This window comes from Methanothrix sp., assembly GCA_029907715.1.
In the GTDB taxonomy this organism is placed as follows: Archaea; Halobacteriota; Methanosarcinia; order Methanotrichales; family Methanotrichaceae; genus Methanothrix_B.
In genome coordinates this window covers 2,105-51,189 of record JARYLI010000012.1, presented here as the reverse complement: position 1 = coordinate 51,189, position 49,085 = coordinate 2,105, and the positions used below count along the sequence as shown (strand labels likewise).

The 49,085-nt window shown below is 53.5% G+C and carries 50 protein-coding genes, 2 tRNA genes and 1 pseudogene; 35 read left to right on the top strand and 18 right to left on the bottom strand.

Going from position 1 to position 49,085, the window contains the following annotated elements; genetic code table 11:
* The first annotated feature begins 349 nt into the window (after positions 1–349).
* The 6 genes from QHG98_07790 (at position 350) to QHG98_07765 (ending at position 5,468) form a co-directional block, all read left to right on the top strand.
* Entirely contained in the window at positions 350–619 is a 270-nt protein-coding gene (locus QHG98_07790) for a hypothetical protein (GenBank protein ID MDH7597618.1), read from the top strand.
* Entirely contained in the window at positions 619–1,956 is a 1,338-nt protein-coding gene (locus QHG98_07785) for a hypothetical protein (protein MDH7597617.1), read from the top strand. The genes QHG98_07790 and QHG98_07785 overlap by 1 nt, the downstream gene beginning before the upstream one ends.
* Positions 1,953–2,933: a glycosyltransferase family 2 protein gene (locus QHG98_07780; protein ID MDH7597616.1), complete on the top strand. Its 981-nt coding sequence runs from the start codon at positions 1,953–1,955 to the stop codon at positions 2,931–2,933. The genes QHG98_07785 and QHG98_07780 overlap by 4 nt, the downstream gene beginning before the upstream one ends.
* Positions 2,905–3,966: a glycosyltransferase family 4 protein gene (locus QHG98_07775; GenBank protein ID MDH7597615.1), complete on the top strand. Its 1,062-nt coding sequence runs from the start codon at positions 2,905–2,907 to the stop codon at positions 3,964–3,966. Before QHG98_07780 ends, QHG98_07775 begins: the two co-directional genes overlap by 29 nt.
* A gap of 82 nt (positions 3,967–4,048) precedes the next feature.
* Positions 4,049–4,324 carry a glycosyltransferase gene (locus QHG98_07770; protein MDH7597614.1) on the top strand — a complete coding sequence of 92 codons (276 nt, stop codon included), beginning with the start codon at positions 4,049–4,051 and terminating at the stop codon, positions 4,322–4,324.
* A gap of 4 nt (positions 4,325–4,328) precedes the next feature.
* Positions 4,329–5,468: a glycosyltransferase family 4 protein gene (locus QHG98_07765; protein ID MDH7597613.1), complete on the top strand. Its 1,140-nt coding sequence runs from the start codon at positions 4,329–4,331 to the stop codon at positions 5,466–5,468.
* Positions 5,469–5,473: 5 nt separating this feature from the next.
* Here the strand turns inward: QHG98_07765 and QHG98_07760 are convergent, their stop codons facing one another.
* Positions 5,474–6,214 carry a sugar phosphate nucleotidyltransferase gene (locus QHG98_07760; GenBank protein ID MDH7597612.1) on the bottom strand — a complete coding sequence of 247 codons (741 nt, stop codon included), beginning with the start codon at positions 6,212–6,214 and terminating at the stop codon, positions 5,474–5,476.
* 22 nt (positions 6,215–6,236) lie between these two features.
* Positions 6,237–6,815 carry an acylphosphatase gene (locus QHG98_07755; GenBank protein MDH7597611.1) on the bottom strand — a complete coding sequence of 193 codons (579 nt, stop codon included), beginning with the start codon at positions 6,813–6,815 and terminating at the stop codon, positions 6,237–6,239.
* Positions 6,816–7,212: 397 nt separating this feature from the next.
* On the opposite strand from QHG98_07755, the gene QHG98_07750 reads away from it, so the two are divergent.
* The 8 genes from QHG98_07750 to QHG98_07715 all read left to right on the top strand — a co-directional run bounded on the left by QHG98_07750 (position 7,213) and on the right by QHG98_07715 (position 14,484).
* Positions 7,213–7,770 carry a CBS domain-containing protein gene (locus tag QHG98_07750; GenBank protein ID MDH7597610.1) on the top strand — a complete coding sequence of 186 codons (558 nt, stop codon included), beginning with the start codon at positions 7,213–7,215 and terminating at the stop codon, positions 7,768–7,770.
* Positions 7,771–7,836: 66 nt separating this feature from the next.
* Entirely contained in the window at positions 7,837–8,604 is a 768-nt protein-coding gene (locus QHG98_07745; GenBank protein ID MDH7597609.1) for a CBS domain-containing protein, read from the top strand.
* On the top strand, positions 8,605–9,567 hold the full coding sequence (locus QHG98_07740; GenBank protein ID MDH7597608.1) for a CBS domain-containing protein: 963 nt from the start codon (positions 8,605–8,607) through the stop codon (positions 9,565–9,567).
* Positions 9,564–10,412 carry a CBS domain-containing protein gene (locus tag QHG98_07735; protein MDH7597607.1) on the top strand — a complete coding sequence of 283 codons (849 nt, stop codon included), beginning with the start codon at positions 9,564–9,566 and terminating at the stop codon, positions 10,410–10,412. Before QHG98_07740 ends, QHG98_07735 begins: the two co-directional genes overlap by 4 nt.
* A 3-nt stretch (positions 10,413–10,415) precedes the next feature.
* Entirely contained in the window at positions 10,416–11,204 is a 789-nt protein-coding gene (locus QHG98_07730; GenBank protein MDH7597606.1) for a CBS domain-containing protein, read from the top strand.
* A gap of 25 nt (positions 11,205–11,229) precedes the next feature.
* Positions 11,230–12,351, top strand: a complete 1,122-nt coding sequence (locus QHG98_07725) for an RNA ligase (protein MDH7597605.1) — start codon at positions 11,230–11,232, stop codon at positions 12,349–12,351.
* Positions 12,352–12,377: 26 nt separating this feature from the next.
* Positions 12,378–13,622, top strand: coding sequence for a TIGR00300 family protein (locus QHG98_07720; protein ID MDH7597604.1), 1,245 nt, complete (start codon positions 12,378–12,380; stop codon positions 13,620–13,622).
* Positions 13,623–13,773: 151 nt separating this feature from the next.
* The gene (locus tag QHG98_07715) at positions 13,774–14,484 is read left to right on the top strand and encodes a DNA alkylation repair protein (GenBank protein ID MDH7597603.1); all 711 of its coding nucleotides are present in this window, start codon (positions 13,774–13,776) and stop codon (positions 14,482–14,484) included.
* 131 nt (positions 14,485–14,615) lie between these two features.
* Here the strand turns inward: QHG98_07715 and QHG98_07710 are convergent, their stop codons facing one another.
* A complete protein-coding gene (locus QHG98_07710; GenBank protein ID MDH7597602.1) occupies positions 14,616–15,260 on the bottom strand; it encodes a hypothetical protein in 645 nt (214 codons plus the stop codon).
* Between the two features lie 496 nt (positions 15,261–15,756).
* Between QHG98_07710 and QHG98_07705 the strand changes: the two genes are divergently transcribed.
* Positions 15,757–17,409, top strand: a complete 1,653-nt coding sequence (locus QHG98_07705) for a hypothetical protein (GenBank protein ID MDH7597601.1) — start codon at positions 15,757–15,759, stop codon at positions 17,407–17,409.
* Positions 17,410–17,876: 467 nt separating this feature from the next.
* Here QHG98_07705 and QHG98_07700 read toward each other — a convergent pair whose 3' ends face one another.
* Together QHG98_07700 and psmB are read right to left on the bottom strand one after the other, a co-directional pair.
* Entirely contained in the window at positions 17,877–19,784 is a 1,908-nt protein-coding gene (locus tag QHG98_07700; protein ID MDH7597600.1) for a beta-CASP ribonuclease aCPSF1, read from the bottom strand.
* Positions 19,785–19,805: 21 nt separating this feature from the next.
* On the bottom strand, positions 19,806–20,429 hold the full coding sequence (gene psmB / locus QHG98_07695; GenBank protein MDH7597599.1) for an archaeal proteasome endopeptidase complex subunit beta: 624 nt from the start codon (positions 20,427–20,429) through the stop codon (positions 19,806–19,808).
* Positions 20,430–20,724: 295 nt separating this feature from the next.
* On the opposite strand from psmB, the gene QHG98_07690 reads away from it, so the two are divergent.
* The 4 genes from QHG98_07690 to QHG98_07675 all read left to right on the top strand — a co-directional run bounded on the left by QHG98_07690 (position 20,725) and on the right by QHG98_07675 (position 25,675).
* Positions 20,725–21,942 (top strand): ammonium transporter, encoded by a 1,218-nt coding sequence (locus tag QHG98_07690; protein ID MDH7597598.1) that lies wholly within the window; start codon positions 20,725–20,727, stop codon positions 21,940–21,942.
* Positions 21,943–21,951: 9 nt separating this feature from the next.
* Positions 21,952–22,290 (top strand): P-II family nitrogen regulator, encoded by a 339-nt coding sequence (locus tag QHG98_07685; protein ID MDH7597597.1) that lies wholly within the window; start codon positions 21,952–21,954, stop codon positions 22,288–22,290.
* A 1,949-nt stretch (positions 22,291–24,239) separates the two neighbouring features.
* Positions 24,240–25,103 carry a zinc metalloprotease HtpX gene (htpX, locus tag QHG98_07680; GenBank protein MDH7597596.1) on the top strand — a complete coding sequence of 288 codons (864 nt, stop codon included), beginning with the start codon at positions 24,240–24,242 and terminating at the stop codon, positions 25,101–25,103.
* Positions 25,103–25,675: a hypothetical protein gene (locus tag QHG98_07675; GenBank protein MDH7597595.1), complete on the top strand. Its 573-nt coding sequence runs from the start codon at positions 25,103–25,105 to the stop codon at positions 25,673–25,675. The genes htpX and QHG98_07675 overlap by 1 nt, the downstream gene beginning before the upstream one ends.
* Here the strand turns inward: QHG98_07675 and QHG98_07670 are convergent.
* On the bottom strand, positions 25,672–25,950 hold the full coding sequence (locus tag QHG98_07670; GenBank protein MDH7597594.1) for a hypothetical protein: 279 nt from the start codon (positions 25,948–25,950) through the stop codon (positions 25,672–25,674). The two genes, QHG98_07675 and QHG98_07670, sit on opposite strands and share 4 nt — an antisense overlap.
* A complete protein-coding gene (locus QHG98_07665; protein MDH7597593.1) occupies positions 25,947–26,639 on the bottom strand; it encodes a PspA/IM30 family protein in 693 nt (230 codons plus the stop codon). Before QHG98_07665 ends, QHG98_07670 begins: the two co-directional genes overlap by 4 nt.
* Before the next feature lie 105 nt (positions 26,640–26,744).
* Here QHG98_07665 and QHG98_07660 point away from each other — a divergent pair.
* Positions 26,745–26,818, top strand: a tRNA-Ile gene (locus QHG98_07660).
* A 5-nt stretch (positions 26,819–26,823) separates the two neighbouring features.
* On the opposite strand, the gene QHG98_07655 is transcribed toward QHG98_07660, so the two are convergent.
* Both QHG98_07655 and QHG98_07650 read right to left on the bottom strand, forming a co-directional pair.
* Positions 26,824–27,279: a DUF2124 domain-containing protein gene (locus QHG98_07655; protein MDH7597592.1), complete on the bottom strand. Its 456-nt coding sequence runs from the start codon at positions 27,277–27,279 to the stop codon at positions 26,824–26,826.
* A 353-nt stretch (positions 27,280–27,632) separates the two neighbouring features.
* The gene (locus QHG98_07650) at positions 27,633–28,148 is read right to left on the bottom strand and encodes a NosD domain-containing protein (GenBank protein ID MDH7597591.1); all 516 of its coding nucleotides are present in this window, start codon (positions 28,146–28,148) and stop codon (positions 27,633–27,635) included.
* Positions 28,149–28,239: 91 nt separating this feature from the next.
* Here QHG98_07650 and QHG98_07645 point away from each other — a divergent pair, with 91 nt between their 5' ends.
* Genes QHG98_07645 through hisD form a run of 4 tightly spaced genes read left to right on the top strand, consistent with a single transcriptional unit; the run spans position 28,240 to position 32,686 of the window.
* Positions 28,240–28,731 (top strand): amino acid-binding protein, encoded by a 492-nt coding sequence (locus QHG98_07645; GenBank protein ID MDH7597590.1) that lies wholly within the window; start codon positions 28,240–28,242, stop codon positions 28,729–28,731.
* Positions 28,728–29,735, top strand: a complete 1,008-nt coding sequence (locus tag QHG98_07640) for a homoserine dehydrogenase (protein MDH7597589.1) — start codon at positions 28,728–28,730, stop codon at positions 29,733–29,735. The genes QHG98_07645 and QHG98_07640 overlap by 4 nt, the downstream gene beginning before the upstream one ends.
* Positions 29,735–31,393, top strand: coding sequence for an ATP-dependent DNA ligase (locus tag QHG98_07635; protein MDH7597588.1), 1,659 nt, complete (start codon positions 29,735–29,737; stop codon positions 31,391–31,393). Before QHG98_07640 ends, QHG98_07635 begins: the two co-directional genes overlap by 1 nt.
* 12 nt (positions 31,394–31,405) lie before the next feature.
* Positions 31,406–32,686, top strand: coding sequence for a histidinol dehydrogenase (hisD, locus tag QHG98_07630; protein MDH7597587.1), 1,281 nt, complete (start codon positions 31,406–31,408; stop codon positions 32,684–32,686).
* A gap of 48 nt (positions 32,687–32,734) precedes the next feature.
* Here the strand turns inward: hisD and ribC are convergent, their stop codons facing one another.
* The gene (ribC, locus tag QHG98_07625; GenBank protein MDH7597586.1) at positions 32,735–33,214 is read right to left on the bottom strand and encodes a riboflavin synthase; all 480 of its coding nucleotides are present in this window, start codon (positions 33,212–33,214) and stop codon (positions 32,735–32,737) included.
* 193 nt (positions 33,215–33,407) lie between these two features.
* On the opposite strand from ribC, the gene QHG98_07620 reads away from it, so the two are divergent.
* From QHG98_07620 to QHG98_07595, 6 genes are all read left to right on the top strand, one after another.
* Positions 33,408–34,226 (top strand): bifunctional fructose-bisphosphatase/inositol-phosphate phosphatase, encoded by an 819-nt coding sequence (locus tag QHG98_07620; GenBank protein MDH7597585.1) that lies wholly within the window; start codon positions 33,408–33,410, stop codon positions 34,224–34,226.
* The gene (locus QHG98_07615) at positions 34,213–35,028 is read left to right on the top strand and encodes an NAD(+)/NADH kinase (protein MDH7597584.1); all 816 of its coding nucleotides are present in this window, start codon (positions 34,213–34,215) and stop codon (positions 35,026–35,028) included. Before QHG98_07620 ends, QHG98_07615 begins: the two co-directional genes overlap by 14 nt.
* A 77-nt stretch (positions 35,029–35,105) precedes the next feature.
* Positions 35,106–35,726, top strand: coding sequence for a uridylate kinase (locus QHG98_07610; GenBank protein ID MDH7597583.1), 621 nt, complete (start codon positions 35,106–35,108; stop codon positions 35,724–35,726).
* Positions 35,727–36,228: 502 nt separating this feature from the next.
* Positions 36,229–36,396, top strand: a complete 168-nt coding sequence (locus tag QHG98_07605; GenBank protein ID MDH7597582.1) for a zinc finger domain-containing protein — start codon at positions 36,229–36,231, stop codon at positions 36,394–36,396.
* Positions 36,397–36,406: 10 nt separating this feature from the next.
* Positions 36,407–36,676 carry an elongation factor 1-beta gene (locus tag QHG98_07600; protein ID MDH7597581.1) on the top strand — a complete coding sequence of 90 codons (270 nt, stop codon included), beginning with the start codon at positions 36,407–36,409 and terminating at the stop codon, positions 36,674–36,676.
* Positions 36,677–36,689: 13 nt separating this feature from the next.
* Positions 36,690–36,762: transfer RNA gene (locus QHG98_07595), tRNA-Ala, on the top strand.
* Between the two features lie 169 nt (positions 36,763–36,931).
* Here QHG98_07595 and fhcD read toward each other — a convergent pair.
* The 8 genes from fhcD to tfe form a co-directional block, all read right to left on the bottom strand.
* On the bottom strand, positions 36,932–37,825 hold the full coding sequence (fhcD, locus tag QHG98_07590; protein MDH7597580.1) for a formylmethanofuran--tetrahydromethanopterin N-formyltransferase: 894 nt from the start codon (positions 37,823–37,825) through the stop codon (positions 36,932–36,934).
* Positions 37,826–37,830: 5 nt separating this feature from the next.
* Complete coding sequence (locus QHG98_07585) at positions 37,831–38,430, bottom strand: IMP cyclohydrolase (protein ID MDH7597579.1); 600 nt, start codon at positions 38,428–38,430, stop codon at positions 37,831–37,833.
* Positions 38,412–39,314, bottom strand: a complete 903-nt coding sequence (locus QHG98_07580; GenBank protein ID MDH7597578.1) for a thiamine pyrophosphate-dependent enzyme — start codon at positions 39,312–39,314, stop codon at positions 38,412–38,414. The genes QHG98_07585 and QHG98_07580 overlap by 19 nt, the downstream gene beginning before the upstream one ends.
* Positions 39,315–39,324: 10 nt before the next feature.
* Complete coding sequence (porA, locus tag QHG98_07575) at positions 39,325–40,545, bottom strand: pyruvate synthase subunit PorA (GenBank protein MDH7597577.1); 1,221 nt, start codon at positions 40,543–40,545, stop codon at positions 39,325–39,327.
* 2 nt (positions 40,546–40,547) lie between these two features.
* Positions 40,548–40,805, bottom strand: coding sequence for a 4Fe-4S binding protein (locus QHG98_07570; GenBank protein ID MDH7597576.1), 258 nt, complete (start codon positions 40,803–40,805; stop codon positions 40,548–40,550).
* Complete coding sequence (locus QHG98_07565) at positions 40,802–41,341, bottom strand: pyruvate ferredoxin oxidoreductase subunit gamma (GenBank protein ID MDH7597575.1); 540 nt, start codon at positions 41,339–41,341, stop codon at positions 40,802–40,804. The genes QHG98_07570 and QHG98_07565 overlap by 4 nt, the downstream gene beginning before the upstream one ends.
* Positions 41,342–41,481: 140 nt before the next feature.
* Positions 41,482–41,913: a secondary thiamine-phosphate synthase enzyme YjbQ gene (locus tag QHG98_07560; GenBank protein MDH7597574.1), complete on the bottom strand. Its 432-nt coding sequence runs from the start codon at positions 41,911–41,913 to the stop codon at positions 41,482–41,484.
* A 183-nt stretch (positions 41,914–42,096) separates the two neighbouring features.
* A complete protein-coding gene (gene tfe / locus QHG98_07555; protein MDH7597573.1) occupies positions 42,097–42,600 on the bottom strand; it encodes a transcription factor E in 504 nt (167 codons plus the stop codon).
* A gap of 1,017 nt (positions 42,601–43,617) precedes the next feature.
* Between tfe and QHG98_07550 the strand changes: the two genes are divergently transcribed.
* The 5 genes and pseudogenes from QHG98_07550 to QHG98_07530 all read left to right on the top strand — a co-directional run.
* Positions 43,618–45,003 carry an FAD-binding oxidoreductase gene (locus QHG98_07550; GenBank protein MDH7597572.1) on the top strand — a complete coding sequence of 462 codons (1,386 nt, stop codon included), beginning with the start codon at positions 43,618–43,620 and terminating at the stop codon, positions 45,001–45,003.
* An 11-nt stretch (positions 45,004–45,014) separates the two neighbouring features.
* On the top strand, positions 45,015–46,067 hold the full coding sequence (locus tag QHG98_07545; GenBank protein MDH7597571.1) for a (Fe-S)-binding protein: 1,053 nt from the start codon (positions 45,015–45,017) through the stop codon (positions 46,065–46,067).
* A 1-nt stretch (position 46,068) separates the two neighbouring features.
* Positions 46,069–46,254, top strand: coding sequence for a hypothetical protein (locus QHG98_07540; protein ID MDH7597570.1), 186 nt, complete (start codon positions 46,069–46,071; stop codon positions 46,252–46,254).
* A gap of 198 nt (positions 46,255–46,452) precedes the next feature.
* Positions 46,453–47,398, top strand: a pseudogene (locus QHG98_07535) (IS5 family transposase).
* A 1,174-nt stretch (positions 47,399–48,572) separates the two neighbouring features.
* On the top strand, positions 48,573–49,085 hold a 513-nt coding region (locus tag QHG98_07530; protein ID MDH7597569.1), incomplete at its 3' end, for a hypothetical protein.

Genomic DNA, 49,085 nt, shown 5'->3' with positions numbered 1-49,085 from the left:
GTTCAGCAAAGATAACGCCAGAGCAAAACTCAAACGACACTACAATATGATTAAAAATTAATGTTACTGAGCACTAGAACTGATTTAACCTCTTCTGGTATGAGCCGGATAGTAGCAATAGCCCGCCTCGTTTCCTCTGGACTATTATCATATTTATCCCACACACATTTCTGATCATAATACGCGATTTCATTTTTTGTAATAGCAGCCATGAATTTTCTCCCGGTTCAACTGCTTTTAATCTCTCATCTTCAGATCGATATAAAGTATACGCTCTTATGTGTTTGGCAACTGCCGAGCAGACCCGGAATCAGTAGCGAAAGATCTTTCTAGCAGCTCGATCGGTAAGGTGGTTGTAAAGCTGCGCGGAGGATGTATTAAGATGATCCGTGGTCCACAGGGTGTGCAGGCTTTGGGCTTTCATCAGCTCACAACTGTGAGGAGCGCGCGGTGGATGCACGCCGCCTCTGCCATCATCCGCCGCGATGGCTCTCTCCCGCACGGCTCACCCGCGCGCACGGGGGTGCGCATGCGCCTCCAGGGGCTCGCGTTCCAGGCGATCGAGCATGCGCGCGGCGGGGGCGAGGAGGTCGTGATGGTCGCGGGGAGGAGAGGGTGATGGCAGGAGAGGAGTGGCCGAAGGTGGCGAGAATTCAGTTACACTTACCCAGCAAAAAATGCATCTTTCTCTCACCAGGTTATCTTTTATTCTTCCTCATGTTGTTTGTGCCAACAACCTATAAATTATTAAAATTGATATTATTATTAATAATATTTTTATCAATTATTATTATCACATTACATCGTGGCAGGCTTCCTCTTCATTATAACGTGTTAATATGGACGCTATTTGTAGTCTCTATAGGTCTTATATTTATAATTTTAGGATTATTTAATGGGGCCCCAGGAGCATTGCGTGTTGCGACAGTATATGTTTTTTGGCCGATGCTGTTTACTCTGCTTGCATCATATGCTTCTAATAATAGGGTAATCCGAGATCTGATCAGGATACTGATCATTGCCGTATTTGCTATCAGCCTCTACAATTTAAGCTACATCCTTTTTGCGGCAGGTTGGCTACCAGAGGCCTTTTACATTTCAATTGACCAAGGTCAAGCGATCGGTTTTTATGAGGGATATATAGAGTATAATCTATATAATATATCTTCCCTGGTGTTCCTTATTCCGTTCCTAATTGCAGCACTATTAATTTGGCCGAAGGATGCGACGCCGATCCCTCGACCTTGGATCTTTGCCGCATTGATTGTTGGGTTGGTCGTTTCATTCCTTAGTGCACGTAGAGCGCTAATTCTTATAATTTTCATGTCTCCAATCATTTCACTATTGTTCTGTTCCTTTTTGCCGCAGAGCATAAGGCGAACTACTCGGACACAGATAATGCGCGCTTTTATTATTGTGGTGATTTTATTAGTGGTTTTCATTGCATGGCTTCAGTACATCCACAATATCTCATTGATGCTAATAATAGAGTCGATTTTTAGCACAGAAGATATAAGCAACTCCATACGGAAAGAGCAATTCTTCGCCCTGCTAGATGCCTGGGCAAGGTCTCCCCTATTAGGCGCTGGTCTGGGGGCATCGGTGCCGGGTTGCATACGAAGCGAAGAAATGCCCTGGGCTTATGAATTATCGTATATGGCACTGCTGTTTCAAACCGGTCTGTTGGGATTCTTCGCATATGCCATGGCCGTTGCTTGGATCTTTTATATGGGATTAGCGATTATACGTTCAGGTGACACGATCGGACTGTGGATGTTGCCTACGCTAGTGGGAATGAGCTGTTTCTTGATTGCCAATGCAACGAATCCGTATCTCGCAAAATTCGACTATATGTGGGTGATCTTCCTCCCGATCGCTTTTATAAACTTTTGGCTGCTGAATCGCAACGAGTGGCATAAAGGCCAGCTCTCCAAAAGGAGGCGTGAAGCCCAATGATACCATCGCTCGATATAATAATCGTCAATTGGAACTCGGGAAAACAGCTGCATCAATGCATTGAGAGCATCATGGGTGCATCCAAAGATGGCTTTAGGCTCTCCAACGTCTGCATCGTCGATAATGGATCCCATGATGGCTCCATGAATGGTATAGGCAATTTCGATTTACCGATCCGGATTATTCGTAACGAAGATAACAAAGGTTTTGCTACTGCCTGCAACCAGGGTGCCAGATCCAGTCAAAGCGATTATCTACTCTTCTTGAACCCCGACGTAAAACTTCTTGAGGGTTCTCTGATAAAACCTCTTGACTTCATGGAGCGACTAGATAGCCAAATGGTCGGCATCGTTGGCATCCAGCTCTTGAATGAATCTGGAGATGTCGCACGGACATGCGCTCGGTTTCCTACGCCCGCCAGTTTCTGTTTTCTTTCTCTTGGGCTGAGCAAGCTGTTCCCAAAGATGTTCCCAGACCATTTCATGAAAGAATGGGATCACAAAGAAAGCCGGGAGGTAGATCAGGTCATGGGTGCCTTCTTATTGATACGTAGATCATTATTTCAACGCTTAGGCGGATTTGACGAGCGCTTCTTCGTCTACTATGAGGATCTAGACCTCTCCTACCGCGCCTGGAAGTCTGGATGGAAAAGCTTATACCTTGCAGATGCTCAGGCATACCATAAAGGTGGTGGAACGAGCAGGCAGGTAAAGGACCGGAGACTATTCTACAGTCTAAGAAGCAGGATTCTCTACAGCTATAAACACTTTGGGTGGGGATCAGCTACAGTGGTGACACTCATGACGCTGCTTGTCGAGCCATTTACGCGTTTGGTCTGGGCAGTTGCCAGACTATCGGTTACAGAAATGGCGAATACTCTTAAAGGATATATCCTGCTATGGAGAGAAGCTCCAAAGATTTTTAAATATGTATGGGGGCTGGGCAAGTATGAAGGTGCTCCTGCTGAGTCGCTATAGCTACCTAGGCGCCAGCAGTCGTGTTCGATGCTACCAATACATTCCGTATCTCAGGAATCAGGGTTTTGATGTCACAGTCGCTCCGCTACTTGATGATAATTACATCAAAGACCTTTATGCTGGCAAAAGAAAGCGCATCAGCTTGGTTATATCTTCATACATTCAGCGGATTCGTTCTCTTCTCGATGCTCGAAGCTATGACCTGCTATGGATCGAAAAGGAGCTATTTCCCTGGCTGCCAGCCTGGGCAGAAGGCATGCTCACTCGACTGAAAATTCCCTATATAGTTGAATATGATGATGCAGTCTTTCACAGATATGATCTTAACTCAAATCGAGCAGTTCGCCACCTGCTTGGTCATAAAATAGATGCGGTTATGCGACAAGCCGCCGTGGTAATAGCTGGTAATGAGTACATCGCAAAGCGAGCAAGAATTTCTGGAGCAAGGAGGGTAGAGATCCTACCAACTGTGATCGATTTAGAGCAATATTCTCCAGGGCCCATTAACAGGAACAAGATTTTTACGATCGGATGGATCGGCACCCCTGTGACTGCTAGATATCTTCATGTTGCTGGTTCTGCACTTACTGATGTGTGTCAGAATAACCTAGCGCGTGTGCTTTTGGTGGGATCTGGTCATATCGCTCTTGATGGTGTGCCTGTAGAGGTCCGTCCATGGTCGAAAGAAACTGAGGTTGAGGCTATTCACAGCTTTGACGTAGGGATCATGCCTCTGCTGGATTCCCCATGGGAGCGTGGCAAGTGTGGATACAAGCTGATTCAGTACATGGCATGCGGCAGGCCTGTGGTAGCATCTCCTGTTGGTGTAAATAATCAAATTGTCGAAGATGGAGTTAATGGTTTCCTTGCATCTACCAAAGAGGAGTGGGTGCGTGCATTGAACGCCCTGATAGATGATCACGACTTAAGAGTGCGCATGGGTATCGCCGGTCGCAAAAAAGTTGAGACACATTACTGTTTACAGGTTACGGCTCCCCGCCTGGCTGAGATACTACACTCTGTCTGCGAGTAGCACCATCTAAATGTATGAATGTGGAAACGAAATGCACCTACAGGTCATGAAAAAGATAACCATAAAGGTAGTGTTGGAGGGCATGTTTGTACTGTTGTATGGCCAGCCAATCGTCGCCATCGACGTCGGCGGCAACCGCGAGGTCGTCCGTGATGGCGAGACAGGTTTCCTGGTGCCCCCCAAGGCGCCAGTGGCTCTGGCAGACGCGATGCTGCGCTTGATGTCACTTCCCGAGGAGGAGCGCAGGCGCATGGGCGAGGCAGGTCGCAGGTACATCGAGGCAAACTACTCGCTGGACCGGGTGGTGGAGATGTGGGAGGAGCTCTACAGGGAGCTTCTGAGCAGGAAAGGGATCTGAGAGCATGCCCAAAAAGCTTCGCATCTGCCTCATCGGCAACCAGGCCTTCTCGCTCGTGAACTTCCGCGGCCCGCTGATCGCTGATATGGTGGCAGCAGGCCACAGGGTCATGGCCCTGGCGCCAGACTATGATGAAAGCACGCGATCAGCCGTCAGAGCACTGGGCGCAGAGCCGGTGAGCTTCTCGCTATCGAGAACGGGCATGAACCCGCTGAGTGATCTACTCGACATGCTGCGCCTGGCATTCCTTCTTCGCAGGTTGAAGCCTGATCTGACGCTGGGCTATGCCATAAAGCCCGTGATCTACGGGACGATTGCTGCATGGCTTGCAGGGGTGCCGCGGAGGTTTGCGATGATCGAGGGCCTCGGCTACGTCTTCACCCCACCGGAGGGCAGAGAGCCGCTGAAGCGCAGGGTGCTAAGACACGTAGTCGAGCAGCTCTACAGAGCAGCGCTGAGCCGTGCTGCCAGGGTGATCTTCCTGAATAGAGATGACGTTCAGGAGTTCCTCAGCCGCGGGCTGGTCTCCTCTGATAAGGCGTTCCTCCTCGGCGGCATCGGTGTCGATCTTGATGAATGGAAACCAGCACCTCCTGTAAAGCATCCCGTTACATTCCTCCTCGCAGCCCGCCTCCTTCGGGAGAAGGGCATCGTCGAGTACGCGGAGGCCGCAAGGCTTGTCAGGTCCAGGTACCCTGATACGCGTTTCATCTTGCTCGGCGGCCTCGACACAAACCCGGGCGGCCTCAGGAGGGACGAGATCGAGGCCTGGGTCTCAGAGGGCATCCTGGAGTGGCCCGGCCACGTCCCCGATGTGCGTCCATGGCTCGCACAGGCGAGCGTCTTCGTTCTGCCATCCTACTACAGAGAGGGCGTGCCCCGCAGCACCCAGGAGGCGATGGCGATGGCCCGGCCTGTGATCACGACGGACGCTCCTGGCTGCCGCGAGACCGTGTTCGAGGGCAAAAACGGATTCCTGGTGCCTCCCCGCGACGTCGGAGCGCTCGCTGAGGCGATGGAGCGTTTCGTTCTTGAGCCTGAGCTGATCGGGCGGATGGGAGAGGCGAGCCGTCGAATCGCTGAGGAGCGTTTCGATGTGCGGATCATAAACAAAAGAATGATGGAGGCGATGGGTCTCGGATGAACGAATCAGCAGCGATCCATGAAGTTCCTCAGATACCACTCGTTCGCCCTCATCAGATCTTTTGGAGTTCCGACATCGATGTGGATCCCATCGATCTTTCTGTATAAGATACTTCTCCCACGATCGATCATGACCTTCACGGCGTCCGTGAGCTGGATCTCACCCCTGTACCCCGGCTCCGTCTCCCGTATCGCATCGAAGATATCGGGGGAGAATACGTACATCCCGATGGCTCCGAGATTGCTGAACGCCCTCTCGGGCGATGGCTTCTCCACGATGTCGACGATACTGTCGCCCTCAGGCTTGATGATGCCGTGTCTCGTGACGTCCTCGACCTCCGCGACGCCCAGGGTTGCATCCGCCCTTCTCTCAAGATGATATGAGATCAGCTCGCTCAGAAACGATTTCGGGTGGAAGAAGTTGTCGCCGAGCACGACCGCGAAGCTCTCGTCGATGACGTGCTCAGCAGCGAGAACCGCGTCCCCTAACCCCCTCCGCTCGTCCTGCATGACGTAGACGAGATTCACGCCGAACCGCCTGCCTGATCCCAGGTAATCGCAGAGCCCATGCTTGTGCGGGCTGCATACTATCGCTATATCCTCTATTCCAGAAAGCCTCATCGCTTCAACGACATGCTCTATGACAGCCTTTTCTCCCACCGGCAGAAGCTCCTTCGCTATCGCATTCGTGAACGGCCCGAGGCGCGTGCCGGAGCCTGCCGCAGGTATGACTCCAAGTTTCACCATCCTCCTCTCTCCATCCGCAGGATCAGCTGACGCCGAGCTCCCTCAGCGCCCTCTTGATCTCAGCGATCTCCTCCTCGATCCTGGCGAACCTCTGCTCCATGTGCTCCTTGAGATCAGATCTCACACCGCGGAGCTCCTCGATCGTCTCCTCCTGCCTCTCAAGCATCATGTCCTGTTTTTCGATCATCACGTCCTGTTTTTGCAGCATCTGATCCTGCTTCTTCAGCATCTCCCTTCCGATTGCGACGCTCTTCTCACCCAGCTCCACACTTCTGTAAAGCAGCGCTACTGCTGTATCGATCCTCTCGAGGAGCTCCTCGGTCCACTTCCCGTATATGATCCTGAAGTACTCGAACTCCCCTGTCGCATCCTCCCATCTCACAGAGAGCGATCTCACATTGATTGGGTACCTCTGAATCCGGATGGCCTCGATGAACCTCTTCAGATCCCCCTCTTCGCCCTCGGCCACTATCTCCACATCATACGGCTTGATGTTCTTAACATAGCCTGAGATGCCAAGATCTCGGGCTGCCCTGAGGACAGCATCCCGGTAGCCGACACGCTGCACATCACCCGAGGCAATCACAACAGCTCTGCGCATACAAAACGAGGATCTCCTTCAATCTATAAATAAGTTCGAGTTCTCTTGGCTCCTGGTTCGGCAGCTGCAGCATGATTCGAGATGCTCCCTTCTAACATCTCTCACCCGCGTGACTGAGAGGCGCTCGCAGATGCTGTGTAGAATTTCGCTCTTGAGCCTGAGCTGATCGAGGATGGGGGAAGCAAAGCCGCAGAAATGCTGAGGAACGGTTCGATGTGCGGATCATAAAAAATATGATGGGGCTTCCTGGCTTCGACCGTCGGGGCCATCCGACGAAGTCGAAGGTTTAATGGATCTTGTTATGCATCTGCTGGCCCACAGAGACTCTTTTATAGGTTGAGTTCGCTAAGAATTTGAATGCGGAATTATAGAGTATGAAGAAACGGAGGTTGAGGCGATGGAGACTACGATGCGTGTGCGAGAGATCATGAGCCGCCCGGTGCTGACAGTCGACGCAGATATGGACGTGCTGGATGCTGCAGGCAGGATGATCTCTGCCAATGTTGGCAGCCTGATAGTGGTTCGGGAGGGAAAACCCATTGGAATCATAACCGAGCGAGATCTCGTGAAGAAAGTAGTCGCCAGAGCTGAGGATCCCAGAAAGGTGCGGGTGGGGGATGTCATGAACTCCCCGCTGATAAAGATCCACCCGGATGCAAGCCTCCGTGATGCTGCCGAGCTCATGCTTAAATCCGGCGTGAAGCGGCTTCCGGTCATCTCCGACGATGGCAGACTGGTGGGGATAATCACCGACACAGATCTCGTCTCCGGTGCATCTCTCGGGCTGAACGACATTCTGGCGGATCTCATAGAGATGCACAGGGAGAGCGTGCACTTCCAGGAGCCAAGCGAGATGGTCAGAGGGATATGCGAGCGCTGCGGTCAGCTTTCAGACTCTCTGGTCTCTGTTGATGGGGAGATGCTCTGTTGGAGCTGTCGGGATATCAGCAGATGATATTCTCTGCTTCGGATTATTGTCAGGCATTCTGGATGGGGAGCAACAATGAAAGTAGCTGATATTATGTCCAGGGATCCACTTTATGTGGAGAAGACAGATTTTGCGACCAGGGCGCGCCAGCTCATAAGGGATAACCATGTGCGCGGACTTCCCGTCATAGACCCAGAGGGTCGCGTCATCGGCATCGTGACAAACCAGGATATGCTCAGGATAACCTCCACAAGGTCGAACGTCACTGTGGCGGGATTCACTGTCAGCGTGCCTCTCATCACCGAGGAGATGGATATGATGGACGCGGCCAGGCTGATGTTCCAGGAGAAGGTGACGCTTCTCCCGGTCGTGGACTCGCCTTCCAGCAGGATGCTCAGGGGTGTTGTGAGCCTTCTGGACATATTCAAACACCTCGACCTCAGCAGGATTCCGGATAAGCCGGTCGATGCCATCATGTCCAGAGATGTGATCACCGCCAGGCCCGACGACCCGATATCGAAGGTATGGGACAGGATGCTTGAAGAGGACATTACGGGTCTCCCGGTGGTGAATGAGTCCGGGAGGCCCATCGGGATCATCACCAGGTTTGATATACTGAAAAGGGGGTGGGCCAGGCTGGGCAAGGAGGACATGTACAGGTCTAAGGACACCGCCAAGATCAGGGTGGAGAAGCTGATGAGCACTCCTCTGTACAGCATCAAGAGAGACGCCCCGCTCAGGCAGGCGGTGGAGGTGATGCTGAAGCACGACATCGGACGCATCTCTGTGGTGGAGAATGATGTGCTGGTAGGTATAGTCGATAGGTATGATCTTATTAAAGCGGTCCTTGGTGATGTTTGAATGAAGAGAGTTGATCACAGGATTGGGGATCAGAGGGTCGAGGGGATACCAGTCCCTCCGGGCAGCATGGACAGAGGACCGGTTGAGTTCGATTCGAGGGTGGCGAGACGCCAGGGGGATATTCTGAGCATAGCGAGCACAGAGGTTGTCACTGCCCCACCCACGACAACGATAATCGGCGCGATCAAGATAATGAACAGCTACGGCTTCAGGAGGCTGCCGATAGCGGACGCAGGCACGAACCGGCTTCTAGGATTCGTGACGTGCGTGGATATCGTGGACTTTCTTGGAGGGGGCATAAGGCACAACCTGGTGAGAAAGAAGTACGAGGGCAACATTCTGGCGGCCATCAATGCTGAGATACGGGAGATCATGAGCACGAAGTTGATCTCGGCTCCGGATACCGCTTCGGTGGATGAGGCGCTGAGGATCATGTACGAGCGCAACGTGGGCGGTCTTCCGATCGTGGATGAGAGGTCGAGGATAAAGGCGATCGTAACAGAGGAGGACTTCGTGGAGGTTGTGAGAGGCCTTGACATGGACAGGACCGTCAGGGAGTACATGAGCCCGAATGTGGTTACAGCCCCCGCCAGCATGTCCATAGAGAAGACGTCCAGGATGATAGTGCAGAAGGGGTTCAGGCGCCTTCCGGTAATTCAGGATGGCGTTCTGACAGGGATAATAACAGCCTCAGACATCATGAAGTACATGGCCTCAGGGGAGGCGTTCAGCAAGATAATCACAGGCGATATAAAGGATGTGATGGATCAGCCGATAAAGGGCCTCATAAAGAGATCTCTCATCATGACAGACCCGAGGACCAGGCTGAAGGACGCTGCAAACCTGATGGTGGAGAAGGATGTGGGATCCCTGCCTGTCATGGAGGGCGGCTCCATGGTGGGGATCATAACTGAGAGGGATTTCCTGAGGGCTTTGGCGGAGCATAGGGGAGTTGCGAGATGAGAGTTAAGGATTACATGGCAACACCTGTCTGGGTGGTGGAGAGGAACGAGCCCATCCAGAGGGCCAGGAACCTGATGTTCAAGCATGACATAAGCAGGCTTCCCGTGATGGACAAGGGGAAGCTTGTGGGAATAGTCACAAAGTACGACATATCAAACAGGCTCGCTCAGGCGGCGCCTGAATGGAGAAGAAGGCCGATCGACAGGATCCCCGTGCAGCTTGTGATGACTGAGAACCCGATCACGATATATCCGGACGCAACGCTCACCCAGGCTGCAGAGCTCATGATGGAGAACGAGATCGATGGACTTCCTGTGGAGAAGGATGGGGAGCTCGTGGGCATAATAACCTCCAGGGATCTGCTCAGGTATTTCGCAGAGCAGAACCTCGATTCGAAGGTCGGGGATCTCATGGCTGAGGGCATGGTCAGCGTTCACAGGCATCACACAATAGCGCATGTCGTGGAGCAGATGAACCTTCACGGGGTGAGCAGGGTGCTGGTCTACGAGGACAACATGCGGCCTGTGGGAGTCATAACAAGATCGAACCTGACATTTGCGGGCATATTCGATTCGTTCGATCAGCCGAGGATGAAGAGCATAAAGATGACCAGAAAGGAGAGCACAGCCGGGCGGAAGCAGTACAGGTACATAAAGCAGGTGCCGCTCGTTGCGGAGGACATCATGTCGTCGCCGATCATAGCAGCGCGTGTCGACGATAGAGCTGTCGACGATGCAAAGGTTCTCGTGGAGAAGAGTATATGCGGCATGCCTGTCATCGAGAACGACAGCATGGTCGGGTTCTTCTCCACCAGAGAGGTCGTCGCAGAGATAGGGAGATGGTGATGCATGCAGGTTAAGGATATAATGACCCCGCCGATAACGATAGACAAATCTGAGCGTCTCGGGCACGCGCTTGATCTTATGGAGAAGCACGGCACCCGGAGGCTGCTTGTGACAAACAACGGCAAGCTCGGCGGCATAATAACGATGCGACAGATCGCCAGGGTCCTCGGCACGAGGAGACGGCTTGGGATGCCCGCCTCCTCACTCCACGTGGCAGCTGCGACGCTTGATGCTGTGATACCGGTGCACCCCGAGATGGGTGTCGATGAGGCGATACTGCTTCTCCAGAAGACGTCTGTTCTGGTCGTTACTCAGAACGACGAGATCCTGGGATGGGTGAGGCCGAGGGAGATCCTTGCCAGCGTCAAGCTCACAGGCGTCTCGAAGGATGCCATGCGCTCAGCCCTGACAGTATCTCCGAGGGACAGGCTCATACATGCCAGAAGAATGATGATGGACAGGGATATCGGAAGGCTTCCGGTTCTCGATGGCGGAAAGCTCGTGGGTATCCTCACAGAGAGGGACATAGCAAGGGCCCTGAGGGCGTTTCGAGATCTTGTTTCGTGGAGACAGCAGGAGACCAGGATAAAGAACCTTCTGGTATCTGATGTCATGACGCATGATGTGAAGTACGTCTATGTGGACACGCCGCTTGAGGAGGTCCGCAAGATAATCCTGGAGGAGAACCGCGGAGGTCTTCCGGTGCTCAACAGGGACGGATCACTTGCGGGCATGATCACCAGAAGGTGCCTCATAGACTACCTGGTCAGGACCAGGGCCCTGGCCGCCTGATCCTCTTTTTCAGGGGCTCTCGATCATGAACCTGAGCAGGGCAGCGAGGAGCCTGGGTGTGCCTGTCGAGAGGCTTGAGTCTCTGATGGAAGGCATCCTGAAACTCTCCAGCTGGCCTGAGCCCCGTCTCCTCCGATTCGAGAAGGGCATATCCGGGGTTGAGCCCGGGACTGTGATATTCGAGAACGGTGATGTGGTACACGGGTATCCGAAGATAAGGAGGGCCATGATGCTGGCCCCCGCCATCAGGAGGAACTTTCTCGACAGGGTGGCGGTCGAGGAGAAGATGAACGGCTACAACATAAGAGCCGTCTCCGTGGACGGTGATGTGTATGCTCTGACCAGGGGAGGATACATATGCCCCTTCTCGACAGAGATCGTTCGGGAGAGGGTGGATCCGGATCTCTTCGAGGATAATCCGGACATTGTCCTGTGCGGGGAGATGGTCGGTCCTGAGAATCCATATGTGCCTAAGGACGTCTATCCGGTCGAGAGCATCGACTTCTACCTCTTCGACATCTCGAAGAAGAACTGCCGGTCGATTATGGGCGTTCATGCCACGCATGCGCTTGCAGAGGAGTACGGCGTTAAGGTCGTCCCGTTCTTCGGCGAGTTCCCGGTTGAGAGGGCTGCAGATGAGATATTTCGCATAATAAAGAGGCTCGGGAGGGCCGGGCGGGAGGGGGTGGTCATAAAGGATCCTGAGAATCGGGCGAGCCCTTTGAAGTACACCGCCTCGGAGAGCAACTGCAGCGACCTGGAGTTCGCCTTCAGGTACTACAACGATTACGCGCAGGACTTCTTCTTCTCAAGGGTCGTTCGTGAGGGGTTCCAGTCGGTCGAGTGGAATGAGGATGAAGCGGCACTGAGAGAAAGAGCTTTAAGGCTTGGGGAGAGCATACTGGTGCCGCTCACCGATACGATCCGCAGAAGAATGCAGGGCGAGCAGATCGTGCAGCAGGTGCAGATAAGGGTGAGATCGATACAGACCGCGCGTGACTTCGAGCAGCACCTCAGACGGATGGGGACGAAGGCCATCTTCGATATACCGGAGCAGGACGGAGACAGGTATGTGGTCAGGATCCTGAAGCAGGTGATGTCCACCAACGACAAGACCCTCGCGGTCATCGAGGGCCAGCCCTGGTGAGCGGAGTTTCTGGAGCTGTTGTTTGTATGAGTGAGATATGCGATATAGAGATGGAGGGGCATCTGATCGACTCGCTTATCCTGACGAAGGCGCTTGACAGGATCATGGACATGGGGGGCGAGTTCGAGATAAAGGAGTTCACTGTGGGCAAGAGAAAGGACGAGCCAAGCCATGTCAGGCTCACGCTTATCGGCAGGGACCAGTCGCATCTCAACCAGATCCTTGAGGCGCTGAATGCGCTTGGTGCGAGGCTCGTGGACTCGGAGGATGTCAGGCTGGAGCCAGCGCCCAGCGACATGGTGGTTCCCAGGGGGTTCTACTCGACCACAAACCATCCCACGTATATCAGGCTCAGAGGAACCTGGATCCCTGTCGAGGGGAGCCGGATGGACTGCCTCATAGTGGTGTCAGGAAGCAGCGCGAGATGCACTCCGATACATCACATAAAAAAGGGGGACATGGTCGTCGTGGGGACCACTGGCGTTAAGGTCGTGCCACCAGAGCGCCCCAGGGAGAAATCATTCTTCGGCTTCATGAGGAATGAGGTCTCATCAGAGCGTCCCAGTGTGGAGATCGTGAGGCAGATCGCAGAGGAGATAGTCTCGACAAAGAGAAAGGGCGGGAGGATCGCTGCGATCTGCGGCCCCGCGGTGGTCCATACCGGCGCCGCGCCTGCGCTTGCCCAGCTCATCAGGGAGGGATACATCGATGTCCTCCTCTCAGGAAATGCGCTCGCTGTTCATGACATAGAGAGACAGCTCTTCGGCACAAGCCTCGGAATGGACATGAAGGGGAACGCGACCTCAGGGGGTCACAGGAACCACCTCTATGCGATAAGCGAGATCATCGCCAGCGGCTCGATAGAGAACGCGATAAAGGAGGGCAAGATCCGGGGGGGCATAATGTACGAGTGCATCAAAAAGGGAATACCCTTCGTGCTTGCCGGATCGATAAGAGATGACGGCCCCCTTCCCGAGGTCATAACAGATACAGTCAGGGCGAAGGATGCGATGGCAGAGGCGTTGAAAGGGGTGGACATGGCTCTGATGATGGCGACGATGCTCCACTCGATCGCGACCGGGAACCTACTTCCCTCCTATGTCAAGACGCTGTGCGTGGATATCAACCCCGCGACCGTCACGAAGCTCATGGACAGGGGCACAGCCCAGGCGATAGGCCTGGTCACGGATGTCGGGACGTTCCTGCCGATGCTTGCCGGGGAGATCAGGAAGGCTGGAGGATATCAGTCCGGCAGTCTGGACTCCTCATGAACAAGAATCCGCTCTTATGTGTTTGGCAACTTGCGGGTCGTGCAATATGGTTGCTGAACGCACTTATTCATTTACCTGGAATGCATAGCAAGCCCAGTGCTTCTATTGGGCAAGTTAACATATGGATAAGAGCGCAAGAATCATGTATGGAATGTGCGAGGATCCTGTATCTCTGGTAAGAGCCGAGCTGCTGCAGAACGCTGACGCCCGGGCGCGGGAGTCTGCTCAGCGCTTCTTCAGGGAGCCTGTGAGGCTTTACGGTGTGAGGACGCCTGTGGTCAGAGAGATCGCCAGGCGTCATTTCAGGAGGCTCCGCCACCTGGGGAAAACCGATATCTTTGAGCTCTGCGAGGACCTTCTGGAGACGGATTACACAGAGGACGCGATCGTGGCATTCGAGTGGGCGTACTCCCTCCGGAGGAGCTACGAGCCCCGGGATTTTCAGGTGTTCGAGCGATGGGTTGCAGCCTACATCAACAACTGGGTCAAGTGCGATACATTCTGCAACCACTCTCTTGGAACATTCGTTGAGATGTATCCCCAGCAGATCGAGAGGTTGAAGAGATGGTCTGGATCAGACAACCGGTGGGTGCGGAGGGCTGCGGCCGCGACCATGATACTCCCAGCGCGCAGAGGGCTGTTCCTGAGCGATGTGCTCGAGATCGCCGATCTGCTGCTTAAAGACACTGATGACATGGTCCAGAAGGGCTGCGGCTGGCTTCTCAAGGAGGCCAGCAGGTGCCACCAGCAGGAGGTCTTCCAGTACATCATATCCCGGAAGGCAGTGATGCCCAGGACCACGCTGCGCTACGCCATCGAGAGGATGCCTCCTGATATGAGAAGAATGGCGATGGAGAGGTAGAACCTGCCCAAAACCGTCACCTGATGGACCCTGGAAGCCGGATATTATGCAGGATCGCTCTGCATTGCCTGTGCAAGGACGACTGTGCGCACCGAGCTGGCATCTTTAGCCCCTGCACATGAATCCGGAGATCACATCCACATCACGCTTGGGAGCAGGCTCATCTGCAGCTCGAGCTCTGCAAGCTGGTGCTGGACATCTCTGTTTTTCAGGATGGACTCCAGATGGTAGAGTCTTGCGACCACATCCAGGATTCTCACCTCGTTCTCTCCGCTCTTCGGCCGGACAGGGGAGTAGTAGATGTAGCCGTGCTCTCTCCCGGCCTCGACGCCGAAGAAATCCCTGTCGGAGAAACCTCTGAACTCCATGATCACAGGCTTGTATATGCCTCTGAGCCTGGGAAGGTAATAGTCCTCCAGGATCTTCTGGACCATCTTGTTCTCGACATCTCTCAGTGATACCCTTATGTATCCCTGTCCGTGGATGTACTTCGAGTAGAAGACGCTGTATCCCACCCTGGAGGTGATATCCACCTGGAGCATGAGGCGCATCTCCATATCGTCCCCCATGGCTCTCAGGCTGTCGTTGAGGAAGTACCGGACCTCGAGCACCATGCCCCTCTCAAAGACGATCACCATTATGCTCTCGTCCTCGGAGGGCGCGAGAACCCGTATGGACTCGGGGCGCCATCCTAATATTCTCTCAACATCATCCCTTGAGGGCTCCACGCGCGAAATCTCCCGGAGCCCGCGGATCAGATCTCCCAGGGTCTCCATCAGGGCAACTCCTAATCGAGTTCATCAGGCAGATCAGACTCTCTGCATGCCTCTGTGATAAAGGTTGTGTATCTGCTGTTGAATGATGTTTGAGAATACGATAGCAGAGGGCAATTCATACAAATTGTAATCGCTCCTTGCCCGGAGAGGCAGCAGTCATGCTATGCGCTCCTGGCGAGCGGATGAGTGCATTCAGCAACCTACCGCATGATCTCCAAGTTGCTGAATACATAAGAGCGTAATTACAAAATCGGTGGCGTTCGACCTTACAATTATTCAGCACAGCAGTATTTGCTGGTCTATTCCCACGCCATCTCCAGCCTCTCGACAGGGTTCTGCACTCATATGCGGGAGCACTCCAATAAATTGAATAATAATGTTAATAACTTTTTTAATTCATCATATTTTTAAAACCAGATATGCGTTTGCTTGGCAGGAAAGTATATATATTACATACTAATAATCATTACTCAATAAGCAAATATGGTGAGTAGCGATGATTTCGAGAAGGGGGGTAAGCTTAGTTCTGCCTCTCTGGCTGGCGATTTTGATCCTGGTTGCATCAGCGGATGCTGCCACTTATACTGTATGCTCATACGGGTGTACCAAGAGCAGCATCCAGGATGCCATCAACAATGCCAGCCCGGGAGACACCATCGTGGTATACTCTGGCACATACAATGAGAACGTGGTGGTGGATAAGGCGTTGAAGCTGGTGGGCATCAACAATCCCACAATCAAAGCGGCCAATCCGTCAGGAAACGCTGTATCAATCACCGGCTCTGGCGTGGTTCTGACCGGCTTCACGATCACTGGCGCATCGACCGGCAACGGCATAGATGTATCAAACACAAGCCCACTTATACTGTACAATAACATAGAGGGCAATGGCGTGGGCCTCAGAAATACCCTGGCGTCAACGATTCTCTCAAGGGCATGTTTCTGGGGTGATGGAGGTTCTGGAAGAGATAAGGGCAAGCCTGTGAGCCCGAACAACGTTGTGATCGGCTCTGTGGATTACGCCCCGTGGCTCACTGCCAGGACCATAAACGGAAAGGCGACAACCGCATCTCCTGTGGTCTTCAACAATCCGGATGCAGGTATCATGGTCGAGCTGAGGGGAATTGTGTACAGCGGGACCATAATGGGCAGCGCAGCATACATGCCTGGAGAGGAGCCGTACGATGCATCAAAACTTCCCGCCATACCGATCAGATACTTTGATGTCATACTGACGGGCAATCCGGGCGGCGAGGCCACCATAACCACGTCCTACGCTGATGCGGATCTCACATACGTTGCCGAGAACTCGCTCAACCTCTATGTCTGGGATGGGAACAACTGGATCCAGGCCAGGGATACTGTTGTGAACGCAGCTGAGAACCGTGTGAGCGGAAAGTTCTCAGCATCTCTGCTCACTGGATCTCCGATTGCTCTTGCAGGCAAGGATTACAGTGTCACAATAGAGCCAGCTTCGAGCCCGGTTCCGTATAACACCAAGCCTGTCCTCACAACGTTCCAGGTGCAGTCGATATGGGATCTGCTCACAGCAGAGTACAAGATCGACGGCGGTAACTGGAATACGATAAGCACGGGCATAAACGCCAAGATCTGGTACTATCCTGGATGGTCGATGACAGATGCTGAATGGGCCGGGCTTGGAGCCGGCAGTCATGTCATAACATTCAAGTTCACAAGAGCAGGTGCGCCGGATATCACAGAGACCTGGCTCTTCGTCAAATCCATGGACTCCAACCTTGTAAGGCTCGTAACCCCGAATGGCGGAGAGGTCCTGAAGAGGCAGATTCCATTCACGATCACCTGGACGATGCCATCATCAGCTTCTGTATCGGGTGTTGTGCTCTCATACTCAACAGACGGAGGAAGGACATTCCCGCACACGATAGCGAGCATAATGGGACCTGCGACGAGTTTCACCTGGCGACCACCGAACATAGCAACAACACAGGCGCGCGTCAAGGTCACGGTGATATATGATACTGGCGCCGAGGCATCTGACACGAGCGACGCGGACTTCACGATACAGAAGGGGTACTCGTTCATGGCATGGAGGCCGGACTTCGGAGGATACTACACATCGTTCAGATCCTGGCTCAAACCGCCATACTCCTTCAGGGCCGGATGGTGAGGATCTGTGGGCAGCCACAGATCCGATCTTTTTTATGGGGCTCATGTGATTGGATAGTCGGAGAGGCAGACTCTGGAGGCTCTTTTGTTTTTTGTATTTAACAACTTGAAGGACATGCCAGTTGATGAACGCACTCATCCGCTCGCCAGGCCATCGACGCAGTCGAAGATAAGTCGAAACGAGCGCATGGCATGACTGCTCTCTGCTGGCAGGTTATCAGATGGATAAGAGCGACTCTGGAACTCGAATCGGCGTCAGACGATACTGCATCTTTCTGCGAGATTGCCGGTTAGCTGAATCCCTGGATGATTTCATTTCAATGTGCAGACCGCCGGATGTATTTGCTCAATATGGTGAGCGTGCTTGAGTTACCGATCAAGTGAAGCTGCTGTGGCAGATTCGTTCATCCAGAGATCCATCGAGATGGCAATTTAGCTCAACGTATTGAGCATGTTCCGCCGGATCGATCACACCAGCCGTATCGTCTCCAGGTTCATCGGAGCGGATGTCGGTATCCTGTACTTCTTGTATATCGAGCTCGCCAGATCCAGGCAGTTGCTCTCGTCGCCATGGTTTGTGATGATCCTGCTGGGTTTCGGATACACCCTTCTCACGTACTCCATGAGCTGGTTCCTGTCCGAGTGGCCTGAGAATCCGTCCACGGTGATGACATCCATGTTCATCTTGACCGTCTGAGTCTTTCCCTCGACGGTGAGCGGTATCTCCTTCCATCCCTTCTGGATTCTTCTACCCAGTGTGCCTTCAGCCTGGTATCCGACTATCACGAGCGTGTTCTTCTCGTCCGGCCCGAGACCCTTGAGGTACTCCATTATCGGCCCGCCGTTCAGCATGCCGCTTGTGGCCAGGATGACCGCGGGCTCCCCGTTTATTATCTCGTCCCTCTGCTTGGAGTTCTCGACCTGGACGAAGCACTCGGCGAGGAACGGGTTTATCCCCTTGTGGAAGATCATGTCTCGAAGCTCGTTGTTCAGGTACTCCGGATAGCTTGTGTGTATCGCGGTGGCCTCGTAGATCATGCCGTCAAGGTAGACGGGGAATTCCTCGATCAGGCCCTTCCTTATGGCCTCCTCGAGCACCACCATCACCTCCTGGCTCCTGCCGACAGCGAACGCCGGTATCACAACCTTCCCTCCCCTCCCTATGGTCTCCCTGACGACTTTGAGGAGGTGGTTCTCAGCGTCCTTTCGCGAGGGCTGAATGCTGTTGGCCCCTCCGTATGTCGCCTCTATCACCAGGGTCTCAAGCCTGGGGAAGCTGTTTACAGCAGGGTCGAAAAGCCGCGTCCTCTCGTACTTGAAGTCGCCTGTGAACGCGACGTTGTACAGACCGTCGCCGATGTGGAAGTGCGCTATCGCAGATCCCAGAATGTGCCCTGCGTTGTGCATCGTGAGCTTTGTGTCAGGAGCGATATCGGTGACATCTCCATAGTTCAGGGTTATCGTGTGCTTCAGGGCCTCTCGTATCATCGCTGATTCATACGGCAGCCTCTTGCCCTCGCGCCCGGCCACCTCGATGTAGTCCAGCTGCAGAAGCACATACAGATCTCTTGTGGGCGGCGTGCAGTAAATTGGCCCCTCGTAGCCGTACTTGTACAGCATCGGGACGAGCCCGGAATGATCGAGGTGTGCATGCGTTAGCACAACAGCATCTATCTGGCTCAGCGGGTAGACCTCGGGAACGTACAGGTATGGAGTCGCGCTGTCATCCGATCCGACGTTTATTCCACAGTCGATGATGATCTTCGACTCCGGGGTCGAGAGAAGCATGCAGCTCCTTCCGACCTCCCTGCATCCGCCTAGCGTCGATATCCTGACCCACTGATCCTTCGAGGCTATATCTCTGTGTATCTTCCTGCCGATGGATCTGAGTATGCTCTTGCGCTCTGTCTGAACAGATCTCAGGTAGTCCTTGATGTTTGCGATGGTCGACGACCTGACCGGCGGAGTCCTCACGACCTTTGGCGTCCAGCCTATCAGCTTGGTTATCTCCCTCAGTGTTGCGCCGTGTCTCCCTATGACCAGCCCGGGTTTCTCCGCCTCTATGATCACCTCACCTGTCTCTCCGTCGAAGTAGTAGTTTGTGAGAGCCGCCTCCTTTGGCACGACCTCCTGTATCCTCTTTATGGCCTCCTCCGGGTCCATCAGGACCTTAAGATCCGGCCTGACCACAACCCTCTTCCGGAGATCCTTGGCCAGGGATCGTATGATCTCACCGTCGTCAGCAAGCCGCCTCGGATCGTCTGTGTATATTACCAGCTCAGGGCCCTCAAACTCCAGACCTGTGACGTTAATATCTGCAGGCAACTTGCTCTGGATCCTGCGCCTGAGCTCTGATAGAACATCCTCAACCGACAAAAGAACACACCCAAAAATAGCTCAGAGAGATCTCACGATCTCCTCCACCTCGGAGGCTGGAACTTCCTCATATCTGTCCTTTGTGATCCTCACGAGAGCTATACCATTGCCCGAGGCCGAGTCGCGCTTCATGGCAGTGTGGACCGCCCTGACACACAGCACCGAGCCCTCCTGCATGCTGAGGCCGGGTCTGTAAAGAGACTCCAGAACGCCGTATGCTACCGGCGAGCCCGAGCCTGTGGAGACGATATCGTGCTCCTCGATCTGTCCCCCAAGCGCATCGAGGGAGAATATCTTCGGCCCCATCTTGTCAACGCCACCGACCACGAGCTGCACCAGAAACGGGAAGTACCGGCGCGCGCTGAGGATGTTCGAGAGGAGAGATGTTATGGCTTTAATGGTGAGCGGCTCACCCCTCTGCATCCTGTAGAGCCTTGCCTCAGCCTGTATCATCCTCACAAGGGCCTGGGCATCGCCAACAACCCCTGCCGTGGTAAGCCCTACGAGGTCGTCGATCTGGTAGATCTTCTTAGCTGTCCTGCTGGCTATAAAGCTGCCCATGGTGGCACGGCTCTCTGAGGCGAGAACCACACCCCCATCACAGACTATGCCAACCGTTGTTGTACCTTTGAACGCCTCGACCATCTGGATACCTCGTACTAAAACTAGAAAACGACAGGTTTTCTTCTATGCCAGTCCATATATAAACTTTCTCATCTGAGTTGGGGAGGACTGCTGTCTTTCGAATCAATGAGCTGGAGACACGGATCATGGAGCCAGACGCATGCGACTCTGGGTTTGGTACTTGCTGGATGCACGATTCTCGAATTTATTCGAGCATGACCGTCACCCGGAAGCAGGAGCCAGAAGCTTAATTTTTCATAATTTTTAAGAAAATTTATCAAATATCTTTTTATAAGAAACTTCTTATCTGGTTTTGGTGATTCGGTTGGCAATAGACACAGGGGATACGGCCTGGATCATGATCTCAGCTGCACTGGTGATGCTCATGACCCCAGGCGTCGGCCTGTTCTACGGCGGGCTGGTCCGCTCCAAGTCTGTGGTCTCGATGATATCTCTGTCGATCCTGGCAATATCTCTGGCGAGCATACAGTGGGTGCTGGTGGGATACAGCATGGCATTTGGCTCAGATGTCATGGGGCTCGTAGGTGGACTGGATTTCATCTTAATGCGCAACGTTGGAATGAGCGAGGCCCCGCTTGCCGGGACGGTTCCGCATCTGGCATACATGATGTTCCAGCTGGTCTTCGCGGCCGTGACTCTCGCCATACTCACATCTGCAGTGGCCGAGCGGATAAAGCTCAGCTCTTTCATAGTGCTGAGCATCCTCTGGACGACACTTGTGTATGATCCGCTGGCGCACTGGGTGTGGGGTGGCGGCTGGCTCGCGAACCTCGGGGCCCTCGACTTTGCGGGTGGAACTGTGGTTCACATAAGCTCGGGCTTCTCCGCGCTTGCGATCGCCCTAGTCATAGGAAAGCGGGCTGGCTTCGATACCTACGTGCTGGAGCCGCACAACATACCCATGGCGATGATAGGCGCTGCCCTCCTGTGGTTCGGATGGTTCGGGTTCAACGCAGGCTCTGCGCTGACCGCTGGAGGTCTTGCTGCCAGCGCATTTGTGGTGACAAACACCTCTGCAGCGGCAGGAGCCCTCGCGTGGCTCCTGGGCAGCTGGGTCAGAGGAAAGCCAAGTGCTCTGGGGATGGTCAGCGGAGCAATAGCAGGGCTGGTGGCGATAACGCCTGCCGCAGGTTACGTCGACACCATCTCAGCGCTGCTGATAGGAGCATTCGCAGGACTTGTCTGCTACTCGGCTCTGCTCTTCCGCGTCAGTATCGGGCTTGACGAGAGCCTGGATGCCTGGGCGGTTCACGGCGTCGGAGGGCTCTGGGGAGCACTGGCGACGGGGATATTCGCAAACCCTGCTGTGAACAGCTACTCAGGACTGATATACGGGAACCCGGAGCAGTTCACGGCCCAGATCGTGGCGGCACTGGCGTCTGTGGCATATGCTTTCGTTGTGTCCTATGTGCTGGCCAGGCTGGTGGATGCCACACTCGGTCTCAGGGTGACAGAGGATGAGGAGTATGTCGGTCTGGACATCGCCGTGCATGGCGAGAAGGCCTACGCGTGAGGTTTCAGCATGATGAAGATAGAGGCGGTGATCAGAGAGGAACGGCTGGGGCATGTGAAGTCGGCCCTCGAGGAGAAGGGCTTCGTGGCCATGACCGTGACAAGGGTGCTGGGGAGAGGCGAGCAGAAGGGGATACGGCTCCAGTACCGCGGCGGAAACATTGAGGTCGACATGCTGCCGAAGCTGAAGATCGAGATGTTTGTCAGAGATGAGGATGTGGAGACGGTGATGAGAACGATATGCGACTCTGCGAGAACAGGAAGGATGGGAGACGGCAGAATCTTCGTCCTGCCCGTCTTGATGTCCGGGAAGGTGAGGACCGGGGAGGTGGAAGGAAAGATTCAATGATCCGCGGGAGAGGCGCTGCCTGTGCAGGCGCCATTTCCCTATCTTTTGCTATCATCCATCGATAACTTTGGGCATTGGTCCTGTATGCGTTCAATGATGGTAAGCGGGTGTTTACCAGCCAGCTTGCCTGACTCCAGTTGCCAAAAAAAAGCAGCGCTCTTATGTATTCAGCAACTTGAAGGAGATGCGGGATGGTCGCTGAATGCACTCATATCCTCGGAAGGAACGCATAGTGTGCTGGTGCCTCTTCGGGCCAAGTTATCAGATGGATAAGAGCGAAAAACAGCATCGTTTCTGGTCATGAGCTTGAACAACTGTAAACCCAGCATGCGGCAGTGGATGCGTGCCAGAAGGATGAAAGCTTACGGCAGCTGTAATTGCACGAACTCCAGGCTGCCAAACACATAAGGGCGTACGGGCACGTAAGCCTGTTTTCCTGCAGGAGGCACACTGTACATCGATCCATATAATCAGTATGCTGGAGCAGCGTGCCCGGATCTCGGGGCTCGGGCTATCCACATCTGGCCACACAGCAAAACTCTCACTTTCGGGGAAACGTGGTCTGGTATCGTCTGTAATACAAATTTATGCAAATAATTTCATATTTCAATAAAATAGATATTTAATTTAAATTATTTATTAAAATTTAAATTAATTGTATCACAGTTTTTAATAATTTTAAATAAATTATGTATCCACTAAAAAGTACAATTTTTAAAAATAAATTATTTTTGTACTAATTTGTTTTAGATTTTATTCGCATTAACTGTGTGTAACAGATGATTGGTGGAGATCCGGGTCGTCGATCATTTGGGAGCACATACCGGGAAGAGAAATCAACCTCAGAGCAGTGGATGTTGGAATCGAATCATCGGATGGTTGTCAGAAAACCAGCATCTTACGGCACTCAACCTCAGAGCAGTGGATGTTGGAATCGAATCATCGGATGGTTGTCAGAAAACCAGCATCTTACGGCACAGTAGATCACAAATGCTGTTGATCACAATGATACGAGTACACGAACAGGCATCCTTCTCATTCATGTATTTGTGGTGTGCTGGGGTTTCTGCTGTGCTGGTATGGCGTAAGTAATCCTTTTAACTGCTGTTCAGGGATATGCGAATGCCGCTGCATGCTTTTATCAAATAAGCTTATTACACAAAGCTGGGATTTCAGGAATCCTCGTCTGGTTCGGTCTGGCACTCCAGAAATACACATGCGCGAGCTGAACCATGTGCGCGACCCAGAAACAGAGAGGCTGCCTGTATTTATTCATATATCATATGGTATCGATCTAGATGTCCTTCCGGGAAACATCAATTTTACAAACCCATTTATTCCACATGATATGTGAATTTGCCCCTCATGGCGCGCATACCCCTCCTTCACTGCACAGAAAACTGCTCTGAAGGGGAATTCAAAAGATCACAGATCCTTGTGCACATAATATCTAAGAATAAAACACTTCTCGTATAGTTTAAGACATAAATTATAAAATAAAATATCATGTCCTGCTCCTTTTCTCGACGAGGCGAAAATTAATTTATACTATTAAGTTCATTATAAAGATAACTTGAAATAAAGCATATATTGTTGCTCAATATGGTAATCGAATATTTTATACTAATTTATTATAAGTTATTGTCAAATTTGATATACTACATATAATAACTTATTTAAAAAATATTATTCATTTATTACACATAATTGTTAAAAAATTATAATTTAATATTTTAACTTCATTAAACTAATATTTTTTTACTTCATATGACAATTTTTATAATATAAAAGTACTTGCATTATTTTAAAAGCAGTATTTTAAGAAGCAGAACATGCATCTCAAAAGTGAGAGCTCATTAAGATAAATTAAATTTTATATCATGAAAATCGCCGGCTGGCAACAAATCGCTTATATCTCATGAGCCGTATCTGGCATTGAGGTGTGAGTCATGGTACGATGGAGCGCTGATCGGGGCTTGCAGGCAAGGATGCTTCTGACGATGTTCCTGCTTGCAGCTGTATACCTGATATTCATCAACGTCATAATGGCCATGGGTGTTGGTATACAGGGAGTCGTCCTGATCATGGGCGTATTTCTCTTCATACAGTACTTCTACTCGGACAAAATAGCCCTGGCCAGTGTCGGCGCGCGGATCGTCTCTGAGAGCGAGGCTCCGGAGCTGCACGAGCTTGTGGGGAGGCTCTGCGCCATAGCAGGTCTCCCAAAGCCAGGGATAGCGATTGTTCGCACAGATGTGCCCAATGCATTTGCCACCGGCCGGAGCCAGTCAAGCTCCGTGGTCGCGGTCACCACCGGTCTTCTCAGAAGACTTGATAAAAGCGAGCTGGAGGCCGTTCTCGCACATGAGCTATCGCACATCAAAAACAGAGATGTGGCCGTGATGACGATCGCGAGCTTCCTATCGACAGTGGCATCTGTTATCGTTCAGAATATCTTCTTCCTGGGCGACAGGCGTGACCGGGAATCGGGCAGCCTCATCGCTGTGTGGATCGTATCGCTGGTGGTGTGGATCGTGAGCTTCATACTCATAAGAGCGCTATCAAGGTACAGGGAGTTCTCTGCTGACAGGGGCTCGGCGATAATTACTGGAAGACCATCAGCGCTCGTATCTGCACTCATGAAGATCAGCGGAACCATGGCCAGGATCCCGAAAGAGGATCTCAGGAGGGTTGAGGGGATGAACGCGTTCTTCATAATCCCCACAGGCGCAATAGCGAACCTTCTGTCAACACATCCGCCCATAGAGGCGAGAATAGCGGCTCTTGAGCGGCTTGAGAGGGAGATCCTCTGATGGGCTTCATCGACTTTATTCTCGGATCCACAAAGCTGCCACAGCCGAAGTCGGAGAGGCTCTTCGCCATAGCCACAGCGAGGGTCACGCTCGAGGCGAAGCTCGGGCTGAAGCCAACGGGAAGCGCGGCGATCTGCATAAAGCCTCTGGAGTCATCGACCTACGAGCGCACGCGCGCCGAGATCGAGGACCTGCTAAGGCTGGGATCAAGAGAGACCGGCACTGCATACCGGATTGAGAATGACAGCTACGGCTACATGTGGGTGGTGCTCACGGATCCCGAGTTCGAGGATCTCGTCTCGGGGGTTCACATGGTTGTCGGAAGCCTCACAGACAGCGGTCTCGGTCAGCAGCTTTTGTGCGCGGTATATCCATTCTCCAATGGCTTCAAGGTTTACTGGATATTCAGCTTCAAGCTGGGCGCATACTACCCGTTCGTCCCATCCAGAGAAAAACCCAGAAGCGAGCGGGACAGCGCGCTGGAGCTCAGGCTGAGGTCTGTGATGGCGGAAGAGCTACCCATCGAAAAGGACGTGGAGCGGTGGTATCCCATATGGGAGATGCCGCTCTAATCCTCTATCAGACCCTGACCCCTGAATATACCCCTCGCCTCCTCGAACGTCAGATCAGGAGGTGGGAGTATCAGATCAGATTCTGTGATCTCAGTCGCGTCCAGTGGTTCGCACCGCTCCCTGATTAGGGAGACCATCCGCAGCAGCTCGTTCCGGAATCCCTCTCTGTCGCCCTTCTCCACAAGCTCCACGATGCGGTTGTCTATGGCGTTCAGATCCTCGAGAATGGTATCAGGCGCCCTGTACTGTCCCTCGCCCAGGATCCTGATGATCATTTCATCTCACCCCTGAGCCTGGCCAGCTCCGCCTCTACAGCGCCTGACGTCCTGACCTTTGAGAGCTCGCGCTCCAGCGCGTCCCCCCCGGTGTAGTCCTCAAGAGCCCCCTTCTCGAGGAGATCGTCAAGCGCCGCAGCGCGGGCCTTCATGCCTTCAGTCTTCTCCTCGGCGCGCTGTATCGCAAGTCCGACGTCTGCGAGCTCCTCGCTTATGCCTGTCACAGACTCGGTCACCTTCACCTGCGCCTCTGCTGCGGAGTACTGCGCCTTTATCGCCTCCTTCCTGGCGCGAAGCGTCTCGATCTTCGTCGAGAGGCGTGTCTCCACACCGATGAGCTTCTGCTCCTCGCGGTCCAGCTCGGCGATCTGCGAATCCAGGATCTCGATCTGGTTCTGCAGGGATACCTTTCTTTCAAGCGCCTGCCTTGCGAGATCCTCTCTCCCGGCGCTCAGGGCTTCGCGCGCCTTCCCTTCGAGCTGCTCCGCGCTCTGCGCAAGCCTGGCGCGCTGGAGCTCCAGGCGCTTCTTCGATGTGGCGACCTCTGCGATGCCCCTCTTGACGTTCTGGAGCAGCTCGAGCTGCTTTTCATAGGAGTAATCCAGCACTTCTCTCGGATCCTCCATCCTGTCCATTATCCTGCTCATCTTCGATTTTACAATCGTTCCCATACGATCCAAAAGACCCATTCAAATCCTCCTCTCAGATCATTCAGTACTTGTATCTCACAGCCCGGGCGCATCCTCGAAGGGAAAACGTTATAAGCTGGACGCTCTATCAGACACCACGTTCGCGGGCTCGTAGCTTAGCCTGGCGGAGCGCACGGCTGATAACCGTGAGGTCACGCGTTCGAATCGCGTCGGGCCCATCTTTTTATCTCTTTGTTATATCGCCCTCTATGATGGTGTTCATCACGTAATCAAACTCTATCCTATCGCACCATCCGGCCTTCTCGAATATCCCCATGAAGCAGACTCCCATGACGCTGCTGTGTGGGATTTTGCCCAGAAGCTGCTTCATATCCTCGATGCAGACGCCGATCTTCGGCATGGCCATTCCGCCGAGGATCACGAGAACATCAGCATCTGGAGAGCACATCTCTCCCAGCTCCATTCCGTACTCGGTGGCGATGATCCTGCGCGTCTTGTCCACGCTCAGCCCCGGCACGAACGCGAGCCTCTTATCCCTCACAGGATACCCCAGGAAGAGCGCAAATGGTGTGCAGAATCCAGGGGAGCCTATGAACGTGATGCTCTCGAACTCCTTCACCATGTCCCTGAAGCCGTTCAGCATTCCACCAAGCCCTTTCACATCCTGTACCTTCTCCATATTCGAGACCTCACGTTAATATGTCATCCAATATTAGTATTATATGTCTTCCCTGCAATGCCGCAGAAACCGCAGCACAACACCACATCCCGCCTCCGCTGCCATCAGGTCATCCGCTGCATGGCAATCGGCTGCGATAAACGATCCTGCACAGGTGCTTGTAGCATCCATGCGACCTGCCGGAGGCTGGCGATTCTGAGACCGCTTTTATTCATCGGATGACCTGTCCGCAGAGAGCAGTCATGCCATGCGCTCCGCTCCTGGCGAGGGAGTGAGTGCCTTCATCAACCTGCCGCATGACCTCCAGGTTGCTGAATACAAAAAAAAGCGTTTGAGACAGATTCTGCCTGCGATCAGCTATCTCCCGTCTCCCACACGTTGTCCTCCCCATCATCCTTCATGCTGATGTCGTTATCGTGAATGTCATTCCTCATGAAGGTGTTCATGCTTCCGGTGCAGTGGATTCCGTACTTGTTGCCCTGTGCGACGTTATCTGTGATCGTGTTGTTGTTCGAGAGCACATTTATGCCAGCGTTGCCGCATCCGCATCTCCCGGAGTTCGTGACCCTGAACCCCCGCAGGGTCACATTGTCTGAGCTTATCGTTATTGCGCTGCCGATTCCCTCCGCATCTATCACAGGCATCCCTCCGCCGGTGTCCACGCCGATAAGCGTCAGGCTCTTCGAGACGTAGACGTGCTCGAAGTATGTACCGCTGTGTACCTCGATGGTGTCCCCGGCGTTGGCAGCATTTATCGCCTCCTGCACGCTAGAGAAATCGCACCCCTCTCCGCATACGGTCACTGCTGCAGCAGGCAGTGAAACTATGATTATGGCACACACAATCATGATGCATAAATGCCTCTTCATCCCATCACATCCTCCCACGTGCACAACAAGCTTTATGTCTTAAAAGCATTTGGAGAAGAGAGCGACTTAGGGGAATTGTATGCGACTTTCGATGGAGTTGGAGCTGCAGGACGTGCCGGGGCAACTGCTCCTAGCACTGCAACCCATAAGGGACGCAAGAGGGAACATAATCAGCGTCGTGCACCACAGGGACAGGAAAACTCCCAGGGGCACAGTGCCTGTGAGGCTCATCGTTGAGATGGACAGGTCGAAGCTGGATGGTGTCAAAAGAGACCTGGAGAAGAGCGGGATTGTCGTTGTGCGCGCGGGGGAGGAGCGCTTCATAGAGGAGGTCTCGGTGATACTTGTTGGCCATGTTCTCGACAGCGATCTCGGTGATACCGTGAGCAGGATCGACTCGACAGGGTATGCAGAGGTCATGGACCTCTCTCTCTCCATGCCGGGCGTTGATGAGCCATCATCTGCGTACATGAAGATCAGAGCCACAGGGAAGGAGGAGATGCAGAGGGCTCTGAAGATTCTGCGTGAGGTTGGAGCTCAGAAGAAGCTGCTCGTGATAGAGCCCGTGGAGGACGATCTATGAGAGAGGTCAGGATCTCGCTGGTCGGCTACGGGGTTGTGGGGCACGGAGTTGTCGATGTTATCAGCAGGAAGCGCAAGATGCTCAGAGAGCTGGGACTCGATCTCAAGCTCGTAAGCATCACGGATCATACAGGCACGCTGGTTGAGGAGGATGGGATATCAGGGGAGAAGGTTCTGGGCCATCGGACCCTTCAGGAGATTGCGAACTCGGAGATGAGCGCCAAGGAGACCATAAGATCCGTGAACTCAGAGCTGGTGGTGGAGGTCACGCCGACAAACATAGTCCACGGCCAGCCCGGCCTGGGCCACATGGAGGAGGCTCTCGCCAGCGGAAAGCATGTGGTCACCTCAAACAAAGGGCCTCTTGTCGTTGCATACAACAGGCTGAAGCGTCTGGCTGATGATAACGGGGTGATGCTGAAGTTTGAGGCGACAGTCGGCGGAACGATGCCCCTGATAAATCTCATAGAGAGAACGCTCGTCGGGAACACCATCCTCGGGATACGCGGCATATTCAACGGCACATGCAACTACATCCTCACAAGGATGGCCGATGAGCAGTATCCGTTCAGCCGGGCCCTGGCTGAGGCGCAGGAGCTGGGATATGCTGAGGCAGACCCTACATACGATATAGAGGGCGTCGATACTGCTGCAAAGATCGTCATACTGGCGAACGCGATATTCAACATGAACGTGAAGTACAACGATGTCCAGGTGAGGGGCATAACAGAGATCACACCTGAGGCACTGGCGCTTGCAAAGAAGCACGGGTATGTCATAAAGCTGATCGGCGAGGTGCCGGCGCTGACTGTGAGGCCGATGCTGGTGCCCATAAGAAGCCCGCTCGCTGTCGGCTCCACTCTGAACGCAGCTGCGATCTACACAGACCTCTCAGGGACGATAACGGTCACGGGTCTCGGGGCTGGGGGCGTGGAGACAGCAGCCGCGATACTGAGCGATATAGTGAGCATATACAGGACAAAGCGGGTGGATGCGATATTCTGATGACAGGCTTCGCGAGATTCGCAGAGCTCTGCGAGCGGATATCACAGACATCAGGCTCCCTGGAGAAGACGGACATACTGGCATCATTTCTCTCAGCTCTGGAACCTGATGATCTCAGAATCGTCGCAGGCTTCGTCATGGGTGTTGTCATACCTGGCACGGAGCTAGGCGTCGGCCCGAGCCTGCTCTACGAGTCCATAAGCAAGGCCACTGGTCTGAGCCCTGAAGCGATAAAAGAGCTTCTCCGGGCCACCGGAGATCCCGGGCTCGTCGCGTACAGGGCTGTTGAGAGGAGAAAACCGCTCACGCTTGCAGCCTTCTCCGGAAGCGATGGTCTGGATATAAAGGATGTCTATCAGAGGTTCCTCTCGATAGCAAAGGCCTCTGGCAGGGGCAGCCAGGATATCAGGGTGAAGAACCTTCAGTACCTCTTCAGCGAGGCCTCGCCGCTGGAGGCGAAGTACATAGCCAGGCTCGCGATGGAGGACATGAGGATTGGCGTCGGCGAGGGTCTGGTGAGGGACGCGATAGCAAAGGCATTCGGAGCGTCAAAAGAGGATGTCGAGAGGGCGTACAACCTGACGAATGATCTCGGGCTGGTCGCAGAGTACACGAAGCTCAAAAGGCTGAACGAGCTTGGCATAAGCATAAACCGCCCGATCAAGATGATGCTCGCGCAGATCGGTGAGAGCATTGAGGCGTCGCTTGCAGAGGGCGCGACAGCGGTGGAGTGGAAGTTCGATGGCGCCAGGGTCCAGATCCACAAGGATGGTAAAAATGTCAGGATATTCTCCCGCAGGCTGGAGGATGTCACATCGTCCCTGCCTGAGATACGGGAGATCGTGATAGCGCATGTCAGGGCTGAAACAGCAATCCTTGATGGGGAGGCTGTTGCAACAGGCGAGGACGGGAGGCCGCTTCCGTTCCAGGAGATACTGAGGAGGTTCCGCAGGAAGTACGGAGTCGCGAGGACTGCGAAGACGATACCCCTGAACCTGCACCTCTTCGACATAATATACATGGACGGGGCGAGCCTTCTTGATGAACCTCTTGAGGAGAGGCGGAGGGTCCTCGTCAGCGTGGCGGATCCTGAGATCATAGCTGAGCAGGTCGTGACGAGCGATGTCCAGAGGGTGGAGGAGATCTACAGAGAGGCGCTTGCAGCCGGGCATGAGGGCGTGATGCTCAAGAATCCAGCATCTGTGTACTCTCCGGGCAAGAGGGGCAAGAACTGGCTCAAGATCAAGCCGCTTCTCGAGTCCCTTGATCTCGTGGTTATCGGGGCGAGATGGGGAGAGGGAAAGAGGGCGAACCTTCTCGGCTCTTACAGGCTCGCCTGCGTCGACTCTGATACCGGGGAGCTGAAGGACGTCGGCTGGGTCGCAACAGGGATCACCGATGAGATGCTCGCGGAGCTCACCGATCTCTTCAGGGACCTGATCGTCAAGGAGGAGGGGATGGAGGTGGAGGTCCATCCGCAGATCGTCTTCGAGGTCGGCTATGAGGAGATCCAGAGGAGCCCCAATTACTCATCTGGCTACGCCCTGCGTTTTCCGAGGCTGATAGCCGTGAGGGATGATAAATCGCCATCTGAGGCCGATACGCTGGAGAGGATCAGCGAGATATACCGGCTTCAGAGGGGCAGATCTAGGAGATAAGGAGCTTTTAAAATGATCGTGAAGAAACTTAATGAGCTGAGTTCAGAGGACCTGAAGGTTCTACTTTCTAGAGAGATCGGAATACAGGATGTCCTGCAGAGGGTCAACGATATAGTGATGGATGTAGCAGAGAACGGCGATGAAGCCCTGAGGAAGTACACGGAGCGGTTCGATGGAGTGCGCCTCGAGAGTTTCAGGGTTTCAGAGGATGAGATCGAGGAAGCGTACGATGCTTTGGATGAGGGCATTCTCAGCGCTCTTGAGCTCGCGGCCCAGAACATCTACGCATTCCACGATGAGGAGCGGACAAAGGATCTCTGGCTCTACCAGGTCGCGCCAGGCGTCGTCGCAGGGCAGAAGGTCGTGCCGCTGGAGAGCGTCGGCGCCTATGTCCCTGGAGGAAGGGCAGCGTATCCCAGCTCTGCGCTGATGTGTGTCATTCCAGCAAAGGTCGCGGGCGTTGAGAGGGTGGTCGTATGTACACCTCCGGATGGTTCTGGCAGAATCGCACCGCTAACGCTTGCTGCCGCGGATATCGCCGGAGCGGATGAGATCTACAAGCTTGGTGGGGCTCAGGCGATAGCTGCCATGGCTCTCGGCACGGAGAGCATCGAGCGGGTTGAGAAGATAGTCGGGCCCGGGAATGTGTACGTCACCGCAGCGAAAATGCTCGTCAGGGGTAGCGTCGAGATAGATTTTCCAGCTGGCCCTTCAGAGGTTTTGATCGTAGCGGATTCATCCGCTGATCCTGAGTTCATAGCATCAGATATGATCGCTCAGGCGGAGCACGACCCATCATCCATAGCTGTCGTGGTCACAACCAGCGAGCCACTGATGAGGGCGGTTGAGACAGAGCTCTCATCCCAGGCAGAAAAGACAGAGCGGAGGGATATAGTCCAGGCGAGCCTGGAGCGATGCGCTCTCCTGCTTGCCGAGAGCCTGGATGATGCCATGGCGTTCTCGAATGCATTCGCTCCGGAGCATCTGGAGCTGATGGTCAGGGATCCGATGGATGCTCTGAACATGGTCAGAAACGCGGGATCTGTTTTTCTCGGGCACTACACGCCGGTCGCCGCCGGCGATTACGCAACAGGGACGAACCATGTGCTTCCCACAGCAGGTTATGCAAAGATCTTCTCCGGCCTGAACATAGATGCGTTCACAAAGAAGATATCAGTACAGAGCATGACCGGTGAGGGCCTCGAATCGCTCGCAGATGTCATAATAAAGATGGCAGAGTCTGAGGGGCTGAGGGCGCACGCGGAATCCGTGCGCATCCGGATGAGGAGATGAGGGGCACCGGATTACGACAGCTCGCAGAACCGGTCTCCTCATGGAGTGTCAGTGCGTCCCGCCGTCCCCCTCGAGCGGGCCAGCATCCTCGAATCCCTGCCTCTGGCCTGTGCCCGCCATCCTGGTCAGCTCCTCCGGCCTGAAGAGAAGCCTGATCGCGTTCAGTGCGTGCTCTGCCGCCCTTTTCTCTGCGAGCCGGGCCAGAGCACGCTCGTCCGCGGCCTCGTCCTCGTGGACGAAGACCTCTATGATGTGCCTGTTCGTCATGAGCTGGGCCATTATAAGGCCCGTGGATGCCTCATGGGCGCAGACCTTGTCGATGGGCGCGGCGCCCGGCATCCCCAGAGCGATGACGATATCGCACTTATGCTCCTCGATGAGCCGCTTCGCAGCCACGGGGAGATCCTTCACACCCGGAACGGTGTACCTGACTATCTCCACGGACGCATGCTTCTTTATCTCGCGAATCGCGGCCCTGGCCATGTCGTACCTGGCAAATGTGGTATCCGCTATACCTATGCGTTTCATGCTGTGAGCTCCCATAAAGTGTGCTGCAGGCCCACACAGCCAGCGCAATACCCGGGCATGAGGGCAGCGCCAGCCAGTGCTCTTGTGATAGCAGTGCAGGTAACTGGCGGTACTGTATTTATAGGCATACATCGATATCCTCGCGGGACGGCAAAACCATGACGCACAAAACGCATACTGGAGACGCATTCTCATGAGCCTCTCAGCGGTTGGAGCTAAACTGAAGTCGCTCTGCGACTCGATGTCTGCGAACGTCGCATCCGCAGTGAGCAGCATCGCCGGTACATCGGGCGCTGGCGCCCACATAAAGATCGGAGCTGATGGAACTCCCACAAAGGCGATAGATCAGATCGCGGAGGAGGCGGCGCTCGCCCCGCTCAGGGATTGCGGCAGCGGATTCAGGGTTCTGAGCGAGGAGATGGGGGAGAGTGTGATCGGAGAGGATCCAGCTTACTTCATCCATCTCGACCCGCTTGACGGCACATTCAACGCGATACACGGGATCCCATTTTATGCGATTTCCATCTTCATAAGCGATGGCACAACTCATCTGGCGTACGTGCGCGACCTTGTAAGGGGAACGAGGTACTATGCGGAGCCGGGGGGCGGGGCTTACCGTGAGGAATCATCTGTGGAACCGATAAAGGTCTCAGGAACCGCACGCCTCGGGGACTTCAGCATCTCCGCTTACACAATGCGACCGAGGACATCGAGAATCGTGGGCGTTGGAGATGTTGTGAGGAGGATGAGAAACCTTGGGGCGGCTTCGCTTGAGCTCTGTTACGTCGCAGACGGGAGACTGGACGCCTTCATAGACCTCCGCGGCTCTCTCAGGGTGGTCGATGTGATCGCTGGGATTCTCATGGTGGAGGAGGCTGGAGGCACGGTCACAGATTCTCGCGGAGGGAAGCTTCACCTCAGCAGGAACATGTGGGAGAGGACGGACCTGATAGCTTCAAATGGTCTCATGCACAGAGAAATACTGGAGCTGATAGAGGGTGGTACCCATTAGAATAGGCTTTGTCTCACGAAACGATGCAGACTCGATAAAACTTGCAGGATCCCTCATAGATCATTTCAGGGACAGGGCTGAGATTTTTGTCGATCCGGAGCTCGCGGAGCATCTTGGGTTGAAGGGCACACCGGTAGGGGAGATGGATGTTGACTTCATAGTTTCGATAGGTGGAGACGGTACCATCCTCAGGACGATACACAAGATGGAGGATCCCAGGCCGATTCTTGGCATAAACATGGGCACAGTGGGGTTCCTTGTCGATGTGGAGCCGAAGGATGCGGTCAGGACCATCGAGCATCTGCTTCTCGGTTTTGAGGTTGATGAGAGGACCAGGATAGAGACCCTGCTGCGTGGGGAGAGGCTCCCGCCCGCGACGAATGAGGTCGCGCTCATAACCTCCAGTCCCGCCAAGATGCTCGATTTCGATATAAAGGTCAACGGATCGCCACTGGAGCGGCTTCGCGCAGACGGCATGATATTCGCGACATCCACAGGATCCACAGCATATGCGATGTCCGCCGGCGGGCCCATAGTGGACCCGCACCTGGATGCGATAGTCCTGGTGCCTGTGGCACCGTTCAAGCTCTCAGCCCGGCCCTGGGTGATCCGCGGGGACAGTCTGATAGAGGTCGATCTGAAGCTCCCGGGAAAGGAGGCGCTGGTCGTCGTCGACGGCCAGACGATGGCGACAGTGACGCATGGCGATGAGATAATCATGCGAAGAGCTGAGAGGCCGGCGCGGTTCGTGAAGGCCAGCAGGGATGGGTTCTACGAGAAGGTCAAGGCCAAGCTCGTCTGATCGTGAGGAGATTCGCGGAGCGCCCGGGATGTGACATGCGCGAGGATTAAGATCTACCCAGCTCTCCAACACAAACCATGCGCTTTTATGTCGTGAAGATCGGTGGAAGCCTGATCGGATGCGCGAAGGAGATCGTTCTGAGGCTCTCCATTCTCGCTGAGAGCGGGTACGGCTTTCTGGTGGTTCCGGGTGGCGGCCCGATGGCGGATCTTGTGAGATCTCTTTATAACAGGGGAATGGTGAGCGACGAGGCCGCGCACTGGATGGCGGTTCTGGCCATGGAGGAGTACGCGTATCTCCTGACAGACGGGACTGGCGCAGAGCCTGTGGATGCTCTCTCTCAATCGCAGGGTGTTCGCGTCCTGAGGCCTTACAGGTATCTCCTGGAGAACGACAGGGGGCTGGAGCACAGCTGGGATTACACATCGGATGCCATCGCGGCGCTTGTGGCGTGCCGGCTCGGCTCGGATATGATAAAGGTGACGGATGTCGATGGGGTCATGATTTCAGGGAGGCTGGTGTCTGCTGTGAGAGCATCTGAGCTCATGGGGCATCGGAGCTGCGTGGATCAGGGCACTCTGAGGATAATCGAATCCTGTGGGACGAGATGCTTCGTCCTCAACGGCTCCGTTCCCGATGAGCTCATCGCGATGGTTGAAGAGCTGCCTGAGAGATGCCGCGGGACTGTGATATGGTAATCCGAGAATCCCTAAATACCTGCTTTATATTATATAAAATATAATCTATATAATCACTTAGCGACATGGGCAGATCGCAGAAAAGGGGGGGTTAATAGGAATACTCACCCGATCAAGGATGTGTTTGCGATCCACTGAATCTCCATGAATCCGCATATGCCAGGAATGAGATCGAACCTTGCCTCCCCATCATTTGGGCACTGAAACGTCTAAAACCGGGCTACCACTCCATGTTAAACCAATTGAGCGAAGCCTGATAGGCATCACTAATCGTTATCTTCCGGTTCCGTATGCCCAAAAATGGGGAACTCAGGATCAAATCATCCTGGAGCATGACAGAACTAACATCAGTTGGCATGAAACACAGGAAAACAGCGTGCATAACGCGAATGTTCGGCCCGCGGTTAACGGGCGACAAATGCATTTGTCATGCTTTTTGGGCATCTGCTGTTCAGATCGCAAAGTTTATAGCAGGACGTCAAGAAGGAGTGACCGGAGAAGCATGAAAGACGTACCAGAGAAGTGTATATCGTGCGGTGTTACCCTGCTTGGCACCGGAGGCGTCAGATTTCCATGTCCGAGCTGTGGTGTGATCATCGCCAGATGCAACAGATGCAAGAAGCAGAGCAATATCTACACATGCAAGAGCTGTGGTTTCACCGGTCCATGAGGTGTTGAAGATGGGAACTGTAGCCGCAAAGATCAGAATCATGCCTGAGAGCACTGAAATAGACATGGAATCCCTGAAGGAATCCATCAGGTCAGTTGTTCCAGCATCCGTAAAGCTCCACGCAATGGATGTGCGACCGATCGCCTTCGGCCTCAAGGCGCTGATAGCTGTTGTCCTCCTTGACGACAGGGCTGGCGGCGGGACGGCGGAGGTGGAGGAGGCGTTCTCAAAGGTGAAGGGCGTGGAGTCGGTCGAGGTCGAGGAGGTAGGCCTCATCTGACCTCCCAATTTGTGGGCACGTAGATCAGCTGGAAGATCGCTACCTTCGCAAGGTAGAGGCCGCGGGTCCGAATCCCGCCGTGTCCATCCAACTGTTTTTACAGGCCGATCGTCAGTTTCGACTCAGAGCTCAGTCTGGACTCAGCCGACAGCGTGAGAGTCTTTCAAGAGGGCAGCGAAGCATTCAGATCTGGATCAGCTCACCGCATGATGCTGCTCTCAAAAATGGGGGGCAGATCCCGCTGAACAGCGACACTCATTGCTCGAGTATCCTGTGCAGATGGAACTGATGCGGCCCCAGCTTGCCTCCGAAGTTCCCCGCGGATATCCTGATCACGCCGGGAACCCTGCAGGCAGCCCTGATCCCGACGCGCATCGCCTCCTCTATCGCCTCCCTGCTTATCCCGTTGATCACGATCTCGTACCCTGCAGTGACGTTCTCAGGAAGTGCGCAGACCCCCTGCTCCTTCAGGCTGGGGCAGAATGCAACATTCGTAGAGGCCTTCAGGAACTTGTACCTGCTCCCGACCTTGGAGCCGCTCGCGACCACGCCTCCCGGGAACGGCGTTATCGTCCCTCTGAGCTTGCTTATCGCATCGACCGCGGCCTCAGCGGCCATGAGCGCAGCAGGCTGGTTCTGCCCCAGAATGTAGAAGTTGCCGCCGGCTATCCCATCAACTGCCCCGATGGTCTCCTCCACGAGGAAATCACCCTCCATGATGGGGATCTTGCAGAACTTCCTGTTGCAGTACTCGATCTCGCACTGGTATCCATCTCCGAAGTAGCCCAGCTTCTTTCCTGTGTCGAACTGCCTCTCAGCCCCGGGCAGGCCGTTGAACACAGCTGTTGTAGGAGCTGTGAGGACACACTGGCCTATGCGCGCCAGGAGCGACGTCTCCAGGCTCTTCCAGCTCATGTTGCATATCTGTATGTATACCCCGGGCCTACCGTCAGGCGTCTCGGTGGTTGGAACAATACATTCTATTCCGGCCTCAGCAGGGCACATTATCACCGAGGTCCCGAAGCCGGTGGCCTCGCGGGCCGCCTCAAGCGCCCAGCGCTCACTGATCGCGGTTATCAGCACCCTCCCAATCTTTATCGGGAACGCCTCCGCGAACGTATCATCTATCTCCACACCATTAATCTCCATTCGGATCACCTTGGATTGTACACAGCAAGCTCAAAGCCATCTCCTTTCCTGAACGCAGCAGCAGAGCACACCGGACGCTCGAAGGGGAGGCCGAAGAGGGATCTAGCGATGCTCGATGCGCTAGTCCCCTCCATGGATACGGGCTCGAATCCGGTCTTCTCATACGTCGCCACCATCCATGCATCCCCATCATGAAGCTCGATCTCCCTGACGTGGATCTCATCGTGAGCCGCGATTCCCATGACCGCGCGCCGCCCTGAGACGACGCCGGCGATTCTAGGAGTCCGGAGATCATCCCTCTCGTAACCGTAGGCCACCAGGCTCAGGGCCACGGCGTCCAGAGGTCCTGACCCGTCCTCGATCCGGTCGAATATCATGTCTGTGTGATCTCCGTTCGATACGACCGCGAAATCATTCGAGGCTCTTATGCATGGATATGTTATGTAGGGGTTCTTCAGGAGATCGGATGGATCGAGAGGATGCACAAATATCGAGGATCCGGATGCAGTTGCCCTGCGGTTCGGGAAGGATCTGGATGAGACCCTGTAGCCCACCCAGACCCCATCGCCGGAGATTCCGACTGCGACTATTCTCCCGACGTACACGTGACATCTCCCTCATAAAGAAGTCCGAACTTCCGGGCGTTCTCATCAGCCATCTGCTGGAGGACCCGGATCATCTCATCTCCACCCTTCATGCGGAAGAGATGCCTGTACCTCCCCTGTGCCTTGAGGTAATCCTCAACAGGCCTCTTTACATGGATCTTCTTGACGCCAGCAAGCTCTCCGTTGACGTACTCGTAGAGAGGCCAGAGGCAGGTCTCGACCGCAAGCCGCGCTATCTCCACAGTGGTCCCAGCCTCGAACGACCAGCCTGTGATGCACGGCGCGTTGACCTGTATGTACGCAGGCCCTGGAATCGATATGGCCCTCTTCACCTTCCGCCTGAGGTCCACAGGATAGGCGACAGAGGCTGTTGCGACATACGGCACTCTGTGTGCGACAGCTATGGCGGGCATGTCCTTCTTCGGCCTCGGGTTTCCGAAGCTGACCTTTCCGGATGGCGTGGTCGTCGTTGATGTGCATGGAGGTGTCGAGCTGCTCCTCTGGACGCCTGTGTTCATGTACGCCTCATTATCATAGCAAACATACTTCACATTGTGCCCGCGATCGAACATGCCGGATATGCAGCCCATGCCTATGTCCAGTGTGCTGCCATCGCCGGCTATGACGAAGACGTTATGGTTTTTCCCGAAGTGATTGAGAGCGGCTTCTATTCCAGAGGCGACAGCCGCTGCATTCTCGAAGAGCGAGTGGATCCACGGAACCCTCCAGGCGCTCTCAGGATACGGTGTTGTCGTCACCTCGATGCATCCTGTTGGCGTTGCAACTATCGTGTTGGGTCCAGCGGCGTCCAGTACCAGATTGATCACAGTTGGCATTGAGCATCCTGCGCATGCCCTGTGCCCGGGTGCAAGTAGCTTCTCCATAAAGATCCTCCTAAAGCAGATCCTCTCTCAGACTTAGGAACTCCATCTCCGCCTCAATTCCCCTGTCACGCGCTGCGATCGCCTTGTCGACGACCCTGCGGATGTCCCTGACCGTTATATCTCTGCCTCCGAGGCCAGCGGGGAACCCTATCACGGGAACCCTTGCCGGCGTGTTGTAAAGAGCTGCCTTCAGGTCTGTGAGAAGCGCGCCCTCGTTTCCGACTGTGACATCCTTCTCAATGACAGCGACGACCTCAGCATCCTTCAGCGCCTTTCTCAGAGCCTCGGTCGGGAAGGGCCTGTAGCTCCTGATCTTCACAAGACCCACCTTCAGCCCCTCGCTGCGCATCATATCTATGCAGTCCTTGATGGTTCCGATGACAGAGCCCATAGTTACAATCATCACCTCAGCATCATCCGCGTGGTATGTGTCTATCAGCCCTCCGTACCACCGGCCGAACTGCTCCGCAAACTCCCTGGCTACGGTCTCTATCTTGTTGAGGGCACGCCTGTGGGCATCCCACTGCATGTATCTTAGCTCTGTGAAGTACGATGGGTCCGCGAACGCTCCGAAGGTCTTCGGGTTATTCGGGTCTAAAATGTGCTCTGGCCTGTACGGCGGCAGGAACCTCTCGACCTCCTCCGCGCTCATGAGCTCCACAGGCTCATAGACGTGAGTGAGTATGAACCCGTCCATGCAGACCATCACCGGCGTCAGGATCTCAGGATCCTCCGCTATCTTGTACGCCTGGGGTATAGCATCAGCCGCCTCCTGCACATCCTCAGCGTAAAGCTGAATCCATCCCGAGTCCCGGGCGCCGACGCTGTCCTGCTGGTCGTTCCATATGTTCAGAGGCGCGCTGAGCGCCCTGTTCGCCACGGTCATCACTATCGGCAGCCTCATACCGGCTGCATTGTAAAGCACCTCCCACATGAGGGCAAGCCCCTGGCTTGTGGTCGATGAGTAGCATCTCGCTCCAGCGGCGCTCGCCCCGACGAGTGATGACATCGCCGAGAACTCGGAATCGACGGTGAGAAACTCCGAGTCCAGCTCGCCGTCTGCGACGAACTGCGAGAGGTGCTCGACTATGTGGGTCTGAGGTGTTATTGGGTATGCGGATATGACATCGGGAGCGCAGCACTTCACTGCATGTGCAACTGCATATGAGCCCTCAACGACCTTCATCCTGGCCATTCTCTCCTTCAGGCTCATCTCTTCCTTGGCGATCATCTTCATTTCTCCTCCAGGACCATATCTATCGCCTTTCTGGGGCATTCATGAGCGCAGACCCCGCATCCCTTGCAGTAGTCCAGATCCGGAACGAACAGTCCCTCGATCTGATGTATGCATCCCTCAGGGCAGTATATCTCGCAGAGGCTGCACTTTATGCATCTCCTGTGATTCACAACCGGGACGAATGTCCTCCATCCCCCGGTCTTGTTAACAACAGTGCTGCCTGGCTCTGTCAGAGCTGCAACTGTGATCTTCATCTGGCGACCCTCTCATAGGCTGTTCTTATGGCTTTGATGTTCTTCTCACCCAGGCTGCCTGAGAATCTGGTGAGGATCGACCTCTCCAGGCTCTCCAGTTTCACCTCTCCAGTCGCCCCGCAGAACGCGCCGAGCATTGTTGTGTTGACTATCGGCCTCCCGAGGGTATCAATGGCGATTCGAGTCGCGTCTATGGTCACCACCTCAGCCTCTGTGTTCAGTTTGAGCGCAGAGGCGTCTTTATCAGTATTTATTATTATCTTTCCATCCGGCTTCAATCCACCTGTCACATTGACGACATCGAGCAGTGTGACGTCCTGCACGATGACGTAATCTGGCTCGTAGACCTGGCTTCTCATGCGTATCGGCTTGTCATTGATCCTGGCGAAAGCCAGCACAGGGGCGCCTCTGCGCTCAACCCCGAAGGCGGGAAACGCCTGTGAGAACCTGCCGTCCTCGAAGGCTGCGATGGCGATCATCTCCGCAGCGGTGACCGCTCCCTGCCCTCCTCGCCCGTGAAACCTTATCTCCTTCACCTGCAGACCTCCTCTCAAGCCGAGAGGCATCAACCAGATAAAGCATTTTCGCGCAGAACGGATCATGGCTCTGTGGTGGACTGGAAGCAGATAAATAATTTATAAAAAATAAAAATTTAAACTGGCTGCACTGTGCAGGTTTACCGGTCTGATCTTGTTTCTCCCATGATCTGAAGCAGAAGCCTTCTGCGCCTGGGTCTGTTGTCCATATCAATAAAGACCATCTGCTGCCATCTGCCGAGGGCGAGTTCGCCGTTCACCACAGGCACTGTGAGGCTTGGGCCGATGAGCGATGCGCGGATGTGGGAGTGGCCGTTGCCATCGCCCCATCTCCGGTTGTGCTCGTACTCCTCACCCTCAGGGGCGACCCTCTCGAGCGCTCTGCGCATATCAGCCACCAGCCCGGGCTCATACTCAATCGTCGTGAGAGCGCCTGTGGCGCCAGGCACGAAGACAACCACAATGCCATCTGTCAATTCGCTGCTCCTGACGGCATTGACGACCATCCGTGTGATGTCCACCACATCAGCATCGCCCTTTGTCTCGAACTCGATGTGTCGTGTTTCGATCATAATGATCCGCATAAGGGAACAACGCAGGCGGTTTCGGTGCTCCAGCAGGAGGTCAATTTGTCAGTGTTGCTCTCACCATCTATACTCTCACCGGCCATACTATCAGCTCAGAAAACGCTTTATGGCGCATGGTCACCCTTGGATGGAATGGTCTGCATCCGATGATATTTTCGTGCCATTCCATCAGGAGCAGAGCGCAGCACTCAGCTCCTTTATCCGCTCCTCTATCACCTCTACGATTGTGCTGTTCTCCATGTACTCCAGGCTGCCCTGGCAGAACGGGCATGTGAAGTTGTTCTCGCTCGCCTCCTCGAAAACAAATCGGGCGCATCCGTTCACACATGCATAGAAAACATGATCCTTCTCGTAGCGGAGCCTGGCGTTGAGCTTGTTTATGAGCTTCCTGACCTCTGCCTCAAGCGCGCTGTCCAGGCTCTCAGGACAGAGCTTCCAGAGATACGTGAGCCATCCGCTGTCCGGGTCTCTCTTTCTCCTGTAGACTGCCAGCCTGTGCTCGTAGAGCAGATAAAGAGATCTTCTCACCGTATTGAGGCTTATCCCCGTGATCTCGGCGAGGTGCTCATCGGTCACCTCATCCTCTGGCATGGCCTCGACGATCCTCAGACCCTCCTCGCCAACGATCTTTAGCAGATATGCCCTGTGGATGGGATTCTCCACTGCTACCACTGGATCACCACTTGCAGTCTCTCTGAATTACAAAACAAACGATCTATTATATACTCCTGATTACTTATAAAGCTTCGCAGACTCTGTCGGAATATATTTTATGTTTTGGAGCAGGCCGGTGAGCATTTGAGCATCCAGTCGCTGCAACTACACGAGTTCGGCGCATGTGAAAGAGGAGGTCGTGTACTCGATTCATTGAACGTCTCTCAGGAATGATGATCGTTCGCACCACACCTCATAAATCTTGTGCTGCCACATGCTGTTGATCTCAATGATATGAGCACACGACCAGAGAGGAGGCATCACACCAGTGTATGCTGATCTCAGACAGCCATTACCATGAAAGAGCTCGATTGCATCGTGATTTTTACAAATCCTCGCACTCTAAATGTATTTGCTCAATATCGTGAGCGTACTTGAGTTACTGATCAAGTGAGGCCCTATCATCGGCCATAGTCGTTTATCCAGAAATCCGCCAAGAGGGCAATTTACCTCAACATATTGAGCATGTTCCTCTAAAGCCCTACCAGGAAGCACTTTCATCCTTCTGGCACGTCTTTCATTGCATCCTCTGTTTTCAGCGATTATAGTATTCCGTATAAGTTGATATAATATTGCACGCAACATAAAATCATTTATGAAGTATGACACATCCAGTAGCTTTTAAATGGATTTACATGAAGTGGCGCAAAGAACTATAGATCCGCCAATCTGCCTCCGGACTGCTGTATTGAATAATGTTTGAGAATCCGATAGCATGTGGCCAATTCATACTGATTGTAATTATAGTAAAAATCGATGGCGTTCGACCTTACAGGCCTTAATTATAGTATTCCGCATAAGTTGATATAATCTCATATGTCACATAAAATCATCTATGAAGTATGACATATCCAGTAGCTTTTAAATGGATTTACATGAAGTGGCGCAAAGAACTATATTCAACACAGCATCCCAGACAAAATCTTTTTATCGTATCATCGCTGCTACGAGATCTCCCGTTAATCCTGGAGGAGAATGTCACCGGAAGAGGGCAGTTCCGTCATAGATGCGCTGAGGGATATAGTCGGACCCAGGGCCTCGAACTCGCCGGCCGAGCTCTGCTGCTACTCCTGCGATGCATCTCAGGTGTATGGTCTACCGGAGTACGTCGTTCGACCTCTGACGACAGATGAGGTGTCCAGAATCCTCAGGCTTGCATATGAGCACGAAATCCCCATCACAGCCAGAGGCGCGGGAACAGGTCTAGCTGGCGGAGCAGTGCCTCTCAGAGGTGGCATAGTTCTCGACATGTCCGGCATGAATAAACTCCTGGAGATAGATGTGGAGAACCTGCAGGTCCATGTGGAGCCCGGGGTTGTTGTTGAGCAGCTCAACAGAGCTCTGAGGCCCCACGGCTTCTTCTTTCCGCCCAACCCGGGGAGCTCCAGCGTCTGCACGATAGGCGGGTTGATCTCAAACAACGGAAGCGGCATGAGATGCGTCAAGTATGGCACCACCAAGAGCTATGTTCTTGATCTTGAGGTCGTGCTGGCCGACGGCACTGTCATCAGAACAGGCTCCAAGGTCCTGAAGTCATCCGCCGGTTATGACCTGACGCGACTGATGGTCGGGGCAGAGGGCACTCTTGGGGTCATAACAGCCGCGCGGCTCAGGATCGTGCCCCTGCCTAAGAGACGAAGGCTGGTCATGGCATCCTTCGAGAGTTCTGAGCTCGCAGGCATGGCTGTTGTGAAGACATTCTCCGCAGGCATCGTGCCATCCGCATGCGAGATACTGGACAGCACGACCGTAAAGGTTCTCAGGCGGTGCGATCCAAAAATAGTGCTTCCAGATGGTGATATCATACTATTTGAGGTCGATGGAACAGACCTCTCGACAGCCGAGGATGCGAGAAGGGTATCGGAGGTGTGCACAGGCCTGGCGCAGAGCATCAGAATCGCATCCGACGATAGGGAGATGTCGGAGATCTGGGCTGCGAGGGAACTGGTTGGCGCTGCGATCTCCAGGCTCGATCCATCGAAGAGCCGGGTCTATGTAGGAGAGGACGTGGGGGTTCCGATGAAGGAGATTCCCACTCTGATGAGAAAGGTTCAGGAGATATCGGACAGCACCGGCATCCCGGCGATGAAGTACGGGCATATCGGCGATGGCAACCTGCACGTCGCGTGGTTCATAGATGTGAGCAGTGAAGAGGAATGGACCAGGCTCAGAAGAGCTGCAGACATGATACACAGAGCTGCCATAGAGCTCGGCGGGACTGTAAGCTCGGAGCATGGCATCGGCGGGTCAAGAGCTGGATACATGGAGATGCAGTGGGGGACATCTTTGGAGATCATGCGCGCGATCAAGCGCGCTCTGGATCCTAAGGGGATACTTAACCCGGGCAAGCTGGGTCTGTGAGGTGATGTCGGGTGATCGATATCGACCAGGTCAGGCGATGTGTGAGGTGCGGTGCATGCCGAGCGGTCTGTCCCAGCTTCGAGGTTCTGGGATGGGAGTCCTTCAACACCCGCGGGAGGATGATTCTGATCAGGAAAATCCTTGACGATATGGATGGCGCATGGGCGCTCGACAGCCTCGGGACGTGCACCACGTGCGCTCTCTGCTCTCAGATGTGTCCTGCTGGAGTCACCCCCTCGAGGCTCGTGGAGGATGCGAGGAGGGTGCTCGCATCCAGGAGTATCACGGGAGCCTGGCAGATCGAGCTGCGTGACAGGATCTCATCCACAGGGAACAGTCTGGGGGAGGTGGGGCGGAGGCACAGCTGGCTCAGAATGCTCGGGTCGGACGCTTGCTCAGATGTAAAGGCAGACCAGGTCTACTTTGCAGGATGCATGGCCTCCTACAGATACCCCGAGACCGCAGCGAGGACGTTCGGGATTCTGAGAGGATTCGGTGTCTCGCTCCTACCATCAGAGCGGTGCTGCGGCTCTCCGCTTCTCAGAACCGGCCTGGATGCCTCGGAATGCATGGAGGAGAACCTGCGCCAGATAAACGAGATGGATGTTGATGTTGTGATAACAGGATGTGCCGGATGCTACACCACACTCAAAAACGATTACGGTCTGAAGGTCATGAGCGTGGCGGAGTTCCTGGCCTCTCGCGTATCCGAGCTGGAGATCAGGCCTCTGGATCTCACGGTCACCTACCATGATCCGTGCCATCTCGGCCGCGTGAACGGCATATTCGACCAGCCCAGGAAGGTCATAAAGGAGATCTGCGAGCTGGAGGAGATGAGATACAGCAGAGAGCTCGCTAGATGCTGTGGCGGAGGGGGTGGCGTCAGGGCCGGATACAGGGATGTATCTCTTGAGATAGCGCGAAGGCGTCTCGATGATGCGCCTCCAGAGGCGAACTATATAGTGACAGCATGCCCGATGTGTGTCAGGAACCTGAACGAGGCAGGGGGCCACGGCAGGGTCATCGATCTCGTGGATCTCGTGGCGATGGCGTGCAGGAGATGAGATGGAGGGCATGGGCTCTGAAAGCGGCTATTGGAATACTGTGAAAGTGCTCACGTACGAAGGTATCGTCGGGGAGATACCGGTTCTGGAGATCTTCTTTATATGGGATTGTTTGCTCGCGAGACCCGTAGACAACAAGAGGGAAAAGTGGCCATCTGGAGGATCCAGAGCGGAGGGGAGATTCTGACATGGAACAGCCAGGCGGGTCTACACGAGGCTGAGCGTTGGTCGAGCGATCGGAATACTAAAACGCTCTCGCTCTTATCCATCTGATGACTTGCCTAAAGAGATATTGGGTCCTGCTATGCCATCCATGGCAGATAAATGAGGATTCCTATAAGCCACCCATTAAAATCTTTATATACTTTAGATACTATTATTAATTATTAATTCTTTTATGGATTGGGCTCTTTTTGAGCTTAAGAAGAAGGACGCGGCACGCAAGCGAGACACGAAGCTTCTTCAGGTCTCAGAGTTGATAGACTAGGAGAGTATACGTGTGCATCTTGAAGTGATGTACGATAACAGGAGTGAGCGGGGAGGCAGGCCGAACTGCGATGTGATAATGATGTTCAAGGTTCTGGTACTTCATCAGTGGTATGGCTTGAGCGAAATGTAGGCTGAGAGGCAGATCGCGGACAGGATCTCATCCATGGAGTTTCTCGGCTGGCCGGCTGAGATTCCGGATTCCAGGACGATATGGCTGTTCAGAGAGCGTCTCAGCAGAACCGGTATGCACGAGGTTGTCTGGGCTGAGTTTCAGAGCCAGCTCGATTCGATGGGTCTGAAGGTTGTGAGTGGGACTGTGCAGGATGCAACTTTCATCGAGGCGGATCCTGGAAGCTCAAAAAAGCCACGCGGTGACGATGCAAAGACGCGTCGGAGCAGGGATGGGACGCGGGCCAAAAAGGGCAATGAGGTCCACTTCGGATACAAGCTACATCAGAAGACAGACCTCAATTACAGCCTCATAAGGGATATAGATACGTCTACAGCTTCGCTTCACGATAGCCAGATAGATCTATCCACAGAGAACGAAACCGTCTTCAGAGACCGAGGATACTCCGGCGCAGAAGCTAAAGGTATCGATTACACAATGAAAACGCAAACCTCCCAGGAAACCTCTTGGAGAATTCGATAAAGAATACAACTGCTGGATAAGCAAAATCAGAGCACCATGCGAACGACCTCATGCCGTGATAAAGAGAGTCTTCAACGCAGGCACCGTGCTTGTTACCACAGTCAAAAGAGTGCACGTGAAAATGGTGGTCAATGCTATCGCTTATAACCTCTACCAGCTCTGCACACTCAAAAATGCCAGCATAATTTGAACCTAGCGGAGGCTATCAAAGTAAATACCAAAAAACATGGTAAAAACATGGCAAATCAGGAAAATTCGGACCCAAATATGCCAGATAAACAATCAAAGCCAGGTGACGAGCTGAAGATAAGTGTAAATAGGAATCCTCGAATGATTACAGCAGCAAAACCACACAGCCTCCAAGTTACCAAACACATAAGAGCGTGGTAGACTACCCAAAGTCAGGATAGCTGCGAAAATTATTTATCGATGGTCGGGGGAAAAGAACATGCTCAATCCGTTGAGGTAAATTGCCCTCTTGGCGGATTTCTGGATAAACGATCATGCCCGATGATAGCGGCTTCACTTGATCAGTAACTCAAGTACACTCACGATATTGAGCAAACTATCGAGCAAACACAGGGAAAACTAAAGAAAGGAGGGTATTGTAAAGGGTATTGTAAAGTTACAAATTAATATTAATGGTGGCAAAGCGTCATCATGAATAAATGGAGGGCGCTCTTATCCATCTGATAACTTGCCCGGAGAGGCAGCAGTCATGCTATGCGCTCCTGGTGAGCGGATGAGTGCATTCAGCAACCTACCGCATGACCTCCAAGTTGCTGGATACATAAGAGCGATGGAGGTATATTGGAGGTATATAAATGCAGGCACTCAGGAGACCATCCGGGTGATTTAGCAGGGAAGTGGGTGCATGACGAAAAGGTCCACAATGCATACGAAAAGTCAGTCTCAACAAAGAGCTCCAATAACACGTGGGCGTGGGACTCTATGGCTATCGATTTCTATCTTATTATCGTTTAAAATAAACGCATTTCGCTCTTATGTAATTAGCAACTTGGAAGTCTTGCAATATGGTTGTTGGAAGCACTCTTTCAATCGATACGAACACAATATCAGAACCAGTGCCTATTCTGACAAGTCGCCAGATGAATATGAGTGATATGAGTGAAAAATTTATGGGAGACAAACCTTCCAGACCAACTTAATGGAGGATGACTGCCTAAATGCACGCCATGGAACTTTTTTTAATAACAATATTTTCTTTTGTTTTATTCTTGACATTTTTTATCATCGATTTAAAACATCGTCGTATCTTACAATCGATTTCATCATTATTGATATATCTTTCTGGGATTTTCGCAATTTACAATGAAAAGTTACTTATTTATAAAGAAATATTGATGATGTCATATACTTCTTTGTGGTTTTTATTAATAGCATATATTTATTCTGAATATATTATAAAAACTTTAACTTGGTTATATGGAGTAATAAAGTCGGCTTGGTGTACGGGGCTGGGGAAGGCGATATACCTTACCTACATCCTGGGAATAATATGTGTGGCATTATTGGTATCAGACGAAATACCTCCAGATGCTATTGTTAGCCGGATAGTCGAAACCACCGGCATGTCAACATTTGCCATTCTTTTTATAGTATTATATACTTTGGCGGCTTTTTTAATTTCCATATATATTCAATTCTTTATCTGGATATTAACCAGAGTAACTGTATTTATTAAATATCTCTTAGCAGGATTGATTTCAATCCTGAGCAAAACCTGGCACCTAATAAAAGCTGCAATATCACATATTTTATTGGCCATAAAGGGCGCATTAACTTGGTTATATGGAGTAATAAAGTCGGCTTGGTGTACGGGGCTGGGGAAGGCGATATACCTTACCTACATCCTG

Coding starts and splice junctions, on each gene's coding strand:
- QHG98_07605 (MDH7597582.1), top strand. CDS start 36,229: ATGAAAGACGTACCAGAGAAGTGTATATCGTGCGGTGTTACCCTGCTT.
- QHG98_07570 (MDH7597576.1), bottom strand. CDS start 40,805: ATGAAGATCACAGTTGCAGCTCTGACAGAGCCAGGCAGCACTGTTGTT.
- QHG98_07540 (MDH7597570.1), top strand. CDS start 46,069: ATGGAGGGCATGGGCTCTGAAAGCGGCTATTGGAATACTGTGAAAGTG.
- QHG98_07720 (MDH7597604.1), top strand. CDS start 12,378: ATGAGTGAGATATGCGATATAGAGATGGAGGGGCATCTGATCGACTCG.
- fhcD (MDH7597580.1), bottom strand. CDS start 37,825: ATGGAGATTAATGGTGTGGAGATAGATGATACGTTCGCGGAGGCGTTC.
- QHG98_07685 (MDH7597597.1), top strand. CDS start 21,952: ATGATGAAGATAGAGGCGGTGATCAGAGAGGAACGGCTGGGGCATGTG.
- QHG98_07650 (MDH7597591.1), bottom strand. CDS start 28,148: ATGAAGAGGCATTTATGCATCATGATTGTGTGTGCCATAATCATAGTT.
- QHG98_07580 (MDH7597578.1), bottom strand. CDS start 39,314: ATGGAGAAGCTACTTGCACCCGGGCACAGGGCATGCGCAGGATGCTCA.
- QHG98_07655 (MDH7597592.1), bottom strand. CDS start 27,279: ATGGAGAAGGTACAGGATGTGAAAGGGCTTGGTGGAATGCTGAACGGC.
- QHG98_07560 (MDH7597574.1), bottom strand. CDS start 41,913: ATGATCGAAACACGACACATCGAGTTCGAGACAAAGGGCGATGCTGAT.
- QHG98_07675 (MDH7597595.1), top strand. CDS start 25,103: ATGGGCTTCATCGACTTTATTCTCGGATCCACAAAGCTGCCACAGCCG.
- porA (MDH7597577.1), bottom strand. CDS start 40,545: ATGATCGCCAAGGAAGAGATGAGCCTGAAGGAGAGAATGGCCAGGATG.
- QHG98_07760 (MDH7597612.1), bottom strand. CDS start 6,214: ATGGTGAAACTTGGAGTCATACCTGCGGCAGGCTCCGGCACGCGCCTC.
- QHG98_07705 (MDH7597601.1), top strand. CDS start 15,757: ATGATTTCGAGAAGGGGGGTAAGCTTAGTTCTGCCTCTCTGGCTGGCG.
- QHG98_07770 (MDH7597614.1), top strand. CDS start 4,049: ATGTTTGTACTGTTGTATGGCCAGCCAATCGTCGCCATCGACGTCGGC.
- psmB (MDH7597599.1), bottom strand. CDS start 20,429: ATGGTCGAGGCGTTCAAAGGTACAACAACGGTTGGCATAGTCTGTGAT.
- QHG98_07780 (MDH7597616.1), top strand. CDS start 1,953: ATGATACCATCGCTCGATATAATAATCGTCAATTGGAACTCGGGAAAA.
- QHG98_07710 (MDH7597602.1), bottom strand. CDS start 15,260: ATGGAGACCCTGGGAGATCTGATCCGCGGGCTCCGGGAGATTTCGCGC.
- QHG98_07730 (MDH7597606.1), top strand. CDS start 10,416: ATGCAGGTTAAGGATATAATGACCCCGCCGATAACGATAGACAAATCT.
- QHG98_07755 (MDH7597611.1), bottom strand. CDS start 6,815: ATGCGCAGAGCTGTTGTGATTGCCTCGGGTGATGTGCAGCGTGTCGGC.
- QHG98_07750 (MDH7597610.1), top strand. CDS start 7,213: ATGGAGACTACGATGCGTGTGCGAGAGATCATGAGCCGCCCGGTGCTG.
- QHG98_07765 (MDH7597613.1), top strand. CDS start 4,329: ATGCCCAAAAAGCTTCGCATCTGCCTCATCGGCAACCAGGCCTTCTCG.
- QHG98_07665 (MDH7597593.1), bottom strand. CDS start 26,639: ATGGGTCTTTTGGATCGTATGGGAACGATTGTAAAATCGAAGATGAGC.
- QHG98_07735 (MDH7597607.1), top strand. CDS start 9,564: ATGAGAGTTAAGGATTACATGGCAACACCTGTCTGGGTGGTGGAGAGG.
- QHG98_07740 (MDH7597608.1), top strand. CDS start 8,605: ATGAAGAGAGTTGATCACAGGATTGGGGATCAGAGGGTCGAGGGGATA.
- QHG98_07725 (MDH7597605.1), top strand. CDS start 11,230: ATGAACCTGAGCAGGGCAGCGAGGAGCCTGGGTGTGCCTGTCGAGAGG.
- QHG98_07715 (MDH7597603.1), top strand. CDS start 13,774: ATGTGCGAGGATCCTGTATCTCTGGTAAGAGCCGAGCTGCTGCAGAAC.
- QHG98_07640 (MDH7597589.1), top strand. CDS start 28,728: ATGAGAGAGGTCAGGATCTCGCTGGTCGGCTACGGGGTTGTGGGGCAC.
- htpX (MDH7597596.1), top strand. CDS start 24,240: ATGGTACGATGGAGCGCTGATCGGGGCTTGCAGGCAAGGATGCTTCTG.
- ribC (MDH7597586.1), bottom strand. CDS start 33,214: ATGAAACGCATAGGTATAGCGGATACCACATTTGCCAGGTACGACATG.
- QHG98_07785 (MDH7597617.1), top strand. CDS start 619: ATGGCAGGAGAGGAGTGGCCGAAGGTGGCGAGAATTCAGTTACACTTA.
- QHG98_07670 (MDH7597594.1), bottom strand. CDS start 25,950: ATGATCATCAGGATCCTGGGCGAGGGACAGTACAGGGCGCCTGATACC.
- QHG98_07610 (MDH7597583.1), top strand. CDS start 35,106: ATGCGCTTTTATGTCGTGAAGATCGGTGGAAGCCTGATCGGATGCGCG.
- QHG98_07645 (MDH7597590.1), top strand. CDS start 28,240: ATGGAGTTGGAGCTGCAGGACGTGCCGGGGCAACTGCTCCTAGCACTG.
- QHG98_07775 (MDH7597615.1), top strand. CDS start 2,905: ATGAAGGTGCTCCTGCTGAGTCGCTATAGCTACCTAGGCGCCAGCAGT.
- QHG98_07635 (MDH7597588.1), top strand. CDS start 29,735: ATGACAGGCTTCGCGAGATTCGCAGAGCTCTGCGAGCGGATATCACAG.
- QHG98_07745 (MDH7597609.1), top strand. CDS start 7,837: ATGTCCAGGGATCCACTTTATGTGGAGAAGACAGATTTTGCGACCAGG.
- QHG98_07550 (MDH7597572.1), top strand. CDS start 43,618: ATGTCACCGGAAGAGGGCAGTTCCGTCATAGATGCGCTGAGGGATATA.
- QHG98_07600 (MDH7597581.1), top strand. CDS start 36,407: ATGGGAACTGTAGCCGCAAAGATCAGAATCATGCCTGAGAGCACTGAA.
- hisD (MDH7597587.1), top strand. CDS start 31,406: ATGATCGTGAAGAAACTTAATGAGCTGAGTTCAGAGGACCTGAAGGTT.
- QHG98_07620 (MDH7597585.1), top strand. CDS start 33,408: ATGAGCCTCTCAGCGGTTGGAGCTAAACTGAAGTCGCTCTGCGACTCG.